General features: G+C 61.8%; 55 protein-coding genes and 1 pseudogene (2 of these 56 cut by a window edge). 33 read left to right on the forward strand and 23 right to left on the reverse strand.

Annotated features, from left to right (window positions below):
* On the forward strand, nt 1-611 hold the 3' portion of the coding sequence (locus RSO41_RS06875) for a PhoH family protein (protein ID WP_315618346.1). Its footprint begins 802 nt before the window's first position; the window shows 611 of its 1,413 coding nt (coding positions 803-1,413); the start codon falls outside the window, past its left edge; its stop codon occupies nt 609-611.
* Between the two features lie 155 nt (nt 612-766).
* Here the strand turns inward: RSO41_RS06875 and RSO41_RS06880 are convergent, their stop codons facing one another.
* The 4 genes from RSO41_RS06880 to RSO41_RS06895 form a co-directional block, all read right to left on the reverse strand.
* A complete protein-coding gene (locus tag RSO41_RS06880; RefSeq protein WP_315618347.1) occupies nt 767-1,108 on the reverse strand; it encodes a hypothetical protein in 342 nt (113 codons plus the stop codon).
* Between the two features lie 11 nt (nt 1,109-1,119).
* Nucleotides 1,120-1,788, reverse strand: coding sequence for an alpha/beta hydrolase (locus tag RSO41_RS06885; RefSeq protein ID WP_315618348.1), 669 nt, complete (start codon nt 1,786-1,788; stop codon nt 1,120-1,122).
* 337 nt (nt 1,789-2,125) lie between these two features.
* The gene (locus RSO41_RS06890; RefSeq protein ID WP_013332996.1) at nt 2,126-2,332 is read right to left on the reverse strand and encodes a cold-shock protein; all 207 of its coding nucleotides are present in this window, start codon (nt 2,330-2,332) and stop codon (nt 2,126-2,128) included.
* 198 nt (nt 2,333-2,530) lie between these two features.
* Nucleotides 2,531-4,186, reverse strand: coding sequence for a GMC family oxidoreductase (locus RSO41_RS06895; RefSeq protein WP_315618349.1), 1,656 nt, complete (start codon nt 4,184-4,186; stop codon nt 2,531-2,533).
* Between the two features lie 122 nt (nt 4,187-4,308).
* Between RSO41_RS06895 and RSO41_RS06900 the strand changes: the two genes are divergently transcribed.
* Nucleotides 4,309-5,949 (forward strand): FMN-binding glutamate synthase family protein, encoded by a 1,641-nt coding sequence (locus tag RSO41_RS06900; protein WP_315618350.1) that lies wholly within the window; start codon nt 4,309-4,311, stop codon nt 5,947-5,949.
* A 74-nt stretch (nt 5,950-6,023) separates the two neighbouring features.
* Here RSO41_RS06900 and RSO41_RS06905 read toward each other — a convergent pair whose 3' ends face one another.
* Nucleotides 6,024-6,494, reverse strand: a complete 471-nt coding sequence (locus RSO41_RS06905; protein ID WP_315618351.1) for a PepSY domain-containing protein — start codon at nt 6,492-6,494, stop codon at nt 6,024-6,026.
* A gap of 123 nt (nt 6,495-6,617) precedes the next feature.
* On the opposite strand from RSO41_RS06905, the gene RSO41_RS06910 reads away from it, so the two are divergent.
* From RSO41_RS06910 to RSO41_RS06925, 4 genes are all read left to right on the forward strand, one after another.
* Complete coding sequence (locus RSO41_RS06910; RefSeq protein WP_315618352.1) at nt 6,618-6,980, forward strand: PepSY domain-containing protein; 363 nt, start codon at nt 6,618-6,620, stop codon at nt 6,978-6,980.
* The gene (locus tag RSO41_RS06915) at nt 6,977-7,648 is read left to right on the forward strand and encodes a response regulator transcription factor (RefSeq protein ID WP_315618353.1); all 672 of its coding nucleotides are present in this window, start codon (nt 6,977-6,979) and stop codon (nt 7,646-7,648) included. The genes RSO41_RS06910 and RSO41_RS06915 overlap by 4 nt, the downstream gene beginning before the upstream one ends.
* Nucleotides 7,645-8,991: a HAMP domain-containing sensor histidine kinase gene (locus tag RSO41_RS06920; protein ID WP_315618354.1), complete on the forward strand. Its 1,347-nt coding sequence runs from the start codon at nt 7,645-7,647 to the stop codon at nt 8,989-8,991. The genes RSO41_RS06915 and RSO41_RS06920 overlap by 4 nt, the downstream gene beginning before the upstream one ends.
* A 169-nt stretch (nt 8,992-9,160) precedes the next feature.
* Nucleotides 9,161-11,092 (forward strand): alkaline phosphatase family protein, encoded by a 1,932-nt coding sequence (locus tag RSO41_RS06925; protein WP_315618355.1) that lies wholly within the window; start codon nt 9,161-9,163, stop codon nt 11,090-11,092.
* A 15-nt stretch (nt 11,093-11,107) separates the two neighbouring features.
* On the opposite strand, the gene RSO41_RS06930 is transcribed toward RSO41_RS06925, so the two are convergent.
* Nucleotides 11,108-11,578, reverse strand: coding sequence for a phosphatidylglycerophosphatase A (locus tag RSO41_RS06930; RefSeq protein WP_315618356.1), 471 nt, complete (start codon nt 11,576-11,578; stop codon nt 11,108-11,110).
* Nucleotides 11,579-11,656: 78 nt separating this feature from the next.
* On the reverse strand, nt 11,657-12,097 hold the full coding sequence (locus tag RSO41_RS06935) for a YtoQ family protein (protein ID WP_315618357.1): 441 nt from the start codon (nt 12,095-12,097) through the stop codon (nt 11,657-11,659).
* Between the two features lie 214 nt (nt 12,098-12,311).
* Here RSO41_RS06935 and RSO41_RS06940 point away from each other — a divergent pair, with 214 nt between their 5' ends.
* Genes RSO41_RS06940 through RSO41_RS06950 form a run of 3 tightly spaced genes read left to right on the forward strand, consistent with a single transcriptional unit; the run spans nt 12,312 to nt 15,991 of the window.
* Nucleotides 12,312-12,896, forward strand: a complete 585-nt coding sequence (locus RSO41_RS06940) for a gamma-glutamylcyclotransferase (protein WP_315618358.1) — start codon at nt 12,312-12,314, stop codon at nt 12,894-12,896.
* A gap of 53 nt (nt 12,897-12,949) precedes the next feature.
* Nucleotides 12,950-14,206: a threonine ammonia-lyase gene (locus tag RSO41_RS06945; RefSeq protein WP_315618359.1), complete on the forward strand. Its 1,257-nt coding sequence runs from the start codon at nt 12,950-12,952 to the stop codon at nt 14,204-14,206.
* Between the two features lie 42 nt (nt 14,207-14,248).
* Complete coding sequence (locus RSO41_RS06950) at nt 14,249-15,991, forward strand: NADP-dependent isocitrate dehydrogenase (protein ID WP_315618360.1); 1,743 nt, start codon at nt 14,249-14,251, stop codon at nt 15,989-15,991.
* 96 nt (nt 15,992-16,087) lie between these two features.
* On the opposite strand, the gene RSO41_RS06955 is transcribed toward RSO41_RS06950, so the two are convergent.
* Both RSO41_RS06955 and RSO41_RS06960 read right to left on the reverse strand, forming a co-directional pair.
* The gene (locus RSO41_RS06955; RefSeq protein ID WP_315618361.1) at nt 16,088-16,597 is read right to left on the reverse strand and encodes a nucleoside deaminase; all 510 of its coding nucleotides are present in this window, start codon (nt 16,595-16,597) and stop codon (nt 16,088-16,090) included.
* Nucleotides 16,598-16,625: 28 nt separating this feature from the next.
* Nucleotides 16,626-17,963, reverse strand: coding sequence for a nucleobase:cation symporter-2 family protein (locus tag RSO41_RS06960; protein WP_315618362.1), 1,338 nt, complete (start codon nt 17,961-17,963; stop codon nt 16,626-16,628).
* Nucleotides 17,964-18,113: 150 nt separating this feature from the next.
* On the opposite strand from RSO41_RS06960, the gene RSO41_RS06965 reads away from it, so the two are divergent.
* The 4 genes from RSO41_RS06965 (at nt 18,114) to RSO41_RS06980 (ending at nt 21,028) form a co-directional block, all read left to right on the forward strand.
* Nucleotides 18,114-19,028: a LysR family transcriptional regulator gene (locus RSO41_RS06965; RefSeq protein WP_315618363.1), complete on the forward strand. Its 915-nt coding sequence runs from the start codon at nt 18,114-18,116 to the stop codon at nt 19,026-19,028.
* Nucleotides 19,029-19,085: 57 nt separating this feature from the next.
* Nucleotides 19,086-19,412, forward strand: coding sequence for a YnfA family protein (locus RSO41_RS06970; protein ID WP_315618364.1), 327 nt, complete (start codon nt 19,086-19,088; stop codon nt 19,410-19,412).
* A 100-nt stretch (nt 19,413-19,512) separates the two neighbouring features.
* The gene (locus tag RSO41_RS06975; protein WP_315618365.1) at nt 19,513-19,944 is read left to right on the forward strand and encodes a MerR family transcriptional regulator; all 432 of its coding nucleotides are present in this window, start codon (nt 19,513-19,515) and stop codon (nt 19,942-19,944) included.
* Nucleotides 19,892-21,028 carry an MFS transporter gene (locus RSO41_RS06980; protein WP_315618366.1) on the forward strand — a complete coding sequence of 379 codons (1,137 nt, stop codon included), beginning with the start codon at nt 19,892-19,894 and terminating at the stop codon, nt 21,026-21,028. Before RSO41_RS06975 ends, RSO41_RS06980 begins: the two co-directional genes overlap by 53 nt.
* Nucleotides 21,029-21,117: 89 nt before the next feature.
* On the opposite strand, the gene RSO41_RS06985 is transcribed toward RSO41_RS06980, so the two are convergent.
* Nucleotides 21,118-22,014, reverse strand: coding sequence for a LysR family transcriptional regulator (locus RSO41_RS06985; RefSeq protein ID WP_315618367.1), 897 nt, complete (start codon nt 22,012-22,014; stop codon nt 21,118-21,120).
* 123 nt (nt 22,015-22,137) lie between these two features.
* Between RSO41_RS06985 and RSO41_RS06990 the strand changes: the two genes are divergently transcribed.
* The 3 genes from RSO41_RS06990 to RSO41_RS07000 are packed head-to-tail and all read left to right on the forward strand — an operon-like array spanning nt 22,138 to nt 25,095.
* Nucleotides 22,138-23,346, forward strand: a complete 1,209-nt coding sequence (locus RSO41_RS06990) for a M20 aminoacylase family protein (RefSeq protein WP_315618368.1) — start codon at nt 22,138-22,140, stop codon at nt 23,344-23,346.
* A gap of 56 nt (nt 23,347-23,402) precedes the next feature.
* Nucleotides 23,403-23,627 (forward strand): DUF3311 domain-containing protein, encoded by a 225-nt coding sequence (locus tag RSO41_RS06995; protein WP_315618369.1) that lies wholly within the window; start codon nt 23,403-23,405, stop codon nt 23,625-23,627.
* Entirely contained in the window at nt 23,620-25,095 is a 1,476-nt protein-coding gene (locus tag RSO41_RS07000) for a sodium:solute symporter family protein (protein WP_315618370.1), read from the forward strand. The genes RSO41_RS06995 and RSO41_RS07000 overlap by 8 nt, the downstream gene beginning before the upstream one ends.
* A 118-nt stretch (nt 25,096-25,213) precedes the next feature.
* On the opposite strand, the gene RSO41_RS07005 is transcribed toward RSO41_RS07000, so the two are convergent.
* The 8 genes from RSO41_RS07005 to RSO41_RS07040 form a co-directional block, all read right to left on the reverse strand.
* Nucleotides 25,214-26,611 (reverse strand): sigma-54 interaction domain-containing protein, encoded by a 1,398-nt coding sequence (locus tag RSO41_RS07005; RefSeq protein WP_315618371.1) that lies wholly within the window; start codon nt 26,609-26,611, stop codon nt 25,214-25,216.
* Nucleotides 26,612-26,682: 71 nt separating this feature from the next.
* A complete protein-coding gene (locus RSO41_RS07010) occupies nt 26,683-28,275 on the reverse strand; it encodes a sodium:solute symporter family protein (protein ID WP_315618372.1) in 1,593 nt (530 codons plus the stop codon).
* A 31-nt stretch (nt 28,276-28,306) separates the two neighbouring features.
* On the reverse strand, nt 28,307-28,501 hold the full coding sequence (locus RSO41_RS07015) for a hypothetical protein (RefSeq protein WP_315618373.1): 195 nt from the start codon (nt 28,499-28,501) through the stop codon (nt 28,307-28,309).
* Nucleotides 28,502-28,588: 87 nt separating this feature from the next.
* The gene (locus RSO41_RS07020; RefSeq protein ID WP_315618374.1) at nt 28,589-29,851 is read right to left on the reverse strand and encodes a peptidase; all 1,263 of its coding nucleotides are present in this window, start codon (nt 29,849-29,851) and stop codon (nt 28,589-28,591) included.
* Nucleotides 29,852-29,901: 50 nt separating this feature from the next.
* Nucleotides 29,902-31,161, reverse strand: a complete 1,260-nt coding sequence (locus tag RSO41_RS07025; protein WP_315618375.1) for a M20 family metallo-hydrolase — start codon at nt 31,159-31,161, stop codon at nt 29,902-29,904.
* Nucleotides 31,162-31,298: 137 nt separating this feature from the next.
* Entirely contained in the window at nt 31,299-32,618 is a 1,320-nt protein-coding gene (locus RSO41_RS07030; RefSeq protein WP_315618376.1) for a PepSY domain-containing protein, read from the reverse strand.
* Nucleotides 32,619-32,751: 133 nt separating this feature from the next.
* A complete protein-coding gene (locus RSO41_RS07035) occupies nt 32,752-33,165 on the reverse strand; it encodes a DUF2946 domain-containing protein (protein ID WP_315618377.1) in 414 nt (137 codons plus the stop codon).
* A gap of 116 nt (nt 33,166-33,281) precedes the next feature.
* A complete protein-coding gene (locus RSO41_RS07040; protein WP_315618378.1) occupies nt 33,282-33,410 on the reverse strand; it encodes a hypothetical protein in 129 nt (42 codons plus the stop codon).
* 267 nt (nt 33,411-33,677) lie between these two features.
* On the opposite strand from RSO41_RS07040, the gene sstT reads away from it, so the two are divergent.
* On the forward strand, nt 33,678-34,907 hold the full coding sequence (gene sstT, locus RSO41_RS07045) for a serine/threonine transporter SstT (RefSeq protein ID WP_315618379.1): 1,230 nt from the start codon (nt 33,678-33,680) through the stop codon (nt 34,905-34,907).
* Between the two features lie 63 nt (nt 34,908-34,970).
* Here the strand turns inward: sstT and mgrA are convergent, their stop codons facing one another.
* A complete protein-coding gene (gene mgrA / locus RSO41_RS07050) occupies nt 34,971-35,999 on the reverse strand; it encodes an L-glyceraldehyde 3-phosphate reductase (protein WP_315618380.1) in 1,029 nt (342 codons plus the stop codon).
* A gap of 202 nt (nt 36,000-36,201) precedes the next feature.
* On the opposite strand from mgrA, the gene RSO41_RS07055 reads away from it, so the two are divergent.
* The 7 genes from RSO41_RS07055 to RSO41_RS07085 all read left to right on the forward strand — a co-directional run bounded on the left by RSO41_RS07055 (nt 36,202) and on the right by RSO41_RS07085 (nt 42,676).
* Nucleotides 36,202-36,732, forward strand: a complete 531-nt coding sequence (locus RSO41_RS07055) for an XRE family transcriptional regulator (protein ID WP_315618399.1) — start codon at nt 36,202-36,204, stop codon at nt 36,730-36,732.
* On the forward strand, nt 36,729-37,460 hold the full coding sequence (locus RSO41_RS07060; RefSeq protein WP_315618381.1) for an AzlC family ABC transporter permease: 732 nt from the start codon (nt 36,729-36,731) through the stop codon (nt 37,458-37,460). Before RSO41_RS07055 ends, RSO41_RS07060 begins: the two co-directional genes overlap by 4 nt.
* Nucleotides 37,453-37,794 carry an AzlD domain-containing protein gene (locus RSO41_RS07065; protein ID WP_315618382.1) on the forward strand — a complete coding sequence of 114 codons (342 nt, stop codon included), beginning with the start codon at nt 37,453-37,455 and terminating at the stop codon, nt 37,792-37,794. Before RSO41_RS07060 ends, RSO41_RS07065 begins: the two co-directional genes overlap by 8 nt.
* A gap of 140 nt (nt 37,795-37,934) precedes the next feature.
* Nucleotides 37,935-39,821, forward strand: a complete 1,887-nt coding sequence (locus RSO41_RS07070) for a methyl-accepting chemotaxis protein (protein WP_315618383.1) — start codon at nt 37,935-37,937, stop codon at nt 39,819-39,821.
* 144 nt (nt 39,822-39,965) lie between these two features.
* On the forward strand, nt 39,966-40,493 hold the full coding sequence (locus RSO41_RS07075) for a TetR/AcrR family transcriptional regulator (RefSeq protein WP_315618384.1): 528 nt from the start codon (nt 39,966-39,968) through the stop codon (nt 40,491-40,493).
* 254 nt (nt 40,494-40,747) lie between these two features.
* The gene (locus RSO41_RS07080) at nt 40,748-41,998 is read left to right on the forward strand and encodes an MFS transporter (RefSeq protein ID WP_315618385.1); all 1,251 of its coding nucleotides are present in this window, start codon (nt 40,748-40,750) and stop codon (nt 41,996-41,998) included.
* A 21-nt stretch (nt 41,999-42,019) separates the two neighbouring features.
* Nucleotides 42,020-42,676, forward strand: a complete 657-nt coding sequence (locus RSO41_RS07085; protein ID WP_315618386.1) for a 4'-phosphopantetheinyl transferase — start codon at nt 42,020-42,022, stop codon at nt 42,674-42,676.
* 151 nt (nt 42,677-42,827) lie between these two features.
* Here RSO41_RS07085 and RSO41_RS07090 read toward each other — a convergent pair whose 3' ends face one another.
* Nucleotides 42,828-45,845: an amino acid adenylation domain-containing protein gene (locus RSO41_RS07090; RefSeq protein ID WP_315618387.1), complete on the reverse strand. Its 3,018-nt coding sequence runs from the start codon at nt 45,843-45,845 to the stop codon at nt 42,828-42,830.
* A gap of 759 nt (nt 45,846-46,604) precedes the next feature.
* Here RSO41_RS07090 and RSO41_RS07095 point away from each other — a divergent pair.
* Entirely contained in the window at nt 46,605-47,759 is a 1,155-nt protein-coding gene (locus RSO41_RS07095) for an amidohydrolase (protein WP_315618388.1), read from the forward strand.
* A 103-nt stretch (nt 47,760-47,862) separates the two neighbouring features.
* Nucleotides 47,863-49,368: an AbgT family transporter gene (locus RSO41_RS07100; protein ID WP_315618389.1), complete on the forward strand. Its 1,506-nt coding sequence runs from the start codon at nt 47,863-47,865 to the stop codon at nt 49,366-49,368.
* Here the strand turns inward: RSO41_RS07100 and RSO41_RS07105 are convergent, their stop codons facing one another.
* Nucleotides 49,369-50,265, reverse strand: a complete 897-nt coding sequence (locus RSO41_RS07105; protein WP_315618390.1) for a LysR family transcriptional regulator — start codon at nt 50,263-50,265, stop codon at nt 49,369-49,371.
* Between the two features lie 164 nt (nt 50,266-50,429).
* Between RSO41_RS07105 and RSO41_RS07110 the strand changes: the two genes are divergently transcribed.
* Both RSO41_RS07110 and RSO41_RS07115 read left to right on the forward strand, forming a co-directional pair.
* Nucleotides 50,430-50,621, forward strand: a complete 192-nt coding sequence (locus RSO41_RS07110) for an AbiEi antitoxin N-terminal domain-containing protein (protein WP_315618391.1) — start codon at nt 50,430-50,432, stop codon at nt 50,619-50,621.
* A 141-nt stretch (nt 50,622-50,762) separates the two neighbouring features.
* Nucleotides 50,763-51,257, forward strand: coding sequence for a hypothetical protein (locus RSO41_RS07115; RefSeq protein ID WP_315618392.1), 495 nt, complete (start codon nt 50,763-50,765; stop codon nt 51,255-51,257).
* A gap of 260 nt (nt 51,258-51,517) precedes the next feature.
* Here the strand turns inward: RSO41_RS07115 and RSO41_RS07120 are convergent, their stop codons facing one another.
* Nucleotides 51,518-52,294: a type IV toxin-antitoxin system AbiEi family antitoxin domain-containing protein gene (locus RSO41_RS07120; RefSeq protein WP_315618393.1), complete on the reverse strand. Its 777-nt coding sequence runs from the start codon at nt 52,292-52,294 to the stop codon at nt 51,518-51,520.
* A 414-nt stretch (nt 52,295-52,708) separates the two neighbouring features.
* Between RSO41_RS07120 and RSO41_RS07125 the strand changes: the two are divergent.
* Together RSO41_RS07125 and RSO41_RS07130 are read left to right on the forward strand one after the other, a co-directional pair.
* Nucleotides 52,709-53,085, forward strand: a pseudogene (locus tag RSO41_RS07125) (Abi family protein).
* Nucleotides 53,086-53,144: 59 nt separating this feature from the next.
* On the forward strand, nt 53,145-54,266 hold the full coding sequence (locus tag RSO41_RS07130; protein ID WP_315618394.1) for a hypothetical protein: 1,122 nt from the start codon (nt 53,145-53,147) through the stop codon (nt 54,264-54,266).
* A gap of 190 nt (nt 54,267-54,456) precedes the next feature.
* Here RSO41_RS07130 and RSO41_RS07135 read toward each other — a convergent pair whose 3' ends face one another.
* Nucleotides 54,457-54,690, reverse strand: coding sequence for a hypothetical protein (locus RSO41_RS07135; protein ID WP_315618395.1), 234 nt, complete (start codon nt 54,688-54,690; stop codon nt 54,457-54,459).
* 254 nt (nt 54,691-54,944) lie between these two features.
* On the opposite strand from RSO41_RS07135, the gene RSO41_RS07140 reads away from it, so the two are divergent.
* The 3 genes from RSO41_RS07140 to RSO41_RS07150 all read left to right on the forward strand — a co-directional run.
* Nucleotides 54,945-55,106: a hypothetical protein gene (locus tag RSO41_RS07140; protein WP_315618396.1), complete on the forward strand. Its 162-nt coding sequence runs from the start codon at nt 54,945-54,947 to the stop codon at nt 55,104-55,106.
* 1,049 nt (nt 55,107-56,155) lie between these two features.
* Complete coding sequence (locus tag RSO41_RS07145) at nt 56,156-56,530, forward strand: hypothetical protein (RefSeq protein ID WP_315618397.1); 375 nt, start codon at nt 56,156-56,158, stop codon at nt 56,528-56,530.
* Nucleotides 56,527-56,582, forward strand: the 5' portion of a protein-coding gene (locus RSO41_RS07150) for a hypothetical protein (protein WP_315618398.1). Its footprint extends 697 nt past the window's final position; only the first 56 of its 753 coding nucleotides appear in the window; its start codon is at nt 56,527-56,529; the stop codon falls past the right edge of the window. Before RSO41_RS07145 ends, RSO41_RS07150 begins: the two co-directional genes overlap by 4 nt.

Genomic DNA, 56,582 nt, shown 5'->3' on the forward strand with positions numbered 1-56,582 from the left:
ACCTGCTGATGGACGACGATATCGACCTGGTCACCATCGCCGGCAGCGCCGGCACCGGCAAGACCTTCATGACCCTCGCCGCCGCCTTCCAGCAGACGCTGGACACCAAGCGCTTCGAGCGGGTGGTCTTCACCCGGGCTCCGATCTCGATGAGCGAGGACATCGGTTACCTGCCCGGTACCGAGGAAGAGAAGATGTCGCCCTGGATGGGCGCCTTTCACGACAACATGGACAACCTGCTGCGCGATGAGCACGACGGCAGCACCACCTGGAACCAGGAAGCCACCCGCCAGCTGCTCGGCTCTCGGGTACAGATCCGCGCCCCGGGGTTCATGCGTGGCCGCACCCTCAACGACACCTTCCTGATCATCGACGAGGCCCAGAACTTCACGCCCAAACAGCTCAAGTCACTGATCACCCGCGCCGGACGCAACACCAAGATCGTCTGCCTCGGCAATGTGGGGCAGATCGATACCCCCTACCTCACCGCCAACACCTGCGGCATGGCCGCCGTAGTGCAACACTTCCGCGACTGGGCCCACGCCGGCCACGTGACCCTGATGAGCGTCGAACGCTCGCGCCTGGCACTCGCCGGCGAGGAACTGCTCTAAGCGCGATACGGCCATCGAGCTGAAACTAAAAGGCCTGAGCCCTGTAACGTACAGGACTCAGGCCTTGAGCGCCGGCTGAATGAACCGTCCAACTATAGGGGGGCAGTTCGATGTCGCCGGTCCTTCATTATCTTCAAGGAAGACCCGAGAAGCCCTCAGGCTCCGCGGTTCACCGCCTTCTCGATCAACGCCTCGCTGTCGCTGCCCGGCCCCTGTTTCAATACCTTGCAGGCCTCGTGATAGAGGCAGACGAAACGCTGACAGGACGCACAATGCACCTTGTCATCAGGATTTTTGGTGCTGGGGGCTCGCATCAGATGGCTACCGCAATTCGGGCAGGCCACGGGTAACCGTAAATCTTCCGATAACGCCATGGGCGTCTCCTCTTCACCGGTTTCACCAATTGCCAGCTCACGCTGACCCTGCGTGCCAACCCTGGCGTGCAGCGACCACTGCCCTTCCCAGACCATACCGGGCCGCGAGGCGATCGCCAACAACGCGGCCTTTCTTACCCACCGAGCCGAGCGGACAGCCAACGGCCGATATCGGCGACCTGCTGGGGGCAGACAGCATGGGCCATGGGGTATTGCCGGTACGCGATCGGGTAGCCCATGTTCTGCAGGCGGTCGTGGGCAGCACGCCCCAGCGACTCGGGTACCACGGGGTCGACGTTGCCGTGATGTACCTCGATGGGCAGATCACGGTTGGCCTCGGCGTACTCGAGGCTATCGGCGGTAGCGAGATAGGTCGACATGGCCAGCAACCCGCCCAGGCGTCGAGGGAAGCTCAAGGCGGCTTCATAGGCCACGGCGCCCCCCTGGGAGAAACCGGCGATGATGATACGCTCGGGCGCGATGCCGTGGTCGATCTGTTCCTGGATCAAGCCCTGGAGGCGTTCGGCCGAGGCCTTGAGCTGCGCCTCATCGACCTTGCGGTCCAGGCTCATCTCGGTGATGTCATACCAGGCGGGCATCACCATGCCACCATTGACGGTCACCGGCAGACGCGGCGCATGGGGCAGAATGAAGCGCACGCCGGCATCGGCAGGCAGTGCCAGGGCCGGCACCAGGGGTTCGAAGTCGTGGCCGTCGGCGCCCAGGCCATGCAGGATGAACACGCAGGCATCGGCGACCTTGCCGTTGGCCGGCTCGATGATCAATTCGTCGGGTGCGCTCATGGCGACATCTTCTCCACAGACAAAAGCCACACCCTAGCGCAACGGCGGCGCCGAAGAAATCGCGGCCTAGTGTCCTGTATCAGAGGTTGACTGTAGAATTCTGGCGGCCCCTTGAGCCGCCATGCCGTGTTGCCACTCCTCGCCATAGCGCTGCTATGCCTCGTCGCGGCGCCTTGCCTGACGACCCAATGCGCTCGCCACCTCTTCAACGAACCTCCGAAACAGGACACTATCGGGCAACATTTCTTCCCGTACAACGCAAGCGGGGCCCGCTTTCGCGGGCCCCGCCAATCGACCACCCGGTCGGTGGTCTATCCTGCATCAGGACAATCGACGATCAGTCGACGACCTTGATGTTGGACGCCTGCAGGCCTTTCTTGCCCTGAGTGACGTCGAAGGAGACCTTCTGGCCGTCCTGCAGAGACTTGAAGCCTTCGGCTTGAATCTCGGAGAAGTGAGCGAACAGGTCGTCACCGTTGTCGTCCGGAGAGATGAAGCCAAAGCCTTTCGTGTCGTTGAACCACTTGACAGTACCGGTAGCCATTTTTCGAATTCCTCGAATAGCATTGATTTGCCGGGAAATACCCGAGTAGCAGTGGGTAAAACAAGAAACGTTTCACCGGGAAATCGATGCCTGAGCGTTTCGATGACCACTTGCGATGTTCGACTTGCCAACCTACTGCGAGCTAGCATGCGCCAGCGAGAGGCGCAGGTCAAACACTATTTGTCATATATGACGAGATCATGACGTTTCGGCCAGCATCCAGCCGGCCGCCTTCTCGGCGATCATCAGGGTCGGTGAATTGGTGTTGCCGCTGGTGATGGTCGGCATCACGCTGGCATCCACCACCCTCAGCCCCGAGACACCACGCACCCTGAGGCGAGAATCGACCACCGCCGAAGGATCGTCGGCGCGCCCCATGGCGGCGGTGCCCACGGGGTGAAAGATGGTCGTGCCGATATCGCCGGCCAGGCGTACCAGTTCCTCGTCGGTCTGGTAGCGCGCGCCCGGCTTGATCTCTTGCGGACGATACTCGGCCAGGGCCGGTTGGGCGAGGATGCGTCGGGTGACCCGCAGCGAGTCGGCCGCGACCCGTCGGTCCTCCTCGGTATCCAGGTAATTGGGCGAGATGAGCGGCGCCAGAGACGGATCCCGACCGGCAATCCGCACCCTGCCCCGGCTGGTCGGATTAAGGTTGCACACGCTGGCAGTGATCGCCGGGAAGTCGTGCAACGGTTGCCCGAACGCCTCCAGGCTCAACGGCTGCACATGATATTCGAGATTGGCATGAGGCTGGTCCGGGTCGCTGCGCGTGAAGGCACCGAGCTGGGAGGGCGCCATGCTCATGGGGCCGGAACGCCGCAACAGATACTCCAGGCCGATGCGTGTCTTGCCGAACCAGGAGCCAGCGCGGGTATTCAGGGTATCGGCACCGTCGACCCGATATATCGAGCGTAGTTGCAGGTGATCCTGGAGGTTGTCGCCCACGCCCGGCAGGTCGGCGACCAGAGGAATATCGTGCTCGGCGAGCAGGTCGGCCGGGCCGATGCCGGACAACTGAAGCAACTGCGGCGAGCCGATGGCGCCGGCACACAACACGACCTCCCGGGCGGCCTGCTCCTCGACGACTTCACCGCCTCGCTTCACCCGCACGCCGGCGCAGCGGGGCCGTCCCGACTCCTCCTCGTCGAAGCCCAGCCCCTGAACCTGACTCGAGTGCCACAGGGTGAAGTTGTTGCGCTTCTCGATACCACGCAGGAAGGCCTTGGCGGTGTTCCACCGCCAACCGCCACGCTGGTTGACCTCGAAATAGTCCACTCCCTCGTTGTCGCCGCGATTGAAGTCATCGACCCGGGGGATACCCGCCTGCTCGGCGGCCAGGGCGAAATCCTCGAGTACCTCCCAGCGAAGCCGCTGACGCTCCACCCGCCATTCGCCGCCATGACCGTGAAAGTCACGATGCGCGGCATCGACACCGGCCTCGTCATCGAGACGGTGGTGATCCTCGTGGCGCATGAAATCGGGCAGACAGTTCGCCCAGCGCCAAGCATCATCGCCGGTCACATCCGCCCAATGGTCGTAATCCCGTGCCTGGCCACGCATATAGATCATGCCATTGATGCTGGAGCAGCCACCGAGCGTCTTGCCACGCGGATAGACGAGCCGCCGCCCGTTGAGCCCGGGTGACGGCTCGGTGCGAAATCGCCAGTCGGTGCGGGGATTGTCGATGCAGTAAAGATAGCCGACGGGGATATGAATCCAGGGGTGTGTATCGCGTCCCCCCGCCTCGATCAACAGCACGCGTCTCTCGCTATCTTCCGTCAGGCGCTTGGCGAGCAAGCAGCCGGCAGTACCGGCGCCGACGATGATGGTGTCGAAACGGTAGCGCTGCGTCATGACCTGCCTCCAGCACATCTGACAAGACGATGCCTGACACGCTAGCGCCCGGCGGCACGAATTGACAGTCGACCTTCCGCGACATGCAATGGCCGGACCCTCATCGCAAGAAGAGCCTGCCCATGTACCGCCTACCGAGCCGCTACGGCGCCTATGCCATCAGCCTTGCCGGCCTCATCGCCTGCCTGCTGGGCGTGGCCCTTGTTCCCGCCTGGCCCTGGATCCTGGGCGTTGTGGTCTTCGGCCTGCTGGTCGCCCTGGGCACCCACGATCTGCTACAGCACCACCATACCGTCAGCCGCAATTACCCCATCCTGGCCCATCTGCGTTACCTGCTGGAATCCATCGGCCCCGAGATCCGCCAGTACTTCATTCAGTCAGACACCGAGGAACGGCCCTTTTCCCGGGAACAACGCCGCCTGGTCTACTGCCGCGCCAAGAACACCATCGACAAGCAACCCTTCGGCTCTCAGCGCGACATGCAGGCCCCCGGCTACGAATGGATGAATCATTCCCTGGCGCCGAAACGCATCGAGAATCATGATTTCCGGGTCGTCATCGGTGCCGGTCGACCTCGCCCCTACTCGGCCAGTGTTTTCAACATCTCGGCGATGAGCTTCGGCGCCCTGTCGGCCAACGCCATCCGCGCCTTGAATGAAGGGGCCAGGGAAGGTGGCTTCTACCACGACACCGGCGAGGGCGGCCTCTCGTCCTATCATCGCCAGGGCGGCGACCTCGTCTGGGAGCTCGGCTCCGGCTACTTCGGGTGCCGCGACGCCGAGGGCTGCTTCGACCCCGAGCAGTTCGCCGAGACCGCCGGGCTCGAGGCGGTGAAGATGATCGAGATCAAACTCTCCCAAGGCGCCAAGCCCGGTCACGGCGGTGTGCTGCCTGGTCCCAAAGTGACCCCCGAGATCGCGGCAGCGCGTGGCGTGCCGGAAGGCCAGGACGTGATATCGCCGGCGGCCCACAGTGCGTTCACCACGCCACGCGAGATGATCGCTTTCATCCAGCAGTTGCGCGACCTGTCCGGCGGCAAGCCGGTCGGCATCAAGCTGGCCATCGGCCACCCCTGGGAGTGGTTTGCCATGGTCAAGGCCATGCGTGAGGAAGGCGACCATCCAGATTTCGTGGTGGTGGATGGCGGCCAGGGCGGCACCGGCGCGGCACCGCTGGAATTCGTCAACCGCCTCGGCATGCCGCTCACCGAGGCGCTGCTGCTGGTCCACAACACCCTGGTCGGAGCCGGCTTGCGCGACGTGATTCGCGTGGGGGCCGCCGGCAAGGTCATCAGCGCCTTCGACATCGCCCGGACCGTGGCGCTCGGCGCCGACTGGTGCAACGCCGCGCGAGGCTACATGTTCGCCCTGGGATGCATTCAGGCCCAGAGCTGCCACACCGACCGCTGCCCGAGCGGCGTGGCAACCCAGAACCCCCAGCGCGGCAGCCGACTGGACGTGCCCCTCAAGGCCGAGCGGGTGCATCGTTTCCACGCCAACACCCTGAAGGCGCTGGCCGAGATGCTGGCGGCCGCCGGTCTCCGCCATCCAGGAGAACTCGGCCCCGAACACGTGATTCGACGCATTTCCCGCCACGAGGTACGCAGCCTCGCCACTCTGTTCGACTTCGTGCCACCGAACGCCTTGCTCACGGGCGGTGCATCGCACCACCCGGTCTTTCGCGATTACTGGGACCAGGCCGACCCCGACAGCTTCGCCCCGCCGCTTGCCGAGTGGCAGCTTCGTCAGAGCAAACTGGTATAGCAGGACGACGGGGCATCGCACGGCATAACGGCAGGCTGAAAGCCTGCCGTCGAGAGCGAGAGGCAAGCAGAGGGTCAGTCGCGCTCCACCGCGACGACGCCGTCCTGTCCCAGGCGCGTGGTGATCTCGAGTTCGCGACCGTTCTGCCCGCGCCCCTCGATCTCGATGTGGCCTGCCTCATCCACCTGCAGGCTCTCGAACTCCGTCATGCCCTCGCCACTCGCGGACGAGAAGGCCTGACGCACATCATCGGCGGTCATCCCCCAGGCACCGGTGACCAGCCGCTTACGCTCTTCGCGCAGCGTCTCGTCACTGTCCAGGGACAACCGGACGTCGGCGTACCACTCGTCGTCCAGCCACCCCTCGATTTCGACGACATCGCGCCCCTTGGCCTCGATCTCCTCGATGTGGGTGAAGCCGAAGGTCTGGGCCCGCTCGAGCACCGCCTCGGCACGCTCGAGGGCGAGGCGGTCGTCGGCCTGGGCGCTGCCGGCGACCAGCGCCAGGGTGGTAGCCGAAGCGATCATCAGTGTCTTGAATGACATGGTCATGTCCTCTCTGTCGGTGTATTCATCGAGACTGCAGGGACGTTGTAGCATCGCCCACCTTGCCGAGACCTGACAGGGCCGTTCATGCTGCGTTCATGTCATGACTGGCAACCTCGAAGCATGATGATCACGCGCGCACCTCCTCCTGTTCCGCGGCACCGCCTCTGCTGCACGGCATGCGTTGCCCTGCTGTTCGCCGCCCTCTCGACGCCGGGGCTGGGCGACAAGCACTGGCGAGACCTGCACAACGACGTGCGTCGCGGCAAGCTGGTCGAGCTGCCGGTGATTCTCGACTGGCTGCAGGCGCACTACGCCGGCGAGGTACTGGAAGTCGAACTCGAGCGTGACGACGGTCCGCCGCTCTACGAGATCGAGATGCTGGGCCCCCAGGGCCAGGTAGTGGAATTCGAATTCGATGCCGGAAATGGAGAACTGGTCGGTATGGAAGGCGTGAACATCAATGCCATGAGGAAGGCACCATGAAGGTCTTGCTGGTGGAAGACGACGGCCCGCTCGCCGAAGCGCTGGGAGCGGCCCTGACAGATGCCGGCATGCTGATCGAGCCTACCGCCAGCGGCGCCGAAGCCGATTTTCTGGTACAGACCGAGCGCTACGACGCCGTCATCCTCGACCTGGGGCTCCCCGATGGCGACGGCACCCGCTGGCTGGCCCAGTGGCGAGAGGCAGGCATCGACCTGCCCGTGCTGGTGCTGACCGCAAGGGAACGCTGGGCGGACAAGGCCGCCGGTTTCTCCGCCGGCGCCGACGACTATGTCACCAAGCCCTTCGAGACGGCCGAAGTGCTGTTTCGACTGCGCGCCCTGATGCGTCGCAGTCACGGCCATGCCCATCCGATACTGCGGGTCGGTGACCTGGCCTTTGACACCCACACCGGCAGCGTGACACTCGCCGGTCGCCCGATCGGACTGACCGCCCAGGAATCCCGACTCCTGGCCTACCTGGTACATGCCGCTCCCCGGGTCGTCAGCCGCGCCGAACTCGCCGAGCATGTCTATGATCGCGATCATGAGCCGGACTCCAACGTCATCGACGTGCAGATCAGCCGACTGCGTCGCAAGCTCGGCAGCCAGCGTATCGAGACGCTGCGTGGTCAGGGCTACCGACTGATCGATCTCGACGAGGCATCATGAGCCGGCAATGGCGCGATACTCTGGCCCGAGCCTCGGTCGCCACCCGTCTGCTGCTGGCCGCGCTGCTGCTCATCGGCCTACTGCTGCCACTGGCCGGCCTGGGGCTGGCCCATCACTTCCGCGACTCGGTCACCACCGTCTTCGATGAGCGCCTGGACGGGCTGCTCAACATGGTGATTGCCGACGTCCACTACGACGAGGCCGAGCAGCAACTGGTTCATGACCGCGCCCTCGGCGACCCCCGCTTCCGCCAGGTCTTCTCGGGCTGGTACTGGCAGGTCAGCGACGGCGACACACGGGTCCTGACCTCGCGTTCGCTGTGGGATCAGCGCCTGCCGCTCGACAACGCCTCTCCTCGAGAACTCATCGGCCCCCGGAAAATGCCGCTGCGCATCGTGTCCCGCGAGATCCGGGTAGCGCCTCTCGATACACCGCTGCGCGTCAGCGTCGCCGCGCCAAGCCGCGTCATCGACCTCGAAGCCTCCCGCTTCAATCGTCTGCTGAGCCTTTCGCTGGCCGCACTCGGCCTGCTGATACTGACCGGCCTGGCGGTACAGATCCGCTGGGGCCTGGCTCCCCTGCGGCGGTTGCGTGACGACCTCGAGAACGTGGAAAACGGTGATGCCGAACGCCTCGGCACACGCCTGCCCGCCGAACTGGCAAGGCTGGCCGGTGCCATGAATGCGGTGCTCGAGCGGGACCGGCGCCGCCTCGAGCGCGCCCGCCATGCCGCCGGCAACCTCGCCCATGCACTGAAGACGCCGGTCAGCGTCCTGGCCACCCTGGCCGAGGGATTTCCCGAAGAAGCACGACAGCGACTCAAGGGCGAACTGACCCGCATCGACGAGGCCACCCGTCACCACCTGGCCCGTGCCTCGGCAGCCGGTGACGGCACCCTGAACCGGCCTGTTCACTGCCTCGAGACGCTACGCCCGGTGCTGGACGGCCTGACGCGTCTTGCCGAGCGGCGCGGTCATTCGCTGGAACACGACCTGCCCGAATCCCTGACCGTTCGCCTGGACCCTCAGGACCTGCAGGAAGTGGTCGGCAACCTGCTGGACAACGCCCTCCGCTGGGCCGAACATCGCGTGCGGCTGAGCGGCGACACCGCCCCCCGGGGCACCTGGCTGCGGGTCGAGGACGATGGTCCCGGCATGAGCGAAGCCGATTGTCAGGCCGCCCTGGCACGCGGCACCAGACTCGACGAACAGCGTTCCGGCAGCGGGCTCGGGCTAGCCATCGTCAACGACCTGGTCACCCTGCACGAAGGCACCCTGACACTCGAGCGCAGCAACCTGGGCGGCCTGGCAGCCAGGGTCTGGTTACCCGATCGTCCCTGGTGAACGCTCGGAGCACAGAAAGCGAGACACAACGAGTCATGACGCCTCACGTCGAGCGGGGCCCTCGCGATACCTTGCCGGAGTGGTATGCTTGCCATGTCGGCCGTCCAGGCCGTTGGCGAACGCGCCGTGCTCACGACCGAGCGGCGCCCATGGCAAGAAGGGAATCGACATGACCACAACGGGAGACGCCTCCCATCCCCTGCCTTCCGTACTGGCCGGCCCCCTGCTGAGACGCCTGTCGAGCGAGCGGCTGCTGTTCTGGCTGGTCGGCAGCCGCCCCCTCGAGCTGCAGTTGATCCTGCAGCCCGAGGGCCAGCCACCGCGTCGCCTCGCCCTCAACGACAAGCGGGTGCGCTGTCTGCCACTGGGGCGTCACGCCTACCTGCATCTGATCGACGTCTCACTGGGCACCCCGCTGCCACAGGACGTGCGTATCGATTACGACCTGCGTCTCCCCGACGAAGGCGGCATCGCCGACTGGGCGCCCCACCTGCTCCACGAAGGCGCCAGGCGCCCCGGCTTCATGCTCGCCTCCACCCAGCGACGGCTGCTCCATGGCTCCTGTCGCCGCCCGCATCACGATGGGCCGGACGGTCTGGCCCGCGCCGATGCCTGGCTCGCCGAACGGCGTGACGATACCCGGCAATGGCCCGCCTGGTTGCTGATGACCGGCGATCAAGTCTACGCCGACGATGTAGCCGGCCCGATGCTGGTGGCGATTCACCAGTTGATACAGCACCTGGGGTTGTTCGACGAACCCCTCGATGGCGCCACCATCACCGATAGCCGGGCCCTCTATACCAGTGACACGGCCTACTACCGTCGCGACTCCCTGCTACCGGATGTCTCCGAAAGCAATGACCTCCGCAAGGGCTTCTTCGGTGGCGCCAGAAAGCCGATCTTCACCTCGGCCAATGCCTCCAACCACCTGATCAGCTTCGGCGAGATCATCGCCATGTACCTGCTGGTCTGGTCGCCGACACCCTGGAAACTGGTGAATATCGTCCGCCCCGATCTCGACGAGGCCAACGCCGGGACGTTCGAGACGGAACGCGCCATCATCGAACGCTTCGTCGACGAATTGCCCGCCGCATCGCGCCTGATGGCCCACCTGCCGACCCTGATGATCTTCGATGATCATGACGTCACCGACGACTGGAACCTGACCGCCGCCTGGGAGGAAACCGCCTACGGCCACCCCTTCTCGCGGCGCATCATCGGCAATGCTCTCCTGGGCTACCTGCTCTGCCAGGGATGGGGTAACGACCCCGACCGCCTGGCCGAGCCCATGGAAGAGGTTTCAACACTGCTCGAGACCGCCGCACGCGAGGATGGCTGGCTACCCGCCGACCCCCATGACGCCTTCCTGCGCGACCTGCAGCGCTTCGAGGGCTGGGAATATCAGGTTCCGGGCACTCCCAGGCTGGTGGTGCTGGATACCCGCACCCGCCGCTGGCGCAGCGAGCGCAAGCTTGGACGGCCTTCCGGACTCATGGACTGGGAGGCGCTCTCCGATCTGCAGCAACAGATTCTCGACGCCCCCTCGGTGGTGATCGTCTCGCCGACACCGATGTTCGGCGTCAAGCTCATCGAGGTCGTCCAGAAGCTCTTCACGCTGGCCGGCAAGCCACTGCTGGTGGACGCCGAGAACTGGATGGCCCATCGCGGCGCCGCCAGCGTGATGCTCAATATCTTCCGCCACTCACGCACGCCCGGCCACTACGTGGTCCTCTCCGGCGATGTGCACTACTCCTTCGCCTACGACATCAAGATCCGCCATCGCCGGCAGGGCTCGAGGATCTGGCAGATCACGTCCAGCGGCGTGAAGAACGCCTTCCCCGATACCCTGCTGGATGCCTTCGACCGGGCCAACCGCTGGCTCTACTCACCACGCTCGCCGCTCAACTGGTTCACCAAGCGACGCCCGATGCGCATTCGTCCCCGCGACCCGGATCGCGCCGAGGCCGGCGAACGCCTGTGGAACGGCAGCGGCATCGGCCTGGTCGTGCTGGACGAGCAAGGACGTCCCGAGGAAATCCGACAGCTCGATGCCCGGGGCTTCGATGTCCTTTTCCCGCCGCCCCGTCGAGACAATGGCTGAACACCCTCCACACCGTCATGGTGAGAACCGGCGTCGCCACAGCATGAGACCACCGAATACCAGCAACCAGGCGTAACAAGCTGCCACCAGGTCATCGAGCACGATGCCAACGCCACCGGAAACGCTCTCCAGCCCGGCCGCCGGTGGTGGCTTGGCGATATCGAGCGCCCGGTAGGCAACGAAGGTCCCGGCCATGACCAACGGCTGTCGTGCCGACACCTGCCCGAGCACTGACACCGGGAAGGCGGCAATTTCATCCAGCACGATACGCCCGTCATCCTTGCCCCCCAGGGTATCCGACGCTAGATGGCAAAGAGGCATCGCGGTAATCAACAGCGCAACCGTCAGGCCGAGTTGCACACGGCGTGACCGTCCCGACAGCCACCAGGCCAGGGGGACCGCCAGCAAGGAGCCGAAGGTGCCTGATGCCCAGGGCACCCATCCCAGACCAAAGCCAGTGGCTGGCCACATCCAGAAAGCATCCATCTCAACGGCTCCTCACAACACCGGCATGCCCATCGTCACCCGCAATGTGCATGACAGCACCGTGGCAAGACAAACCGGTCAGGCACGCAGCACATGCTCGAGGATTTTCACCACCTGGTCCGTCGAGCGGGCCCAGGCCATGGCCTCGGCGTCGACTTCCTTGAGCGGGTGAACGATCTCTTCGCTGTGCAGGGTCACATAAGGTTTGCCCAGTGCCGCGCAGTAGCCGGCATCGAAGGCCGCGTTCCATTGCTTGTACTTGTCACCGAAGCGCACCACGACCAGGTCGCTGGCGGCGATCAGCGTGCGGGTACGAATGGCATTGACCTTGGAAGACCGGTGATCGCGCCAGAACCCCTCGCGCTCCTCGCCGAGATGGTCGCCGGCGGCATCACTGGCATCATGGTCGGTCACCGGCGAGGTCAGCACTACATCCAGCCCGGCCGCCTCGACACCGCGACGAATCTCGTCGCGCCAGTCGGTATGAATCTCACCGGACAAGTAAACCTGAAAGCTCATCGTCTCTCCCCCATTGTCGTGATTGTCATGTCCTGGTCGGCACCATCACCGACACCCACGTCATTCTACGCCTTTCTTTTTTGTATACAATAAAACCAATTTATTGAATACCTTATGCTTCTCTTTCGACAAGTGCTCATGAACATCGCATGATGGGGGCCCATCGTGTCCAACATGTTGGGCACGCTTCTCCGGCATCTACGCGACACTCGACATGGCTCTCGACACCACCCAGCAGAACCGACGCATGACCCACTTCAACGATCACGACGCCATCTGGCTGTTCGGCTACGGCTCGCTGATCTGGAAGGCCGGCTTCGACTATCTGGAACGTCGTCCGGCCCATATTCGGGGCTGGACGCGGCGCTTCTGGCAAGGCTCCCACGACCATCGTGGCACACCGGCGGCACCGGGTCGGGTCGCGACCCTGCTGCCCACCGACGGCGCCATCTGTCATGGCATGGCCTACCGCATCACGCCGGACATCCTCGGTCCTCTCGATGTCCGCGAGAAGAACGGCTATCTGCGCGAGGTCGTCACCCTGCGCTTCGCGGATGGCGGCACGACCCAGGGGCTGGTCTACATCGCCACCGAGGACAACGCGGCCTATCTCGGCGATGCGCCGGTGGAGACGATCGCCCGCCAGATCGCCGAAGCGCACGGCCCCAGCGGCCCCAATCGCGATTACCTGCTGAACCTGGACGAGGCCCTGCGCGCGCTCGACGTGGAAGACGCGCATGTCGCCGAGCTGGCCCGCCATGTGCGCCACCTCGACGGCGAGGCCCCCGATGCCCGCTGAAAGGATGCCGAATGCCCCCGACACCCTGACCGACTTTCTGGAGAACACCCCACATGACCGTCAATCTGGATGACGTCCAACGCGCCGCCGAGCGCACCCGGGAACACCTCGTACGCACTCCTTGCCTGCACTCGGCCACACTCTCGAAGCTGACCGGCTGCGAGCTCTACATCAAGTTCGAGAATCACCAGTTCACCGCCGCCTTCAAGGAACGCGGCGCCCTGAACCGCCTGCTGCTGCTCTCCGAGGACGAGCGTCGCCGGGGCGTCATTGCGATGTCGGCGGGTAACCATGCCCAGGCGGTGGCCTACCACGCCGCTCGACTGGGCATCCACGCCACCATCGTCATGCCGCGCCACACGCCCAACCTCAAGGTCCGCAATACCCGCAACTTCGGTGCCGAGGTCCACCTGGAAGGCAATGGCGTCGACGACGCCGGCGCTTATGCGCAACGCCTGGCTACAGAACGCGACCTGGTCTTCGTCCACCCCTACGATGACGAACACATCATCGCCGGCCAGGGCACCATCGCCCTGGAAATGCTCGACGACGTGCCCGATCTGGACAGCCTGGTGGTCCCGATCGGGGGCGGCGGTTTGATCGGCGGCAATGCCGTAGCCGCCAAGGCACTGCGCCCCGACATCGAGATAGTCGGGGTTCAGACCCAGCGCTTTCCCGCCATGAAGCAAGCCCTGGCCGGCGAGCCGGTGCATTGCGGCCTGGCGACCCTGGCCGAGGGCATCGCCGTCAAACAACCGGGCGAGCTGACCAGGGGGCTGGTACGCGAGCTGGTCAGTGACATCACCCTGGTGGACGAACCGGAGATCGAGCGTGCCATCCTGATGCTGCTGGAAATCGAGAAGACCGTCGCCGAAGGCGCCGGTGCCGCGGGTCTCGCCGCCCTGCTCACCGAGCCGGAGCGCTACCGGGGGCGCAAGGTGGGACTGGTGCTGTGCGGCGGCAATATCGACATGCAGGCCCTGTCGTCGGTGATCCAGCGAGGCCTGGTACGCACCGGCCGCATCGTGCGAGTCCGGGTCGGCATCTCCGATGTCCCCGGCGCCCTGTCCGAGCTCACCAACCTGCTCGCCGAGCAACGCGCCAATGTCATTACCATCGCCCACCAGCGCACCTTCACCGACCTCTCGTTGCGCGCCACCGAGGTCGAGGCCACCCTGGAGACCCTCGGCCGCGAGCACACCCGGGATGTCATCGACGCGTTACGCGCCGAGGGTTACGATCCCGTATTGCCGGCCAATGAAGTGCATCCCGATGAGCGTTGGGCCGACGACCCCGAGGGCCATGGATAGTATAATGGCCTCTTGTCAACCCATCGCAATGCGAGACGCGCAATGAGCAGAAAGATCAACGTGGCCTCCCCGCTTGTCATCCTGCATGGCGACGAGATGGCCCAGGTGGCCTTCGAACGCATCCTCGAGACCTTCGTGACCGCACCGCTGGACATCGATCTTGTCGAAATCGACCTGACCGCGGAAAACCGTCTCGCCACCAACGGCCAGGCGGTAATCGATGCCATCGAGGCCCTCAATCACCATGGTGTGGGCGTCAAGAACGCCGGCATGACGGTCAACCGCGAACAGCTCGATGCGCTGCTGGCCGAGCGTCCTGAACTGGATCGCGCCAGCCTCCATCCGCTGGCCACCAAGTCGCCCAACGGCGCCATTCGCAAGGGCATCGGCGGCAACATCACCCGCGAGGACATCGAGTTCCGCAACCTCAGACTCGAACGCCCCGACTGGGTCGGCCGGGATATCGACGTCGACACCATGGACGACGGCGGTATCAAGGACAGCCACAATGCGCTCGCCGATGGTTCCGGCATGGTCAAGTTGCTGTTCGTCGGCGCCAGCGGCGACCCGGTCGAGCTGCACCGCCGCGAAGTCAGCAAGGGCGATCCCTGGCTGCTGGCCACCAACGACCTGGAAGCCGTCAAGGCCTGGGCGCACCGCTTCTTCCAGCGCGCCATCGACGAGAAGCGTCACATCTATCTGGGCCTCAAGGACACGGTCATTTCCGGCTATGACGGCGTGATGCGCGCCGCCATCGAGGATATCTACCAGGCCGACTACAAGGCCAGGGTGGAAGAGCTGGGGCTCGAATATCACTACGAACTGATCGACGCCCAGGCCGCGCGGCTGGTCGCCAACCCGCCGGAGCGCGCTCTTTGGGGCGTACCGGACAACACATCCGGCCGCAAGCTCTACAAGCTCGTCGAGCAGCTCAAGCGCCACGGCATTCCGGATCGCAAGGCCCAAGTCTCGATCTCGCGCATGAGTGCCGGCGGCGGCGACCAGTACGGCAGCTACAACGCTCCAGCCGAAGAAGACGGGATCCTCAAGGTGGTGGTCGACGGCGAGGAGAAACATGCCCGCCACGTCCGCAAGGGCGACCCCATCCTGCTGATGTCCAACGACCGCGAGGCGATCAAGGACTGGGTGCTGCAGGTGTTCCGCGATGCCTCGCGCAAGGACAAAGAGGTCTACTTCGGCCTCAAGCGCGAGTACATGGATTACGACGAAGTGTTCAGCGACGTCATCACCGAGGCGCGCCGCGAGCTGGCCAAGGCCGACACCCCACCGCCGTCGTTCATGATCATGCGGCCCTCGCGTCAACTGGTCAAAATGATCACCGACCCGCCCAGAAACGCCCTCTACCCGGCCCAGAATCTGGACGGCGACATCTTCTCGGACATCTCCGCCGCGCTTGGCGGCAGCCTGGCCACCGCCAGCTCGATCATCGAGAGCAAGAACGGCACCATGCTGTTCGAGGCCCCCCACGGCACCGCCCACGACCTCTACCTCAAGTACCTCGAGAGTGACGGCAAGGAGGCACACTTCAACTCCTCCGCGCTGATCTACGCCGTGGGTAACGCCCTGGAGACGCTGGCGGAACGCGAGAGCAACGCCGAACTCGGCGATTACGCCACCCGCCTCAAGGCGGCGCTGATCGACACCATCGGCGACGGTATCGTCACCGGCGACCTCAAGGGCAAGACCACCGAGCCGGAGAAAGAAACCGTGGCCGACATGCAGGGCTTCCTCGACGCCGTGGCAGCACGCCTGGCAGCAGATTAATCCCCAATCAGTAACCCATGTGTTCTCTGACGTAATGAAACGGCGCGGCTTTCGAGCCGCACCGTTCCATAGTAACGGGTCCACATTCCAGGCGTATCAGTCCCAGAACCCGTGGTGAGAAGCAGCCGCTTCAGACTCCAGCATAGGCCCATGAACCTTCACCTGACGCTGGCCTCGCACAAAGACCTCACGACACGGCAGCGAAAAGGTCGGGTTTTCTTCATGACCGCCAGTCAACTCGAGCAAGCTATGCTCCGCCAAGGCATAGACTACCCGACCGATGTTGCACCAATAGACAGCGCCGGCGCACATGCAGCATGGCTCGGCACTGGAATAGAGCGTGCATTCGGCCAGATGCTCAGAAGGCAGCAGCTTGGCGGCTTTGGCAGCGGCGACTAACTCGGCATGCTGGGTCGGATCGCCTTCGGGAGGCATAGAGTTATTGCCAGCGGTGGCGACGATTCGACCATCGCGATCGGCAACCAGCGCCGCGAAGGGGTGTCGGCCTGCCTGCCGGGAAGACTCAGACAGTCGAATGGTCTCGCGCAACAGCTCAAGATCGTTTTGATTTACGCCTTGCGGCAGTTCTGCAGTCAAAGTACTCATGGGCTTCTCCTTGGGGACGAATGTGTGTTCAGGACGATTTGGCAGGCTGTCGCGCCGCTTCGGGCTCGGCCTTCCGGGGATTGAGAACCAGGTTAAGTACCACTGCGGTGATGGCGCCGAGGAAAATGCCGCTGTCGAGGACCAGGCGCAGTGGGCCGTCCAACTGGCCAAAGAGCGCTGGAGAGGACATCGGCAAAACCCCCACGCTGATCGACACAGCCACTAGAATGGCGTTGTTGGTCCCTTCAAAGCGCACGCGAGCCAGTTCCTGGATGCCCGCCATAGTGGTCATGCCGAACATCACGATGGCGGTTCCTCCCAGTACCGGGGCGGGTACGCAGGCGATCAGGGCACCGAACTTAGGAAACAGCCCCATCAGGATCATGATGACGCCAGCGGTAGCTACCACGTAGCGGCTCTTGACGCGAGTCAGGGCAATCAAGCCGGTATTCTGAGTAAAAGCGTTATACGGAAAGCTGTTGAAGATGCCGCCCAGCAGGGTTGTCAGGCCATCGGCGCGGAAGGTATTGCCCAGAGTCTGCTGAGTGGTCTCCCGGCCCACCAACTTGCCGATAGCCAGACAGTTGCCAGTGGTCTCGGCCATAATCACGATCATTGCCAGCATCATGATCAGTATTGGCGTCGGCGCGAATGATGGTAGACCGAAGGCGAAGGGCGTACTGATGTCGAACCAGCCAGCCTCGGCCACCGCAGCAAAGTCGGTAAGGCCCATCGCCATGGCAATCACGGTACCGGCAACCAAGCCGAGGAGCACGCTCATATTACCGAGCAGCCCCTTGAAGCGGGCATAGATTCCCACGGTGATCACGACCGTGACCAGTCCCAGCAACAGATTGGCAGGAGCACCGAAGTCCTCGGCATCGGGGTTGCCACCACCAAGCCAGATGGCGGCCGCTGGCATCAGCGAGACGCCAATGATGGTGATCAACGAGCCGATCACGACCGGCGGGAAGAAACGCAGCAACCGGCTGCACAGCGGCGCCAGCAGCATGACGCAAAACCCTGAAGCAATGACCGCGCCGAACACATGAGTAATGCCATACTGCTGGCCAATCATCACCATGGGAGCCAGGGCAATAAATGAGCAGCCTTGAATAAAGGGCAAGCGAGCCCCGAACTTCCAGAAACCCAGCGTCTGAACCAGGGTGGCTGCCCCTGAAGTCAATAGGTTGGCATTGATAAGCAATACGACCTGAGCAGACGACAACCCCAGCGCATTGCCAAGAATCAGCGGTACCGCCACGGCACCGGCATACATCACCAACACGTGTTGCAAGCCGAATGAAGCCAGCTCCCTTACGGGAAGTATCTCGTCCACTGGATGGACGGCATGGGCATCTCGCATTTTCCTGCTCCTCGTCATTGTACTTGTAACGTCTGAGGATCCCGATCATGGAGGCACACCGGGAATCGAGGTCATCCTCTCGTCGTTTTATTGATGAAAAAAGTTAGTTATCATCAAATTTATTGATAACAAAAAGCTCAAGAGCCGACCATGACCTTTTCCCTGGATCAGTTGCGCATGTTCAATGAGGTTGCCCAGCATGGTTCTTTCTCTGCCGCCGCCCGCCGACTCGGCAAGACGCAATCAGCGGTGAGCATGGCCATCGCCAATCTGGAGATCGACCTTGATGTGGTACTGTTCGACAGAACGAGCCGAGCGCCACGCCTGACCCAGGCAGGAGAAAAGCTATTGCTCAACGCGGAGTTGATCCTGTCGCGTTGCCGCGATTTCGAGGCTCATGCCAACAGCCTCAGTGACCATCATCCTCCGAGGCTCACCCTGACGGTGGAGATACCCTACACCGGCATCATTCAGGTGCTTCAGAACTTCGAGGCCGCCTTTCCCCATGTCGACCTGGAGATCCGCAATCCCATCCACGGTGATGCCTCCGAGCAGGTAGCCAGCGGTGACATCGACTTTGGCCTCGCCTTCTCCCAACCCAGCTATCCAGAGACGCTGGCCTTCACCCAACTCGGCAAACTGGTCATGGCCCATGTGTGCCACCATGACCATCCTCTGGCCCACTTCGATCCAGTCAGTTTCACGGAGCTACGCAGCCACCGACACCTGGTGTTCTCTTCCCACGACAACACACTGCCTAGCTCGGAATACCTTAGAGCCACCAAGACTTGGAAGGCGGAGAGTTACTTCGCGCTAATCGAGATGACCAAGCACGGCCTGGGCTGGGCAACGTTGCCCCGTCAATTGGTGAGGAGAGAACTCGAGGAAGGTGTCTTGGTGGAGTTGCCGCTGGCGGCCTACCCTCATACCGACTGGCTGGTCGGCGTCGATTTACTATGGAACAAGCAGAAACCGAGCGGCGAAGTGGAGACCTGGCTGCGGAAGCGGCTTACCGAAACCGCGATCTTCGAATATGATAGCCGCGGCAATAAGACTGCCTTCTAGTGTCCAGTATCGGGCATAGACGGTAGAATTTTCCGGCACATTGTCTCGGCATGCCCCATGACCACACTCGCACTCTACCTCGCCGCCGCCCTGGCCGAGATCGCCGGTTGTTTCAGCGTCTGGGCTTGGTGGCGGCTCGACAAGTCCATCCTCTGGTTGCTGCCCGGCGTGGCCAGCCTGATCCTGTTCGCCTGGCTGCTCAGCCTGAGCGACGCCGACTATGCCGGCCGCGCCTACGCGGCTTACGGCGGCATCTACATCGTCGCCTCACTGGGCTGGCTATGGCTGGTCGAGCAGCGCCTTCCCGATCGTTGGGACCTGTTCGGCGCGGCGCTCTGCCTGGCCGGCGCCGGGGTCATCCTGCTCGCCCCACGAGGCGGCTGAGACGGCCTGGCATCACTCGGCACACTCTGCTATTGCTCCCCTTGACCCTGACACTAGTGTCAATGCGTCAGCCTTGTCCGGGTAAAGGAGGGAGTCATCCATGCAGACCCATGAAGCCGCTGAACATCTGGGCATCAGTGCCCGCCGCCTTCGTCATTACGAGAAGACGGGGCTTCTGGAAATCGCCCGCGACGCCAACGGCTATCGCCGCTTTTCGGCGTCGGACCTGCGCCGGGCCGGCCGCATCCGCGACCTGATCGCCACGGGGTTCTCCACCCGGGAGATCCACGCCATGGCCCCCTGTCTCAGCGACGAAGGAGCGGGGCCCTGCGAGGCGGGTCTGGCCGATCTCACCCACAAGCTGGAACAGATCGATCGTCTGCTGGAGGAGCTTCAACAACGCCGCGCCTCCACCCTGGCGCGCATTCAGAGCTTCCAGGACTCCCTTTTGCATTCCCCCGAAACGGAGTCTTCCGGACATGAGAGCGCAAACGATCCTGCTGTTTCTGATCGCTTTTCTGGTCGGCAGTGACGAGTTCCTGCTCGGCCCCATCCTGACACCGATCGGCTCGGACCTCGGCGTCGCCCCGGAACGTATTTCACTCTTCGTCAGCGCCTATGCCGTGCCCCTGGCACTGCTGGCCCCGCTCTTCGGTGCCCTGTCGGACCGCCATGGCCGACGTGCGGTACTGCTGCCGGCATCGCTCGTCTTCGCCCTCGGTTCGCTCGCCACGGCACTGGCACCGACCTACTCGCTGGCCTTGGCCTCGCGTATCGTGACCGGCGCCGGCGCGGCAGGCATGTTGCCCGTCGCCTTCTCGCTGGCTGCCGATAGCGGTGACGAAGGTGCCGACAGGGACATCGCCGCCGTGCAGGCCGGGCTGACCCTGGGCATCATCGCCAGCCCGGCGTTCGGCGCTTGGGTAACCGAGGCATTCGGCTGGCAGGCAGCCTTCGCCACACTGGGTACCCTGGCCCTGCTGACACTGGCCGGAACGCTTCGACTTGGACAAGGTATGCCCTCAACCACGAGGCACCCGGAAACCAGGGAACAATCCTGGCCGCCCGGCTCACCGAGCGCCATCCTGGGCATGGGGCTCGGCCTGGGGGGAGCCGTCGGCATCTACGTCCTGGTCGGCGAGCGACTCCGCGACCTTCATCAACCCGGTACCGATTCCCTCGGCCTCATCTATGCGGGCTTCGGCCTGGTCACCCTTGCCGGCAACCTGGCCATGCCTCGCCTCATGGCACGGTTCGGCGATGGTCGACGCTTGATGCGCCTGTGCCTGATCGGCGTACTGGCGGCCATCATGGTCCTGTTCGCCATCCCCCTCGGCATGATGGCGGCCTGCCTCATGCTCGGCGCGTGGGCACTGCTGGGGGGCATCGGTGCCCCTGCACTGCAGGCTCATCTGGCAGGCCTCTCCGATGCCCGGCGCGGCACCCTGATGGCACTCGGTGCCAGCGCCATGAACCTGGGCGTCGCGACATGGTCGGCAACGGCCTCCACCCTGTTCCCGCACAGTGCGATTCTCGTCGCTCTGCTGGCACTGGCAATCATCGGCACAGCCATCTGCCTGCTCGGGCCGATACGCTCAGAGCTTCTGACGACCTGAAGGCAACAGGCCGGCGCAGATAGTGCCGGCCCACGCATGGCCTGGGATAATCAGCACTTCACTGACCAGGCCCCATCTATACGCGCCGATCACTCGGGGCCCAGAGTATTCGCCTCGGCAAGCTCGATCAGGCGTCGCACTGCAGGTAGCCCGGAGTCACGTCGCCACACCAACATCAGTGGCAGCACCATGTCCAGATCCTCGATGCGATGACTCACGACCCCCTCGGGGGAGCCTGCCATGGTCATTGCGGGCAGGATGCTGCACCCCATTCCGGCGGCCACCAAGCACAGCATGGTGGCGTTGTCGGCACCCTCTTGTACGACATGTGGCGTGAAGCCGGCTCGCTGGAACGCATGGATCAGCTTGTCGTGATAAGTGGGCGTGGCGCTGCGGTCGAACCAGATGAAGTCCTCGCCGTTCAGCTCGGCAAGCCGGCGCGGCGGATGCCGAGCAAGGGGCGAGGAAGCACTGGTGACCAACACCAGATGGTCCTCATAAAGACAGTGATGGCAGAGACTGTCGTCCTCTTCCGGGGGGAAGTACAGCATCCCTGCGTCGAGCTTTTCCTGGCGCAGAGCCTCGACCTGTGGGCCGGAGAGCAGCGACAGTACCTGCAGTGTGACCTCGGGATAGCGTTCACGGAAACTGTTGAGCAAGCGCGTGATCTGTGGAACCCAGAGGTGCATGACAGTCACCCCAAGGCGCAACCTCCCGAGGCGACCATCCGCGATGCGTCGAGCGTTCTGCTTGGCCTGATCGAAGTCAGCGAGCAGGCGACGGGTCTCCCGATAGAAAGCCTCGCCGGCAGCCGTCAACCGAATGCCATGCCGGGACCGGCTCAGCAGGACCGTGCCCACATCTTCTTCCAACAGTTGCAATTGCCGCGTCAAAGCGGGCTGAGCCAAAGGAATCCGCCGAGCTGCCGACGAGATAGCCCCTTCTTCCACCACCATCGTGAAATACCGCAACTGCTTGAAATCCATGTTCTCCCCCGAAGGGCATCATTTCATCTAATAATAGTATGGTAATGCCATAAAAATACTATTTTCTATATGATTAGCACGGGACCAAGATGAGGCCTGTCGCCCACAACAATCCAGGCCGCCATGACACGCCATATCGACCCAAGTTACTTCGACACGATTCATGCCGAGCTGACGAATCTGCGTCATGACCTTCATCGCCAGCCGGAACTGGGCTTCCAGGAACATGCCACAGCTCGGCGCATCGCTGCCGAACTCGAACGTCTGGAGCTACCCTTCGAGTCGGGCATCGGCCAGACCGGCATCGTGGCCACCATACACGGCCGAAACACGGATAATGGCCGTCGCATCGGCCTGCGTGCCGACATGGACGCCCTGCCGATCCAGGAACTGAGCGATCACGATCATGCCTCACAGGCACCGGGACGCATGCATGCCTGTGGCCACGACGGCCACACCACCATGTTGCTCGGCGTAGCCCGTTACCTCGCCGAACACCGCGACTTCGCCGGTATTCTTTACCTGATTTTCCAGCCCGCCGAAGAAGGACTGGGTGGTGGCAAAGCGATGGTCGAGGACGGACTCTTTACACGCTACCCCATGGACGAGGTCTACGCCCTGCACAACTGGCCGGCGATGCCCGCCGGCCAGGTCGCGGTACGACCAGGACCGATCATGGCAGCTACCGATCGTCTGGACATCACCGTACGCGGCAAGGGCGGCCACGGCGGCGTCAACCCGCATCTGTCGACGGACCCGGTGCGCATTGCCGGCACCCTGATCCAGACACTGCATACCGTGGTATCACGGGATATCGACCCGCTCTCACCTGCTGCCCTGAGCCTCTGCGGCTTGCAGGGCGGTGACCTCGACGGCTTTGCAATCATTCCCGATCAAGTACGAATCAGCGGCACAGCACGCACCCTCGACGATGACAGCCGAGACCGCATGGAACAGGCCGTGCGTCGTGTCTGCGATGGCATCGCCGCTACCCATGGCGGCGAGATCGAGCTCGCCTACCAGCGCATCTTCCCCGCCACGGTCAATGCCGAAGCACCGACCCGCCACGTCGAGGCAACGGTGGTCGAGACCCTGGGCGAAGCGGCTCTGGTGCGCGACGTGTCCCCTAGCCTGGGCGGCGAGGATTTCGCTTTCATGCTCGAGCAGTGCCCCGGGGCCTACTGCTTCCTGGGGACCGCCGAGGGCGAGAACACCCCGCCGTTGCACAATGCACGCTTCGACTTCAACGACGCCATCATCCCCACCGGTTGTCGACTCTTGCTGGCGCTCGGCCTCCGGGCGCTGGCGACCACCCCGGCGCCTGCCTCATGACGTCCTGAGGCGAGCCGCCGACACGCTCCATACCCCAACAACAAAAGAGGTATGTCATGAACGCCCCACGCAAGCTTCCCTCCACCGGGATGCTCATCTACTTCGCGGTCTGTGCCCTGGCCATGATCTGGCCCGGTGCCCTGGTGGCCAATCGCATCGAACCTCTGGTGATGGGCCTACCCTTCTTTGTCTTCTGGTATGTCGCCTGGGTCTTCGCCTTGTTCGTCGGCCTGGTGATCGCCTACCGCTGCGAACCGATGGAGGAGGCCGATGATGACTGACTCGCTGCTGATCACCGGCATCACTCTCGGCTATCTGTTGATCGTGCTGGCCGTCGGCTTGCGCGCCAGGCGCGGCCAGGGCTCGTCGCTGGAAGGCTATGTCGCCGGGGGCCGGCACATGGGCCTTCTGGTGCTGTTCTTCATCCTCGGCGCCGAAATCTTCTCCGCCTTCGCCTTCCTCGGCGCCCCCGGCTGGGCCTACAGCAAAGGTGCCCCGGCGCTCTACATCATCGCCTATCTGGCCCTGGCGGTGATCGTCTGGTGGCTGATCGCCCCCTACATCTCGCGACTGGGTCGTCGGCATGGCTTTCTCACCCAGGCCGAGTTCCTCACGGCTTGCTACCCGACTCGTGGCAACCTGCTGGGACTGTTCATCGGCATCGTCAGCGTGCTGGCCATGATCCCCTACCTGACCATCCAGATCGCCGGCGCCGGCATGCTGTTCGAAGCAGCCACCTCGGGAACCATTCCCTTCTGGCTCGGCAGCCTGCTGGCCTGCGGCGTGGTCGCAGCCTATGTCTACGCCAGCGGTCTGCAGGGCATCGGCTGGACCAACCTGGTGCAAGGCGTGATGATGGTCGTCGTGGCCTGGTTCCTAGGGCTCGCCACTGCCGACCAGTTTTTCGGCGGGGTTGGTGAGATGTTCCGCGAAATCCAGCGTGAGGCCCCGGAATACCTGACCATGCCAGGGGCCAACGGCATGGGCTGGGGCGCCTTTTCCACGGCGATACTGGTCAGCGCCCTGGGCTGTGTGATGTGGCCGCACATTTTCATGAAGTTCTACAGTGCCCGCAGCGAGCGGACACTCAAGCGCGTCTTCGTGCTCTATCCGCTGTACAGCTATCTGCTGATCCCGCTGTTGATCATCGGTTTCGCCGGCGTCGTCCTGCTCAAGGATCGGCCTCTCGACTCTCCCGACCAGGTGCTGCTGACACTAGTGGTGGAAATGGCTAACTTCCCGGCCTGGCTGATCGGCCTGGCCTTATCCGGTGCCCTGGCAGCGGCGATGTCCACGGCGGCCAACCTGGCACACACCTCCGCCACCATCCTGGTCCGCGACATCGGCCAGCACTTGCCATCACTGCGCGGCATGGGCGATGACAAGGCGCTCAGGCTGACCCGCTACGGCGTGGTGGCAATCTCGCTTGCCGCCTATCTGCTGGCCCTGGCCAACCCCGGTTCGCTGGTTGCCTTGCTGCTAGGCGCCTATGGCATCGTGGTACAACTATTGCCGATGCTGCTTGGCGCACTGTTCTGGCGACGCGCTTCGCGTACCGGTGCCTTCGCCGGTCTGGCCATCGGTGCCGCCTTGACCCTGTACTTCCAACTCGGTGGCAACCCTCCCTTCGACTGGCATGCCGGCTTCTGCGGCCTGGTGGCCAATGCCATCGTGTTCGTGGGTGTGAGCCTGGCGGCAAGCCCCATGACACAACACACACCAGCCGAAGCTCTCAGCCCCCGCTCCTGACCCATCAGGAAATGCTGAATAAATAGCCGAACATAGCGAAGGTTAGGCCCGCCCCCGGCGGGCCATCGTAGGCATTCAAGCAGTTTTTGCTTAATGACGACACTGAGCCCAATACTTGCTAAGGCCCAATCCCATAGCGCCTGACACGCCGCATCAGCCACGACTGGGAAACACCGAGTGCCCGAGCGGTACGACGTGTACTGCCCTCTTGTTCCAGCGTCTCGATCACAAGGCGTCGCTCCAGCTCAGCCAGCCGTTCGGGCAAGGTCCCGCCATCGGGCAGCCCCTTGTCCGGCACGAGTGACGACGACTGCTCGTTCGATTCCTCGAGGTCCAGATCGTCGGCAGTAATCAGCGTTGCATCACACACCACCGTCATGCGCTCCAACAGGTTCTCCAACTCACGCACGTTGCCTGGCCAGGAATGCTTCAACAGGGCTCGCAAAGCACTGCGATCCAGTTGCATCGGGCGCTGCTGACGCTCCCCGACACGCACGAGAAGATGGCGCGCCAGCGCCAGGATATCCTCGCGCCGTTCGCGCAACGGTGGTACTCGCACAGGAATGATATTGAGCCGATAGTAGAGATCAGAGCGAAAGCTGCCCTCCTGAACTTTCTCGGCCAGGTCAGCGTTGGTGGCGGCCACGATACGAACATCGGCCTGGGTGGGCTTGCCCCCCAGGGGGTGGTAGACACGTTCCTGCAGCAACTGCAGAAGCTTGGGCTGCAGGGTGGCGGGGAGGTCACCGATCTCGTCAAGGAACAGGGTACCTCCCTCGGCAAGCGCCACGTAGCCCTCGCGTCCCTCGCGGCTTGCCCCGGTGAAAGCCCCCTTCACGTGCCCGAAGAGTTCGGCCTCGAGCAACGTTTCGGGAATGGCCGCGCAGTTGACGTGGATCAATGGATGTTCGTGCCGCGCACTCAACTGATGCAGACGACTGACCAGCCAGCTCTTGCCCACCCCGGTCTCACCAGTCAACAGCACTGTGGTATCGGTCGCGGCAGCTCGTTCGATTAGATCGAGACAACGCCGATAGGCAGGACTGCGGCTGAGCCTGGCGTCCTTGTCGAGTGGCCGAACCTGTTCCTGACGAACTTTCCGCAACTGTCGCAGCGCATAATCCAGCAGGGCCTGAGTCTCGTCCGGCGCTCGCGTGGCGAGCACGTCCTCTCCAAGATTGCGGGTCTGCACCAGCACGGCGTCCGGCTCTTCCCCATAGAGCGAGAAAAGCCGGCCGTTGACCAGGTAATCCTTGCCACGATAGCGATGCACGACACTCACCGGCCGACACTCGTCGATGACAAAGCGAGTCACGGAAGGCGAGAAGACGCCCTCCTCTTCCAGGCGATAGATATCACTCGCGAAAAGATGCTGCTCGCTGCATTCCAGTTGATCGAGACTGGCCCGGTTCACCCACAGCGGCCGCCCCCTGAGGTCGGTGATGAAGATCCCGTCCTCCAGAGCATTGAGAATCGACAGTAACTGATCCTGCATGGGAAATCGCTCGGCGGACATCGTGGCGTTCCGGGACGGAAGATGGGCGTGACGCCCATCTTCCGTCGGCCTTCGCGCCCTGTCCAGCGCTCTCAGAGCCCCAACTTGACGAACAGATAGCCCCACAGGGAAAGCGCAATCAGCACGAACAACAGCATGATGCCCCATACCCTCCGATACTCGCGCACCAATTGTCGTGCACCACCTTCACGGGCCAGGAAGTCACGCATGGTGGAGTCGGAGAGACGCTGGGCGCACAAGGCATCGAAACTTGCGACCTCGTGCTCGGAGGGACGACACCACAGGCCGACAACGATCAGTGCAAGGGTACCGAGGACGATGGCGATCATCAGATTGTCGATATGCGCGGGCAGGCTGATCCAGCCATGACGCTGCAGCTCACCGACGACGATGAAACTGATGGATCCGACCAGCATGCAGGCCAACGCCGCCTGGGCGCTCATTCGACGCCACTTCAGGGCCGCGACGATGGTCGGCAACCAGGCAACGGCAAAGATCGCCCCGGCATAGATGGAGATCCAGTAGATGCCCGCCGGGCGCGAAATCGCCACCACGCAGACGACGATTGCGACCAGCGCCTGGGAGATCCTCCCCAGCATGACACCTCGGCGTTCGCTCACCTGGCGATCGAACAGCTTCTCGTACAGATCCCGCGCCAGAGCGAATCCAGTCAACACGAACAGCGTCGAGGCCGTCGACATGATGGAGGCCATCAGTCCCGCCAGCCCGACGCCCGCCAGAGCCGGGTTGGTATGCTCCATGAAGCCGACCACCATGGCGCGATCCGCCGGTTCGATCCCCGGATCCAGCACCTGCATGGCCCCGGCCGCGAGGAAAACCAGTAATTGCATGGCCGGTGCAAAGAAGACTCCGATGACCGCAACCTTGAGGATCACGAAGTCGTTCTTGGCAGGAAATACGCGCGATACCAGCGCCGGCGTACAAGCAAAGAAAAGAATCCACACCAGGAACTGGGAGATCGACCAGCCCAGAGGGCGGTCGTTCGCCCCTCCCAGCGTCCAGAAACCGGGTAACTTCTCGCTGAGACCGCGCATGGCCTCGAAGCCGGCATCATCGATCAGCATGGGGGCGATCAGAAAGGCAATCGCCAGCATGGTGAAGAACATCATGGTATCGGTGTAGACGACGCCATACATCCCCGAAAGGCTGCAGAACACCAGCAGTGCCAGGGTGAAGGCGACGATGATCACCGGAAAGGGAATATCGATGATCTCGGCGAGCACCAAACCGGCGCCGATCAGCTGGATGATGCCGTAGCCCAGCAAACCAATGACCATCAGTACTAGGGCCACCACGCTGACCCATTTGTTGTCGAAGCGATTGTCGAAGAAATCCATCATCGTGCGACAGCCCATGGCCTTGAGCTTGCGGCCGATGAACACCACCGCGATCAAGGTACCGACCCAGGCGCCGAACGACCCCAGAGCGCCGATCACCAGCGGCCCTTCGCTGTAGGAGATGCCGGCAATGCCCATCAGGGTCACGGCACTCAGGAAAGTGGCCGCCAAGGTCCCGACGATCAAAAGGGTCGAGCCCTGTTGACCCATGACGTAGAAGTCGTCCTTGTTCTTGATGAAACGTGCCAGGGATGCCGCCACTACCACGTAGGCAGTCAGCACCAGGCAGAAGATCCACAGTGTCATAGCGATGTATCCTGATTGTTGGCAGTCGTGGTCATTCGCGATGCGGCACGGGGTCGGCACCCCGATCGTGCTGCAGTGGTTCCCGCGGAACCTCGTTTTCCCGGGTCAACCGCTTGATCGTCGGCCGGTATTCGCGGATCAGAATCCAGGCCACGATGGCGACTGACAGCGCCGTGGTCAGAAAGGCATTGCCGAACAGCAGCAGCAAATGAGGATTGAAATTCACGCTTTCACCTTTTGTCGTTTGTCTTCACGGAAGTCGTGTCGGGGGTATCGTGTTAAATAGGCATGTCGTCCAGGCGTGCCAATGACGTCAGTCATCTTGCTCGCACCAGCTCAGCACGGTCAGAGCGATGATTTCGGCGACATCGAAGACATCGTCCAGTCGTATGTGCTCATTGGGAAAATGCGCAAGGCGAGTGATACCAGGACCGAACACCAATGCCGGTATGCCGTACTGCGTCATCAATCCACCATCCGTGCCCCAGGGCGAGGCTTGAATGCGTGGTGCCCCACCATGGACGTCGCGATAAGCAGTGGACAGCATGTCCAGGAGAGGGTCGTCGGTGGCAATGCCGCCCGGTTGCCAACAGGCACCGAACCACTCGATGTCCACCGGATGCTCGTCGAACCAGGGATCCCGATCCGCGAGGGCGGCCAGGGCCGACTCGACATCCCGCTGCGCGTCAGCCACGGTCTCACCGGGACCGACCCCGACCCGCCCCTCCAGGGTGATCTCGTCGGGCACACTGGAAGGCCAATCCCCGCCGTTGATACGACCGACATTGATCGGCAACGGAATCGGTACCCCGTCGTAAAGCGGATCCTCCAGTTCATCGTTGCGCCGCGCTTCGAGCGTCTGCAGTGCCTCTAGTACCGCCATCGCCTTATCGAGGGCACTGACGCCCTCGTAGCGTGTCCCGCCGTGTGCCTTGATACCGACGACCTTGAGCCGGAACCAGCGGGATCCCTGTTGGCGGGGAAAGATCATCTGCTCGCTGGGTTCAGGAATCAGCGCCGCATCGGCCCGATAGCCGCGTTCCAGGGCGGCCAGGGTACCAGCCCCACCGGCCTCCTCCTCGATCACGCTCTGCAGGATGACGTCGCCCTTGAGCCTCACGCCAAGTGACTTGAGCGTGGCCACCGCGATGAAGGACGCCAGATTACCGCCCTTCATATCGGTCACACCGCGACCATATAGACAGCCGTCTATAATCTCGCCCGAATAAGGGTGTTGCTCCCATTGGGCATGGTCGCCCTCGGGCACGACATCTACGTGCCCATTGAGAATCAATGAACGTCCGCCCCCGCTCCCCTTCCACGTCCCCACCACATTGGGGCTTCCGGAAAAATCGTCGCGGTGGCTATTGAACAGTGGATTATCGCGCAACGCCTCGACATCCACTTCCCAGTAGTCCGTATCGAGGCCCAGCGACTGGTAGAGGTCGCGTATCTTGGCCTGGTGCGCCGCCTCCTGGCCGGACAAGGTGGCATCACGTACCCAGTCCTGAAGCAGGCGCGTGTAATCGTCGCGATGCGCTCGAATGAAGGCGCGAATTTCATCTGGCAGGGACATGCACATCGTCTCCCGAGTCGTTATCGATTCAATGGTGATTCACTTTCGATTCAGTCGAGATTCGCCCGATCGAGGATTGCATCGCAAAGTACCTGAGCACCCAAGGCACAGTGCTCGGGCTCGGCGTATTCCGCCTCGTTGTGACTGATGCCGTCGCGGCAGGGAATGAACAGCATGACGGTGGGCGCGACATGTGAAACGTTCACGGCATCATGCCCGGCCCCGCTCATCATGTGAGGAGCCGTCATGCCTCGCCCTCGGGCAGCCGCGTCCAGCGAAGCGATCAGGTCAGGGTCGAAGGGCGTCACCGGGGACCACCAGCGCCGTTCGATATCGACCGATACACCGGCCTTGGCGGCGGCCGTATCGAACCGTCGGTGCAGCAAGGCTTCCAGCTCATCGAGTCTGTCATCGTCGACATGGCGCAGGTCGACCGTCAGGTTGATCTCGCCGGGAATCACGTTGCGGGAAGGTTCCACCACCTTCATCTCGCCGACTGTCAGGCGAGCATTTCCGGAAGGATCCGCCTCGACCTCGTCGCGCATTGCCACGAGACCATCGGCCGCAGCCAGCAATGGATCGCGTCGGTGAGACATCGGTGTCGGCCCGGCGTGGGCCGACTGCCCCGAGAAACGCACGTCATACCAACGAATTCCCTGCACCCCCGTCACCACGCCCAGAGGCTCACCTCCCTGCTCGAGCACGGGGCCTTGCTCGATGTGTAGTTCGAAGTAGGCATGCAGCCTGGGGGTGCCGAGCGGCAGCTCGCCACGCTGGTCACTCGTCTCGAGTGCCTCCGCCAGACTTGTTCCATCGGCATCTTTGGCCTCGAAAAAGGAGGTCGACTCGAGCCGCCCGGCATAGACGCCGCTTCCCCCCATGGCCGGCGCGAAACGACTGCCCTCTTCGTTGGTCCAGACCACCAGCTCCAGGGGACGTCGCGTCTGGATGTCGTGCTCGTGCAGGCTGCGCAGGACCTCCAGTCCAGCCAATACCCCCAGCACGCCATCGAAACGCCCACCCAAGGGTTGGGTGTCCAGATGGCTGCCGAAGGCAACCGGTGCAAGACTCTCGTCCCGCCCCTCGCGTCGCACGAACAGGTTGCCCGCTTCATCGAGACGACAATGACAGCCCAGATCCTCGGCCCACTGCCGAAACTGACGTCGCCCGGCCGCGTCTTCCTCGGTAAGGGCGAGACGACGGCTCCCTCCGTTCGGCGAGGGGCCAATCGACGCCATTTCCATCAACGAGCGCCAGAGCCGCCCGGCGTTGATATCGATCCGTGTCGATGTGGTTGTCGTTGGTTGCATCATGATCTCCGGTCGTATGCCGACAGACCATCAAGCACATTCCATGCCAATAAAATAAAATTACTTTATTTCATGAAGCTAGAAAAAAGCCGCCAAGAAGCATGGCGCTCTTGACGGCTCTTCGAGTCGAAATCGACTCAAACCGGCACCCGCTGCCTCTTTCGCTGCCTGACCAGGCCGTCCACCACGGCCATGACGATCATCGAGGCGCCGACCAGCGGGAAGATCACCCCGCCGATGGCGAGCAGCGCCAGCACGCCGCGCAGTCGCTTCGGATCCCCGGGTTCCGGCGGTACACCAAGACGCCCGGTGGGGCGACGCTTCCACCACATCACGCCCGAGGACACGCACAGCAGCACGATGCCGGCGCAGGCCAGGGCCAGGATAAGCTGGTTGGCCAGGCCGTACTGCTGGCCCATGTGCACATTGATGCCCCACTCGAGACCACGTCCCAGCGGACCATAGTCGGCATAGCTCATGTCCAGCAGCGGCTCGCCGCTGTACTGGTCGAGATGCACGACCCGCTGGTGGCTCAGGTCATCCGGATAGAGGGAGCCGGTATAGACGCCATTCGGCCCGCTCGGCAGACTGACCGCGTACCCCGGTGCCAGCCCGAGGGTGTCGAAGGCGGCCACGGCCCGGTCGAGCCCGATGGGAGGTACCTCGGCATCGGCCGATGCAGGCAGTTGCGCCTGCTCCAGCGACCATGACGTCTCGGTGTTCTCGGCCAGGCGCTCTTCGGACATCGGCACATTGACGCGCACCCCGTCGGGATAGCCGAAGTTGTGACCATTGGCCAGCTCGTTGACCTTGCTGCCCCACACCGTCGACCAGGGCATGCCGGTGATGGCCAGAAAGAGGATGAAGCCTCCGACGAAGACGCCGATCACGGCGTGCAGGTCCCGCCAGAAGACCCGCTTGCGCGGCCGCCCGCGCACCGACAGCGCGCCACCACGCCCCCTCGGCCACCACAGGTAGAGGCCAGTCAGCACCAGCAGAATCGTCCAGCCCCCGACGATCTCGATGATCAGGCTCGCCGTCTCGCCAAAATAATTCAGGCTGTGCAGATAACGCACGACCCACATGATGCTACCCCGATAAGGCAGGGTGCCGGTGACGTCTCCGCTATAAGGGTCGACAAACACCGCCTGGCGCCCCGACTCGGTAGTGAGATCGACTTCCGCCGCATGGGTCGGGGATGCCGGAGGCACATAACGAAACGCCTCACCGGCATGGGCGTCCAGCGCGGCGCTCACCTGTTGCTGTGGTGACACGGTTGACGATGCCTGCGCCTCGACACGCACGACATCGGCATTCAACCACTGGCCAATTTCATCCTTGAACAGATACAGGCCGCCCGTCACGGCCAGGGAGATCAGGAAGGGAATGGCGATAAGGCCGGCATAAAAGTGCCAGCGCCAGACCGCCCGATAAAGATCGTTGGACTTGTTACTCATGAAGGCCCCATGAAAGCAGGAAAACCGGTGCCCTGCTCAGGCATCGTCGCAACGTGCCCAGCCGCAGGCTCGACGCACGACTCCATCGCCACCGGTAGGCAAGACGACGCGACGTGCGGATGTTCTCGGTCGATCAGAGGGAGCGGGGCGGAGGAGCGCGGGTCAGCGCCTGGGGAAAGACGGCCGGCCCGCCATGGGCCGTGCGCGTGGCGACCACCGGGGCCGTGATGACATGGGACGCGACCGGTGCGACATGCGGCAGCATCGCCATGAGCACGGGCATCTGCTGAAACAACGAGCAGTAACCGCACTGGGTCTGCCAGCAGAACACCGCCGCGTGATGCCCCGCCTCATGCTGGCCCGTCTCGTCCGATGCCGACATCGCCATCTGCGGCGACGCCGCCATCCGGTGTCCTGCATGGTCATGAGCGCCACCGTCGGCCGCACTCACCTGCCCGATCAGCGGGCCGATGACCAGCAGCAGCATCGCCAGCAGCGCGAAACGCGCAGCCCGGCAAGAGCGATGGTGCTGGAAGCGATGCAACATGGGCGATACACATGAAAGCGGGATGGGACGACGCGACATGATAGCGCAGCCAGCGAGAGCGAGGGGCGCAATCTGACGCGGTGCCTTGTCGCACCATGTCCCACGAGCGCCGAGGGTCAGTGGCGTCGTGAGCGATCACGCATCAGTGCCGCCGAGGCGAGTGTGGTAACCGCCAGCAAGGTGAGCATCGCAAAGGCCGCCATCACGGGTACCTGGGCCAGCGCCAGCAGCGCGGCACCTCCCATCGCCACACCCGGCGCCCCTAGCGGACGATCTTTCAAATAATGAAAAGGCAGCGTTTTTTTCTGTCGTCATGACAAACGAAAGTCGCACCACCTGCCATTACAGAGAATGTTAGACTCCCGCGCACTTTGCAGAAGTGCCGATCATCGGCTCCGGTACGGCGCGTATCACGGGTCACCCCGCCAATGTCGCGCCCGTGCCGACCCGGCCCGCCCGCCATCGTGATTTCTGCCCATTCAACCCAGCCCGAAGTGCCCGAGAGACCTTTCATGATCGCAACCGTCAATGCCCTGAGCCGCCCCATACGGCGACTGGGTCTGATTCCCCAGATCGCCATCGGCATCGTCTGCGGCATCCTGCTCGCTACCCTGTCACCGGAAACAGCCCAGTCGGTCTCGCTGCTTGGCCAGCTGTTCATTTCTGCGCTGAAGGCAGTCGCCCCGATCCTGGTATTCATCCTGGTGGCGGCCGCCATCGCCGGCCACCAGCGAGGCCAGCCGACCCATATCCGTTCGGTGCTGGTGCTCTATCTGGTCGGCACCCTGGTGGCCGCCCTGGTCGCCGTGGTGGCAAGCTTTGCCTTCCCCACGACACTGGCTCTGGACGCCCCCGAGGTCAGCGGCAATCCGCCGGGAGGCGTCGTGGAGATTCTCCGGAACCTGCTGATGAACGCGGTCGCCAACCCGGTCAGTGCGCTGATGGAGGCCAACTTCATCGCCATCCTGGCCTGGGCCATCGGCCTTGGCGTCATGCTGCGCCATGCCAGCGACACCACGCGGACCCTGATGGGCGACCTCTCCGATGCCGTGTCGCGGATCGTCAAGGTCGTGATTCGCTTCGCCCCGCTGGGCATCTTCGGGCTGGTCGCCGGTACTCTGGCCGAGGCCGGCATGGGTGCCCTGCTCGACTACGCCCACCTGCTGCTGGTAATCATCGGCTGCATGCTGTTCGTCGCCCTGGTCACCAATCCGTTGATCGTCTTCTGGAAGACCGGCCGCAACCCCTACCCGCTGGTCTTCGCCTGCCTGCGCGGCAGTGCCATCACCGCCTTCTTCACGCGCAGCTCGGCGGCCAACATCCCGATCAACCTGGAGCTGTGCCGACGCCTCAAGCTGCACGCCGACACCTACTCCATCTCGATCCCGCTGGGCGCGACCATCAACATGTGCGGCGCCGCCATCACCATCACGGTGATCACGCTCTCCGCCGCTCATACCCTGGGCATCGGCGTCGACTTTTTGACTGCGCTGCTGCTGTGCATCGTCTCCGCCCTGGCGGCCTGCGGGGTCTCCGGAGTGGCCGGCGGCTCGTTGCTGCTGATTCCCATGGCCGCGAGCCTGTTCGGCATCTCCACCGACGTGGCCATGCAGGTGGTGGCGATCGGCTTCGTGATCAGCGTGGTGCAGGACTCCACCGAGACGGCCCTCAACTCCTCCACCGATGTGCTGTTCACCGCGGCGGCCTGCCGCGCCAAGGACGCCGATCTCGACGGCGACTGAGCACACGCACTGCCATGGCCCGCGCGCTCGGGCCATGGCATCCCTCCCGCGTTTTTCGCTTGATCAGCGCTCCGCCGAGGCGGCCCACAGATTGATACCGCCTTCCACGGCGTGGCGATCGATCTCGCGCAGCTCCTCCTTGGTGAAGTCCCGCCGCTCCAGGGCGCCCAGGCAGTCGACGACCTGCTCCGGACGGCTGGCACCGATCAGCGCCGAGGTCACCCGACCGCCCCTCAGCACCCAGGCAATGGCCATCTGTGCCAGGCTCTGGCCGCGTTGCCGGGCGATTTCGTTCAGGGCCCGCACATGCGCCAGGTTCTCCTCGGACAGGTGCGAATCCTTGAGGGTCGCGCCCCGCGAGGCCCGGCTGTCGTCGGGCACGCCCGCCAGGTACTTGTCGGTCAGCAGCCCTTGGGCCAGCGGGGAAAAGACGATCGAGCCGGTACCGAGTTCATCGAGGGTATCCAGCAGGCCGTCGTCCTCGACCCAGCGATTGAGCATCGAATAGCTGGGCTGGTGGATCAGGCAGGGGGTGCCCAGGGCGTCCAGGATCTCGATGGCCTCGCGGGTACGTTGGGCGTTGTAGGAAGAAATGCCCGCATACAGCGCCTTGCCCTGACGCACCGCCTGGTCGAGGGCCATCATGGTCTCCTCGAGCGGCGTCTCCGGGTCGAAACGGTGCGAGTAGAAGATGTCGACGCAGTCGATGCCCAGCCGTTCGAGGCTCCGATCGAGGCTTGTGAGCAAGTACTTGCGACTCCCCCACTCGCCGTAGGGCCCGGGGTGCATCCGATAGCCCGCCTTGGTCGAGATCACCAGCTCATCACGATAGCCGGCGAAATCCCGCTTGAGGATACGACCAAACAGTTCCTCGGCACTGCCCGGCGGCGGCCCGTAGTTGTTGGCCAGATCGAAATGAGTGATGCCGTGATCGAAGGCGGTGCGGCAGATCGCCCGGGCATTGTCGGGATTGGCGTTCTCGCCGAAATTCTGCCACAGGCCAAGCGATATGGCCGGCAGCTTCAGGCCACTGCGTCCGCAGCGATGGTACGACATGCGCTCATAGCGATGTTCCGAGGGCAGATAACTCATGGTGGCTCCATCACGTTGAGAGAAGACAGACTCGGGGCAGCATCGGCCTCCACCCCGAGCATGACGATTCAGCCGCTCTCCATTATGCGACCTCCTCGCGCAGAAGAAAGCGGCACGCGAGATACCGCATCATTGACAGACCACTGTTCGTTATATAGAACGTTCGATATAACGAACGATACGAGAAGACGTCATGAGCGACATGGACAGGCTCTCACTCAGCACCCTGGGGCATCATCTGCAGACGCTGCGGCGCGCCCGGGGCTGGTCGCTATCGCAACTGGCCACCGCCGCCGGCATCGCCAAATCGAACCTGTCGCGCCTCGAACAGGGCGACGGCAACCCGACGCTGGATACGATCTGGCGCCTGGCGGTACAGCTGCACGTCCCCTTCGGCACCCTGGTGGCACCGATCCAGGTGCCTTTGGGCGAAGACGGCGTGGAAGTCCGCCTGCTCGACCAGGGCCAGGACGCCCCCCGCGTCGATGCCTACTGGATGCGCTGCGCACCGCACATCACGCGTCACGCCGAGGCTCACTCGCCGGGCACGCGGGAATCGCTCACCGTCGTCAGCGGCCAGCTCGAGGCCGGCCCCGAAGCATCGGTGCGAGCGCTCTCGGCGGGCGACACCCTGAGTTTCGACGCCGACCAGCCCCATCTCTACCGCACACATGACACCTGGGCGACCCTGCTCATGACCATCGTGTACACCGACACCGAGGCCGTACCATGACGACACGGACCCATCCGCTGCGCACCACACCCTGGCTGACCGGGATGCGCGAGGCGATCCCCCTGCTGGGCGGCTACGTCCCGGTGGCCATCTCCTTCGGCTTGATCGCCATCCAGGCCGGCTTCACCACCTGGGAGGCCACGCTCATCTCGGTGCTGATCTATGCCGGCGCCTCCCAGTTCCTGTTCATCGGCATGGCCGCCGCCGGCGCACCGCTGTGGCTCGTCGTCGCCATGACCCTGCTGATCAACGTGCGCCACCTGGTCTATGCGCCGAACCTGGCCCCCTGGCTCACCGCGAGCCGGCACTGGCCCTGGCTGATGCACGGCCTGACCGACCAGGTCTTCGCCCTGGCCCACAGCCGCCTGCCGCAGTTGCCGGAGCACCAGCGCCTCGGCTGGTACACCGGTGCCGCCATGCTGGCCTGGGCCAGCTGGATCGCCGGTACGGCGCTCGGCGCCATCGCCGGAGACTGGCTGATGGCACAGTGGCCACTGCTCGGCGAGGTCATGCCATTCGCGCTGCCGGCCTTGTTCCTCGTGCTGGTCATGCCCCGCTTCACCTCGCGGCGCTGGTCGCTGGCCCTGTGCCTCACCATCGCCACGGCCATGGTCTGCACCCTGGCCGGCCTCACCAACCTCGGCATTCCGCTGGCCGCCCTGTGTGGCGCCCTCTGCTTCTACCTGGTGAAGTTCGACTCGCGACACACGGGAGGCGCCCATGAGTAACGCCCTCTGGCTGGCCGTACTGGCCTCCGCCCTCGGCACCTACCTGATACGCGTACTGCCGCTGCTCTGGATGCGACGGCGCCTGCGGCGCTTCGGTGACGACGATATGGACGCCATGCCCCAGTGGCTTGGCATCTTGGGTCCATTGATGATCGCCGCCCTGCTCGGCGTCTCGCTGGTGCCCCGCCATCCCGGTGCCACGGCCTGGCTCGCCACGGCCATCGGCGTCGCCATTACCCTGCTCGTCTGGTACCGCAAACGCTCGCTCGGCTGGCCCGTCGCCGCCGGCGTGGCAGCCTATGGCATGGTGGTGATCCTGGCGGGAATGCGTTGACGCCAGGCCCACACTCGGGCCTGGTCGACACGAATTATCCGCTGCCGCCTACAGATTTTCCCCGCCCCGCCGATACATGTTGACCAAGTAGTCAACAAAAATGCATGCGCCCGAACGGAGCGCGAGCCGGGGGAAAGACAGTGAAGCATCTCACCATTGCCCAAAAGCTGATGATCAGCATCAGCCTCTGCATGGTCCTGATCGTCGGCGGGGCCACGGCCATCCAGTATCGGCTGTTCAGCGAGCTGATCACCGACCGGGTCACCGGCGCCGAACTGCCGACCACGCTCGAGAGCATCAGCAACGACATCACGGCCACCCTGACCGGGCCGATCACCACCGCCCAGGACCTGGCCAACAACGGCTACCTGCAGGACTGGATTCGCCGGGGAGAGACACAAGCCGACAGCGAGCGCGCCGTGACCTACCTCGACCAGCTGCAGCAGCGCACCGGGGCCAATACCGTGTTCTTCGTCTCGGCCCTCAGCGGCCACTACTACACGGGGGCAGGCGTCGAGCGCACGCTGGACCGCGAAGAAGACGCCTGGTTCTACGACGTGGTCGACGACGCTAACGCGCCCGAGTACACCCTGGACGTCGATTCCGAGGGCGGCGAGCTGAAGGTCTTCATCAACCACGTGGTCGAGATCGACGGCGAGCGCGTGGGCGTCGCCGGGGTCGGCTATACCCTGGACGCCATGGCGGAGACGATCAGCACCTACCAGCTCGGCGACACCGGCTCGGTGTTCCTGGCAAGCCAGGACGGCACCATCAGCGTGCACCCCGAGGGCGCCGCCATGGCCGGCCAGCCGATCGCCGAGCTGCCCGGCTGGGAGACCCGGGCCGACGACCTGCTGGCGGGCGACGGCTATCGCTACGCCACCCTCACCGACCAGGACGGCGCCGAGCAGCTGGTCGCCGCCATCGAGGTGCCCGGCACCGAATGGATCGCCTTCGCGCGGATTCCACGCAGCGAACTGTTCGCCGACCTCAACCGCGCGGTGCTGCTGGTCATGCTGCTGGTGGCCGCGATCCTGCTGGCGAGCCTGGTAGTGCTGGCGCTGCTGCTGCGCGCGCTGTTCCGTCCGATTCGGCGCACCGCCGAGGCCATGGGCGAGATCGCCGACGGCGATGGCGACCTGACCCTGCGGCTGCCCGTCCAGGGCAAGGACGAGGCCAGCGAACTCGCCATCCAGTTCAACGCCTTCGCCGACAAGATGCACGACGTGCTCGCCCAGGTCAGGCGCAGCAGCGACGCCGTTCGCCACGCCGCCCAGGAGATCGCCAGCGGCGGCCAGGACATGTCGCGGCGCACCGATCAGGCGGCCTCCAGCCTGCAGCAGACCTCGGCCTCCATGGAACAGATCACCGGCACGGTGGAAAACACCTCGGCGTCCTCCCTCGAGGCCAACAACCTCTCGCAGTCCGCGGCCAGGCTGGCCCAGGGCACCGGCGACACCGTCACCGACGTGGTCACCACCATGGGCGACATCCAGCAGGCCTCCGAGCGCATCGGCAACATCATCAAGGTCATGGACGACATCGCCTTTCAGACCAACCTATTGGCGCTCAACGCCTCGGTGGAAGCGGCCCGCGCCGGCGAGAGCGGCAAGGGCTTCGCCGTGGTGGCCAATGAGGTGCGCCAGCTCGCCACCCGCAGCGCCGAGGCCTCGCGGGACATTCGCGGCCTGATCGAGGCCTCCGGCGAGAAGGTCGAGGGCGGCACCCGGCTGGTGCGCGACGCCGGCAGCGCCATGCACGAACTCGTCGAGGTGGTGAACCGCGTCGCCGGCATGCTCGGGGAGATCAGCCACGCCACCACCGAACAGAGCGGCGGCATCGGCCAGGTCAACATCGCCGTCGCCGAGCTCGATCGCATGACCCAGCAGAACGCCGCCCTGGCGGAAGAGTCCACCTCCGCCGCCGAACAGCTGCGCGAACAGGCCGACCGTCTGGCGGAACTGGTCGGCAGCTTCAAGCTCAACGACGACCGGCAGGAAAGCCACCGGTATCTGGCGTTGACATAGGGATGCAGCAGATTGAGTACTCGCTTGCTGCTGCCACCCAGGGAACGGGTGGCACAGGGTTTCCTGCACAGGGCAAGCTGTCGGCAGAGCGCGATATCATGTTCGAAACTTGCCTATGTAAAATGATCGCTTTACACTGAAGCCATGGATATTCGAACCCGACTTATTTCGACTGCCGAGCAGCTTTTCGATCGCCACGGCTTCACCGCTACCGGCATGGACCGGCTGACGAAGGGCGCGGGCATATCGAGCCGTACCCTTTACAAGCACACCGGCAGCAAGCACGGCTTGATGGCTGCGGTCCTGAACGAGCGGGGCCGCCGCTTTCTCCGTCAGATGGACGTCGACAGCGTGGACGAGCTCTTCGTATCGCTGGAGACATGGTTGGTACAGGAAGGCTCGCGAGGCTGCCTGTTCTTGCGGGCCTGGGGGGAAACCGGTGGAGACATTCCCGAGATCGCGGCAACGATCATGGAACACAAGCGTCGCCTGCGCGAGCGCGTCAACGAGATCGTCGCGGCAGAGATCGGCTACCGCGATGACGAGCTTGCGGAGGAGATTGTGATTCTGTTCGAAGGCGCGACTCACACCGCCATCTATCGCGGGACGGCAGGGGTCGCCAGCGCACGCCGCGCAGCACGGTACCTGATGACAGTCGAACGCAAGGCTTAGTCACACTAGGTACACACGGTGTAGACGAATTGCCACGTTAGCCGACGCTCGCGCCGGTAGATTCGTCACGCCCATGCGGAAAACGATCATTTTACATGCTGATTGACCGAGATAGGCGTCAGGTCATCAGCGGAGAGGAGAATCCTCATGATGAATCGCGGCAAAAGACGCGAACTCGCCACGTGCACGCTGGCCACCCCGAGAGATAGCCACCGACGAGCTGAGATGACGGACATCTGGATGGAGAACGCCTCATGAACCTCACCGAACGTCACTTGATCATCGCCGGCACCATGCTGATCGGGACCAGTTATGGGTTGGCACGTTTCGCCTATGGCCTGTTCCTGCCCAGCATGCGCGACGATGTCGGGTTGAGTGCGACCATGGCCGGTATCATCGGCAGCGGCGCCTATGTCGGCTACTGTATCGCCATCGTGCTCAGCGCGATGCTGGTAGAGCGTTTCGGACCGCGCCAAACCGCGGTTGCCGCCGCCCTGGTCGCGGCAGCCGGCATGGCGGCCGTCTCCGTCAGCAGCCACGCGGTGTGGTTGGCCGGTGCCATTCTGCTCGCGGGGACGAGTACCGGCCTGGCATCGCCACCCTTGGCGCAGGCGGTTTCCCGTTCGGTTGCGGCGCCTCGACAAGGACGTGCCAATACCGTCATCAACGCCGGTACCAGCCTTGGCGTTGCCGTCTCCGGACCGGTGGCCTTCCTCGCCACGGGCCAGTGGCGAATCGCCTACGCCGCCTTTGCCATCACTGCACTGCTCAATGCGTTGCTTCTGCTGGTCAGCATGCCGCGGTCGAACGCTGCCGATGTGTCGGCTTCTACCAGCCACTGCGATGGCCGCCCCGGCGGGCTCTGGCGCCCGCGTGTGCTGACGCTCGTCCTGGCAGCCACCGGGATGGGCACGGCCAGCGCCGCCTTCTGGACCTTCTCGAGCGATGTGATCCTGACGTTGGGCCACTTCGACCAGGCAACAGCCAATCTGGCATGGATACTGATCGGCATCGCGGGCTTGGTCGGTGGCTTGGCGGGAGATCTTATCGCCCGCCTCGGCCTCAATACCGTTCACCGTTACACACTGGTCGCCATGGCGCTCTCGCTCGGCCTGCTGGTACTGGGTCCCTCGAGCCTAACCACGGTGTTTCTCTCGGCCGCCCTCTTTGGCGCTGCCTACATCATGCTGACCGGGGTCTACCTCGTCTGGGGCATTCGGCTCTATGCGGACCGACCCGCCATCGGGCTGGGGCTGCCTTTTCTAATGATCGCCGTCGGTCAGATCATCGGCTCGCCGTTGGCCGGCTATCTGATCAGCAGCCGCGGATATACCTTCTGCTTCATCGCTTTCTCACTCATTGCGCTGGCAACGGCGCTAGCCGGCCATAACACAACGGCAAGTCGCACAAGGGGAACGCCCCGCTGTCTCACGACACGCCATCAAGAGTCATCCAGCCTTTCCTCATCCCATCCATATCAAGCAGGATCAACGTACCGAGGCTAAAGCAGAAGAAGGAAGCTCTACATGGACGTAGAATCACTTGACCGCTTGATTGCAGGAAGCCGGGGGGACTGGCCGGAAGATGTGGTCCATGCCACCCGCGACCCTAAAGAAAAACATCTCTTGCTTTACCCGACCGAAGAAGCCGCCATCGTTGGTGCGAACACAAGACGGCGGCTGGAATTCGCGGCGGGTCGCTCCGCCGCACGCGCTGCATTGGAAAAGCTCGGTTTTCCTCACGGGGCGATCCCGATGGATCAAAACCGTGCACCGATCTGGCCGGCAGGAACCATCGGTAGCCTTTCCCATACGGCCGATGTCTGCATCGGGGTCGCTGCCCTGTCACAGCATGTGCAGGCCATCGGCATCGATGTCGAAAACCTGGCACCCCTTGAAAGCAAGCTTCCCTCCTACATTACCGACCCCGAGGAACTCGCTTGTATTGATAGTCCTCCGGACCTGGCAGCCTTGCAGATCTTTTCAATGAAGGAAGCCGCCTACAAGGCACAGCACCCGCTTAGCCAAACGTTTATCGATTTCGATACGCTAAAAGTCACGCCTGATGGTTTGTGCTTTACTCACACGGTACCTCCCTTTGCCAAAGGCACCATACTGCCCGTCCAGCAATGGACCGGGTCGAGTATGTGCCTATCGTTATGCGTGCTGAAAAGGCCCACCTGAAGCGGGCGCTCAGACAAGTTTCATAACCGGATCCGGGGAGGCGTCCATGGCCAAGGTGGTGCGACATCACCATCCGCCCCTCGCTCATGCAAGCCGCAAGCAGCGGTGACCGAAAAGCGCATGCAACTCGACCATGGACACCCTGTCACGGCTAGACGGTATGCGATGTGCCCTGGGGAATCGGTACATCCAGGTACGACAGGTAACTCGTCAGTTCTTCATGGGAAAATACCGGCTCCTCGATACCACTGCCGCTGAGGAAGTTCTTGGTATTTCGACAATCCCAAAGGTAGGTGTTCTGGTAAAGCTCTACCGTGGACTTGTCGTCATACATGGTATCGGTGAAGAGGCTCAACAGAGGATAAAGGGGAGCCTTGGGGTCATGCTCCCACTGAGCCTTCCATTGTGCATAGGGCAACACCTTGAAGCGGAAACCAAATTGCTCCTCCAGCCGACTGAAGAACTCCTTGAACGTCAGATTGTTGTCGCCCTCGTGAATTAAGTTGAACTTGTGATTCAAGCCTTCCGGGTTGCGAGAGATATGTGCGATCGCGGCTGTCATGTAGTCGACGCTGGTAAGCCCCTCACGCAGAGCTTCCAGATCCGGGATACTCTTATGTTCCACGCAGGTTTGTACCAGACGGCCCCACCACTGATAGTCCGCACACACCCCGCGGGTACTATGGTAGGTGGCATAGCCCAGACGGAAAGTCATCAGCGGCAGGCCGCGCTGAGCCGCCTGATCAGCGATTTTCTCCATGACCCATTTGCTTCGGACATAGCCGATGTCCGTGATCACCGCATCCAGGTTCTGGTCGATATCATCGTCTTCGTGCATCACGCGCTTGTGGGTATGCAGATGCCCCCAGCTGTAAACGGAGATGGTGGACAACAGCACCAATGGCTTGGTGCGCTTGGCGGCCGCAAAGCGTAACAACTCCATCAGCCCCTGGACGTTGTCACGTTTCATGTATGAATAGGGCTGGATGAAATTGACCGCACTGGCAGAGTGATAAATGACGTCTACGGTCTCAGCGAGCTCGTCATAATGCATCGTCGTCAGCCCGAGACGCGGGTCCGACAAATCGGCTCGATACACCTCGATGCGTTCCCGGTCCGCATCGGAAAGCGTCATGCCGTAACGGGCCAAGGTGTCATCCAGGCGTCGCCAAGGATCCGATCCAGACCGGGCCCGTACCGGGCAGTGGAGGCAAGCGTCGGTGGTCGCCAGCAAATCGACCAGCAAGTGGGCGCCGACGAAGCCAGTGACGCCAGTAAGCAGGATGTGGCGCGGCCGCGCCAGGGAGTCCGTCGCCTGCCAAGGCTGGAACTCAAGGTCATCGGGCAGACGGGCATCTTCACGAAGCGGGTGGATACGCTCGCGGTCCAGCAGGGGCCGTGGCTGATCGTCACGACGACGCTCTTCCAGCAGCGAGGCCAATGACGCAACGGTATCATGCTCGAAAAGGTCGCGAATCCAGACCTGAATGGATAACCGTTCGCGCACATCCTGCATCAGGCGGGCGGCCAGCAATGAATGGCCACCGACGTCGAAAAAGCGATCGGTGCGGTCGAAGCGACGATGTCCGAGAACGCTTGCCCAGGCATCCGCAATGTCGCGTTCCATCTGGCTGATATACACCGCTTCCGATGCATGCTCCCGAACATCATGGCCAGTGCTGCCTGTCAGCCGCCGGTACATCTGCAGCAACGCCTGCTTGTCCGTTTTACCATTGGCGTTGAGCGGCAGGGAGTCGAGGCGCAAGATGGCCGACGGTGCCATGTAGTCCGGCAGGGTTTTCAGCATCTCCCGCCGCACTTCGGTCTCCGTCGAGGGCTGATGCTGATCGGGCACGATAAAGGCCAGAAGATTCAATTCTTCACCATCAGTCTCCGCTTCGGAAACCAGTACCACCGCCTCGCTCACCCCAGCCTGGGCATGGAGCGCTTCTTCCACCTCGGCCAGCTCCACTCGATTGCCTCGAATCTTCACCTGATCGTCCAGGCGTCCCAGGAACTGGAGACGACCGTCCGGAAGCCATCGCGCCAAGTCGCCCGTTCGATACAGACGCTGTCGCCATTGAGGGTGAATGATAAATTTTTCCCGTGTCAGCGGCTCGTTGTGCAGATACCCCCGAGCCAGGTTGTCACCGCCAATGAAAATTTCCCCCGTCTCTCCATCAGGCACCTGCGCCAGTCGTTCATCCAGCAAGAAGATCTCGCTACCGGCCATGGGGTGGCCGATGGAGGGCCGCTCGTCCACCTCGATACCGGGAACGCGGTGACGCGTGGCAAAAATCGTGGCCTCGGCCGGTCCATAGCAATCCACCAGCTCGTACGGCAGATGCTCGGTGGCTGGCGGAATCAGCTTTTCCCCGGCGGTGAAGAGATGGGTCAACGCCAGTTCCGGCGGCTGAGCAAGCGCCGTAATGCCCGGAACCAGAGCCGTGGGCACAAAAGCATGGGTGAGACCTTGGCGGGCGAAAAACGCCAGCAGCCGATCGGGGTCCAGCCGCGTTTCCTCGTCAGGCAGGATCAACGTGCCCCCCGCCATCAACATCGACGCAATTTCCAGCTGAGCAACATCGAACCCGGTGCCAGCCATCAGTGTAGAGCGGCTTCCTGGCGCCACTTCCAAGTTGTCGTTGTGCGAGGACACCACCCGCTCAAAGGCATGGTGTTCTACCATGACGCCCTTGGGGTTGCCGGTGGTTCCCGAGGTGAAGATGACGTAGGCCAGGTCCTGGGAAGACGGCAAGGAGGCCGGGGCATCATCACTATCCGGCACATCATCGAGGGAGTGCAACCGGAAGGGAGCATCAGCGGGGGGATCAGCACAGGCCGCCAGCGCAAAGGATGCACCGCTTTGTGTCAAGATACGCCGTTGCCGCTCCGACGGATAACGAACGTCCACCGGGATATAGGCAGCGCCACTTTTCATGACGCCCAGAATGGCTACCACGTAACGGTGGGTACGGTCACACAGCAGGGGGACCAGATCTCCCTTGCCTACCCCCTGCGCACGCAGAAAAGCGGCCACGGCACTGCTGCGCCTATCCAGTTCGCTGTAAGTGAGCCGAGTCGTTGTATCAATCACCGCCTCCCTCTCCGGGAAGCGTTCGACATAATTCAGAAAATGATGAAGTACGGTATCGTAGTGAGCCATCATGCAGTTTTCCTTGAGTTTAATGAAAGATCTATACTCACTATCCCACGAAACCGAGATTTTTATACCTCAATACTCAGCGGGAGTGAGATAGCGATTCGGAAAGAGTTATCACTTTATTTACATGATCTCCGCCCTGGCCGCTATAACGGCCAAAGACACAGACCCAACCTACTAGCAGACGTGTAACGCCATAAGAACTCCCCTCCATCCATTGCAATTCCACACAACAGCCTAGACCAATCATCATAAAACTCTAATTTTTCACCCACTAAAAAAGTTTTTATTTGTAACAAAGAGAAAGCGATAGACAAAATATAAAAAAATCATAGACATAAAAATAATAAAGAATTAGTTAACAAACTACTAATATACAACCACCATTACCCTATCCCAGGTAGACTTATAGCCTCCCCCTGAAATCTTCACCCCGTAACCGACACCTACCTTTATTAAAAACAAGCTACCCTCACACCATATGAGTTTTCACAAGCTCGTCATGATGCCTGGAAGTCTGGCAATACTCGCCCGGATACGCTGTCAGCACTGCTTCAGCTGACCTCGCCGCGAAAGCGAGCATGCGGCCAAAGCTCCTTGCCCAGGACCCCATAGCCATTCCCGGCACCCCGCCGACACCGGCTCTTCAAAGGACTGTTGCCTTCAAGGCAACAAAGATGACTATTGCCCGCCTCTTTCGTCCTCGATCATTCACCTACTGTTAGCGGACTAGCAACGTGTTTGATGAATCAACAAGGAACAATGATGTTCAACGATCGACAGCTGGAAACCATCACCGAGCTACGACGGGATCTGCATCGTCACCCCGAGCTCAAGTTCGAGGAAACTCGAACCGCCGATATCGTTGCTGAACACCTGCAGAAGTTGGGCTACAAGGTGACGAAAAATATCGCTCAAACGGGCGTCATGGGTGAACTCGACACGGGACGTGAAGGTCCCGTCATCGCCTTTCGTGCCGATATGGACGCCTTGCCGATCCATGAAGCCAATACTTTTGCCCACGAATCTCGCAATGCCGGATTGATGCACGCCTGTGGCCATGATGGCCACACTGCTGCGTTGTTATTGGCAGCAGAAACGATCATGGCCCAGCGAGATTCGCTCAGCGGGCATCTGAAGCTGATCTTCCAGCCAGCGGAAGAAGGCGGCAACGGCGCCGCACGAATGATCGAAGAAGGTGTGCTGGACAACCCCCGCGTTTCCGCCATCTTTGGCTACCACAACCGCCCCGGCTTTCCCGCCGGCCAAGTGTTCGTCAAACCCGGCCCTGCCATGGGTGGCAACGATACCTTCCGGCTCAAGATCAGCGGGCGTTCCGGCCACGCCGCCATGCCCCACCTCGCCGTCGATCCCATCTACGTCGGCGCCAGTATCGTCCAGCAGCTGCAAGGGCTAGTTGGACGACACAAGTCTCCTCTCGAAGCAGGGGTAATCACTGTGGCGGCTTTCCATGCCGGTGACGCGGCCAACGTCATACCCGGTGATGCAGAACTCGTGGTCAATATCCGTAGTGATCGTCCCTCCTCGCGTGATGCCTTGGTCGGAAAGCTGGAGGCGCTTGTCAACGGTGTCTGCGCCGCCCATGGAGCCACTTTCCGCCTGGAGCATGAGCACCAGATTCCCCCGTTGGTCAACGACATATTCTGGGCAGAACGGGTACTGGAGCTTTCCCGTACATGCGAAGTGAGCAATGACATTCAGCAGTTGGACTACATGCCGACCATGGGGGCGGAGGATTTCGCCTTCTACCTGCAGGAAGTCCCGGGATGTTTCTTCTTCGTTGGCAACGGCGACAGCGCCTATCTGCACAACGAGCACTACGACTTCAACGACCACATCCTGCCGATCGCAGGAGGCGTTTTCGTTGCCCTGGCCAAAGGCCTCATGAAGCCTGAATAACTGGGATCACAATCCACGGGAAATAACAAACCGAGTGATAGGTAATGCCGATTGACGCTGCCTGACTCCACTCACCACGTGATACACAACAAGGTCAATCATCATGCAAGCCGTACTCAGTTCTATCGAACGCGTGGGCAATAAACTGCCTCACCCTTTCATTCTTTTCTCTATCCTGGCCGCCGTGGTAATAGTCCTTTCCGCACTATTGGCCTTTTTAGGCGTTTCGGCAGTCAACCCGCAGACCGAAGCCGAGGTCCATGTCCGCAGCCTTATCTCTCCGGAGGGGCTGGAGTTCATGCTGACCAGTGTGGTCAGCAACTTTGTCAACTTCCCTCCCCTGGGGCTCATCCTGGTCGTCATGTTCGGCATCGGCCTCGCCGACAAGGTGGGGCTGATGTCAACACTGATGCAAGTCAGTGTGGCTAAAGCGCCCTCTTCACTGCTGACCTTCTGCGTCTTCCTGGCGGGCATCTGCGGCAGTATCGCCTCCGATGCAAACTATCTGATCCTGATTCCACTGGCGGCCATGGTCTACTACTCGGTAGGCCGCCACCCCATTGCCGGAGCCGCAGCGGCCTATGCAGCGGCAGGCGCCGGCTTCAACGCCAGCCTGTTCATCACAGTAGGCGATGCGCTGTTTGCCGGCATCACCACCGATGCGGCGCGTCTGGTCGATCCCGATGCCTATATCTCGCCAGTGGACAACTACTACTTCGTCGCCTGCTCGGTGTTCGTACTGGCCACCGCTGGTACCCTGGTGATCGACAAGGTGGTAGAACCTCGTCTGCAGCGTACTCTGCCCCTGGGCAAGGACTTCACCACCACCGTCGACCACCACGAGCTCACCACTGACGAAAAACGCGGACTCAAACGTGTGGGTCTGACCACCCTGGCCTATCTCGCCCTGATCCTGCTGACGGTGCTGCCGGAAGCCTCGCCACTGCGCAACGAGGATGGTGGCCTGATTCCGTCTCCCTTCCTGCGCTCGCTGGTACCGCTGATGTTCGGCTATTTTGTGGTGATCGGCCTGGTCTACGGAATCACCACTGGCAAGATCAAGAACAGCAAAGATGTCCCCCAGCGCATGTCGGAGGCCGCCAGCGAGCTGGCACCGACGCTGGTGCTCTTCTTTGCCATCTCGCAGTTCATTGCCTACTTCAAATGGTCCGAGCTCGGGCAGTTCATCGCCATCGAAGGCTCGAACATTCTGCAGAGCACCGGCTTCACCGGACTCCCTCTGGTATTCGCCTTCATCCTCATGAGCACGGTGCTCAACGTCTTCATGACCAGCGGCTCGGCACAATGGGCGCTCATGGCCCCGGTGTTCGTCCCCATGCTCATGATGATCGACTTCGACCCGGCCTTCGTGCTCGCCATGTTCCGCATCGGCGACTCGAGCACCAACATCATCTCGCCCATGAGCCCGTACTTCTCCGTCGCACTGGTGTACATGCAGCGTTACAAGCCGGACATGGGGCTGGGAACACTAATCGCCACCATGCTGCCCATGGCTGTTACCTTCCTGCTGGCCTGGAGCGCCTTCCTGATGTTCTGGCTCAGCATGGGCTGGCCGATCGGCCCTGGTATCTACATGATGGCCAGCTGATCACTGCATCGATAGCATTACCTTCCACAAATAGCCGGCAGCCGGGGACAACCGCCTGCCGGCCCTGCGCACCAGGTTTCCCTGGCTTGACTCGGCCATGGGATGGGCGATAGGAATAGCCTCGAGCTCCCCCGCCGCCACCTCCTTCCCGGCCGCCGCCGCCGTCATGAACGCCACCCCGATGCCTGCACAGGCCATGCGCCGCGAGGTCGAATGCAGGTTGCAACGATATGCAGGTGTCACCAACTGTCCCCCGGCACGGAAAACGTCGTTCACAAAGCGCTGAGTACCCGACACGTCCGGCAAGAAAATCAATTTGTGGCGGGCCAACTCGGCAATACTGACACTCTGGGCGTGAGCCAACGGATGTCCCGGTGCGACCAGCGCACACAGCGGACCACGTTCAAAGGAATGCACTACCAGGCGCGGGTCCGATACCGGCCCATAGGTGACAGCGATGTCGACCTCATCGTTGGCTACCATCTCATGGGGCTCTTGTGGATAGTAGATGCCGGTACGGATGTCGATCAGAACATCTGGATACTGTTCGGCGACCTTCTGCATGACGTCATGGATAAAACTATCAACGAAGCCATCTCCAACCGACACCACGACCTTACCCAGTTGCAGGTTATTGAGTCGCGACAATGTGTCGCTCAACTCCGAATTCAGCCGTCGCTGAGCCAGAAAACTGTCCTCCACCAGCTTTCCTGCTTCGGTAGGGACGACGTGACGCCCCTGCTTTTCCAGCAGCGCCATGCCGAGCTCACGCTCCAGGCTACGCACCTGACGGCTGATCACCGAAGGGTTGATATGGAGGTGCTCTGAAGCAGCACGAATCCCGCCGCAATTGCAGACCTCATGAAGGTAAAATGCCCGTTTATCGAGAATATCCATATGTGACCCGAAGGTTGACGAAGCAAGGGCGCCATCGCGTAGTTGGCTGACAGACTCTTCCTGGCTTTGCTTTGTGGTAAGTTTGTACCCTTAAGATGCACAGAAACCTTGATAAACAAAGAACCATATAGTCAATTCTTTGAAAACATGATAATAAGTGCCCGATGAGTACACATGAAGAAGGGAAGCTAAAGCGTATCCTGGAAGCCGTTCCTCCTGGTTTCATGGTCGCTTCAGGTTGGCTGGAACGCCATGAGGTCAGCCGCTTCCTCGCGCGCCAATATGTGGACCGCGGCTGGCTGGAGCGTGTGGCGCGCGGCGTTTTCCTGCGCCCGGCGCCAAGCAAACCGACATGATCGACTGCAAGGCCTGCCTCCTCTCGAGGCAGCACATCATGGACTACGATGTCACACTCACACTGCAAGGCTATTGCCATTATGTCCCCCTGGGCGGGAACGCTCCAGATAGCTCAGACAGACAGGACGTCACTCTATCGTATGCAAGCTTTATGGATCGTTTTTCAGATACTGTTCATCATGCCGTTTCTGGCGTTTCTCGCTTTCGCTGTCATGGCATCCCTGATCGGCGGGGGCGCGGGAATACTCATGGGAGGAGGCGCCGGCCTGACGGTTGTCATCACCTATGTGGCAATCATCGTTCGCAGAGAACGAACAAAACTTCGAAAGCATATCGCCAAACAAGGGATGGATCTCGATTACTGTGCCCAGCACGGCAACTCCGCGATCGGCATTGATCAAGACGCCCGGAGAATCTTTGCCGGCAACGCCGCCACCGGTGTCGTGCTGCCATACAGTGCTGTGGCCAACATCAGCATCGAGTCTAGTGAGTCCAGAAACACGCGACACCACAGGATCATCATATCCACGAATGACTTTGATCGCCCCTGCATCGAGGTAGTGATCCCTGGCGCACGAGGGAGAGAGGCATTCGAGAAGCTGCGAGTAGCCTGTGGTCAAAGAGGAGACGTGTAAGGTAGCAAGTCAGCAGGCCAGCCAGTAGACCTGTTGTCAGTACACGCATGATGGCTCTCCAGTGAAGAATGAGCCTCATGCTAGCAAGCCTGTGCACTGCTGCCCTGTGGCATGGCAGCGACACCGAAGACAAATCGGAGGCAACCCCACTCATTACGAAGGGATTGATAACCGTACCGCCCTTCAGAGCGAAGCACGGCTCGTCATTGAGGAATGGCAGCAGCGAGATCAACCGTCTGACCTGTTCGTGGTAGCGAGCTTCAATCGGCATGCAGGAACGCCTCCGGCACCGTCACGTGATATTCCCTGTCCAGCTTGCCGCCCTGGCAGAGCTGCCGCTTACCTTTGCCGAGGTCCAGTCGACGTGGTTCCAGGCGACCGTACCAGGCATGCCCAGCTTGGCGAGCCAGCACCAGGAAGACCCGCTTGGTTCTCACCGAACGGCATCCCTCCAACAATGCCTGCAGCCGGCGCGGACGCAGCGTATTGAGCCCACCGAAGGTGTCCACCAGCTCACTGCCGAACAGCAGCTCATTCGGCGTCACGGCGATCCACTCCAGGACCGCTCGCTCGGGGGTCGATACCTGCAAGCTGAAGGCCCTGCCATCCGGCGCGTAGTCCATGAAACTACCGGGAAGCTGCACTGGCAGGCCCTTTTCGGAGTGGAGCACCATCCGCCCTGCCCACTCGGCATCACTCAACCACCGGGGCAGCCGAACGGCCTCATTGCCATACAGGTGTGTCGTGCTCTCCCCCATGGGCAGATAGTGGGCAAAGCCATGCAGTGCCAGGGCCGTCTGACCACCCGGCCAAAGCGGTGGTAAGCCCGTGTCGTCGCTCGCCTGTAGGGCGAAAACAGCGCTCTCCCAGGTAAGAGGCTCCCCCGCTTGGCAGTAGGCGCCATACCCCACGCGTTGCAGCCAGCCACTGCTGGCCAGCTTACGCGCCTGATCCGAGCTGACGCCGTGTGACGCCAGCCAGGCGGTCGTCACGACGGCGCCATACGGGATCTTGTGCAACAGCTGGTTTATTTTCACGCACAAAAGCGGCCTTTATTTCCGTTTTCAGTGTAAAGGATAAACCACAACGGTTTATCTTCAAGCACAAAATCGTCATTTAAGGCCGTTTTAGTATATTTCTTAAACCATAAGTTGCTTGACCTCGAAGTATAGCTCGTCATCGTCGCTAACTTCATTGCCATGGAAGCCGCTTTTTCACGGGATCATGAGGCTTGCGTGAGCCCAATCGCCGACATGGACGCGCACGTATGGCGGCTCAGGTCCCATCGGTGCGTTTAAGCGCGGTTTCACGTAACCTAGCGTGATAACTAATCTATGAACGCAGCAGGGAAGCGGCTATGACCAGGCAGGCTTTCAGCGAACGAGATATCTGCACCAAGTACATCACAAGGAGAAGTACGGGCTGATCTTCCGATCTGGATCGCCTGCGAGGTGTGGGACTTCGGCACGCTTTCCACGCTCTACGACGAAATGCGTCAGGATGACCAGGATCGAACGCCGGCTGCTATGGCATTCGTGACGGCCGAGTGCTCGCCTCCTGGCTGTGCAACCTCAACTATCTACGCAATGTCTGCGCCCATCATCACTGCCTATGGAATCGCAATATGGTGGATCAGCCGGCCAAATCAACTGCAGGCGATGTAGCGCATTTCAAGATCGCCTGGCAGCGAGGGCGTGAGCATCATCGAAGGCTGGGAAAACTGGGAGTGGCCCGCACGGCCTGGCAACAGGCATTAAAAAAAAACCCCTCAGCAGCTTCACCGCAAAGCGGTTCTACTGATCGGGACCGTGTTGCCAAACAACTATAGTGATTACCCTTGCGAGGCACAAAGGGTTTTATATCGCCGAATTGCATAAGAGATTCAGTATGGCCATCGAGCAAGGTATCTGGAAGCTGGCAGGTAATACAGGTGAACGGCCGCAGAAGCTGCGGTCTACAGGGCTCGCCGACGAGGGGCAGCTGGAAGAGCAGATCATGCAGGATGTCTCGATCCTCAACCGGGACTGGCTGCTGATCGGCCGCCAAGTTCGCACCGGCTTTGACAAGCTGGTCGACCTGCTGGCGATCGATGCCAACGGCAGGGTCATCCTCATCGAACTCAAGCGCGACAAGACGCCTCGAGACGTGGTGGCTCAGGCCATCGACTATGCCTCCTGGGTCGTCACCCTGGCCGACTACCAGCTGATTGAGATCTACCAGGCCTTCGCCGAACGCTATCAGCGCCCTCATGCGTCTCTCGAGGACGCCTTCGAGGACAAGTTCGGCATCACGCTGGACAGTGTCACCCTCAACGAGAATCACCAGCTGGTGGTCGTGGCCACCCAGCTCGACGCCAGCAGCGAGCGGATCATCAACTACCTCAACGAGCATGCCCAGATCTCGATCAACGCCATGTTCTTCGCCGCCTTCGAGGACCAGGGCAACCAGTACCTGAGCCGCGCCTGGATGATCGATCCGGACGAGCCGGCCCAGTCGGCCGCCCGCAAGGCACACAAGGAGCCCTGGAACGGTGAGTTCTACGCCTCCTTCGGCGATAACCGCCCCTGGGAGCTGGCACGTCGCTACGGCTTCATCGCCGGTGGTGGCGCGGCCTGGTACTCGAAGACCCTCGCCATGCTCTCGGAGGGAGATCGGGTCTGGGTCAACATCCCCAAGACCGGCTATGTGGGTGTGGCCGAGGTAACCGGGGAGCGCTGCCGAGGCGACCATTTCACGGTACAGACTGATCGAGGCAGCACGCGACTTCAGGACCTCACGACGGCCGACGAGTACCCGCATCTTCACCAAGCTATCGATGAAGATGACGAAGACGCGGCGGAATATCTCGTACCGGTTCGTTGGATCGCCTCATTCCCCGCCTCGCAAGCATTCAGCGAGGTCGGCCTGTTCGGCAATCAGAACACGGTCTGCAAACCCACGACACCGAAATGGGAACATACCGTCACGCGCTTGAAGCAGGCGTGGCGCATCAGCGACTCATCACATTGAGAGGCCAGAAAAGACGGGGCAAGCAGCCAAAAAGGAATGCAGGTTGATGCCAAAACGCTAAAGAGATGGCTCAGTTGGAATCGAACCATCGGCACAGTTCGGCATCATCGATGACACATCGCGAGTCGCACGCGCCGTGCTGGGCATTTCTCGAGGGCGTCGGGCATCACCCGACGCCGGCGCGGGAATCTCAATCGTCCAGGTCGATATCACCCTCGTCTGTTGCCGCCCCTGTAGCAGCGCCTGCACCGGCGCCAATGACAGCCCCCTGGGAGACATCGCCGCCTGTTACGGCAGCCGCTGCACCGCCCACAGCCGCTCCCACACCGGCTCCGCTGAGCGCGCGCTCACCTGTCGATGTGCCGCAAGCAGAAAGCCCGAGGGCCAGCAGCCCAGCCAGTAGACCTGTTGTCAGTACACGCATGATGGCTCCCCAGTGAAGAATGAGCTCTCATGCTAGCAAGCCTGTGCACTGCTGCCCTGTGGCATGGCAGCGACACTCGGTGCAATTTTCAGGAATGTTGCTCTCTTCCCGAGACAGCACAGGATCTCTTGCTATGGTGCGAGAGAACACCTCTGGAGAGATTGCAATGATGAAGATGGGAAGACTGACAGCAGTCGTCGGACTGCTTGGCACACTGTCTGGATGCGTGGCATACGGTGGAGACTATGGCGGACATGGCGGCGATCATCATCGTTCAAGCTCGTCAGTCCCCCAAGGCCACATGCCACCGCCCGGAGAATGCCGGATCTGGTATTCGGATCGGCCTGCTGGCCAGCAACCGCCACCCGGCCCATGCCACGAGCTTCGATACCAGGTTCCGCCCGGCGCGCGACTGATCTCTGGATAGCAAGGAGGCCATCCCTGGCCACGCGTTCCTCCTTGGATGCAGCATTTGCCATCCGTGGCGCCCAAGCTGCGGGGGTGCTGTGGGATACAGCACGTCGCAGAGTAACACCGGCAGATCTGCACAGTATGTAAGACATCGGAGACACAATGTGCACGTAACAAGAAAAGAATCGCCTGTCCCAGGACACGGGACAGCTCAGCTCGATGACCAGATGAAAAGTCAGGACATTGGGCTGTTGAAGCTGGTGGGGCTCGGAAGCCGGGAGACCATGGCCCATTCCGGACACAATATGGGCAGGGTGGCAGGTATAGAAAGCGGGGAAGGAGGGAAAACGTAATTGCTTGTTCTATGGTGGGCCCAGGCGGACTCGAACCGCCGACCAAGGGATTATGAGTTTGCTTTTAAAACCATAAACTACTGACACACAAGGAAAACCAACCGTAATCAAGCGAAAGGTACAGTTCTTTGGAATCAGTAGCTTAGCGAAGGTTGAAGATAGCACAGGAAGCTGGTGTGTGTACCGGAGGTGTACCTGAGTGAGGGAGTAGTAATGTATCATGCAGGCTATGTGGATCTAGATAGGAATTCAACATGACGTTGGGACGACTCTGGGCCGGCAGGGCGTACGGCACAAACACAGGCAACGTATTCGTCAAATTGTGGTGATGATGAAGCTCTGACCGGGCGCTTCATCTGAAGAAGTCCGGTGTTGGGCTCGTGGTTTACTCAATTCAAGGTGGGTTTGACAGGCATCAACTGACACTTCCTAGTGCGCCTCAGACGCAGATTTAGGGAGTAGCTTTTGTTAGCAACAGCCAGCTTGGAGCTCAATGGCGAGTGGAGCACTAGCACAGGCTTCGCTGGAATCTTCATCCTATTCCCTCATGACCCAGCCTAAAATATCAAGGACCAAGCCTATCCCCCTATTGTAGACGAAAATTATTGCTTGCAAAAAAACATAGAAAAGCATATCGACACGATAGAGGCAATACTAAAAAATCCATGCTATAATTACAACCATTAAACCATGAGAGATTAATGAAAAAAGGAGGATCCAACATGAGAAGCATAAAAAAAATCGTATACAAACTTACCCATCCGCATACTAAAGGGGAGAAGGCCAACACTTTTTTTTCTGGTTCAAAAGAGAATAACAAAAAAGATAGAGTCCAGCAGAATGAGTTATTTAATGACATCAAAAACACCCGAGTAATCAAGGTGAAAAATAAACCCACCCCAGAGGAAAATAAAAAAAAGCACCAAACCTTTGAGTATGAGATACTCGAATCCGGGTCATATTATGTTAACGAAAAAGAAATGAAAAAAAGTGTCAGACAAGAAGACTTAAAAGAGCTAAGAAGCTTCTTTAACGACCTACAGAATACGCGGAAGAAAAAGCGCAGTGCTTCATGATCGGAATATTGATTGTTCCCCTCTTGATATGCGGGATAACCTATATCTACAA

The organism is Halomonas sp. I1 (assembly GCF_032334135.1).
GTDB lineage: Bacteria > Pseudomonadota > Gammaproteobacteria > Pseudomonadales > Halomonadaceae > Halomonas.

What these genes read in the sequence shown, in the direction of transcription:
- RSO41_RS06885 (WP_315618348.1), bottom strand. Translation starts at nt 1,788, where the DNA reads ATGAGCGCACCCGACGAATTGATCATCGAGCCGGCCAACGGCAAGGTC.
- RSO41_RS06890 (WP_013332996.1), bottom strand. Translation starts at nt 2,332, where the DNA reads ATGGCTACCGGTACTGTCAAGTGGTTCAACGACACGAAAGGCTTTGGC.
- RSO41_RS06895 (WP_315618349.1), bottom strand. Translation starts at nt 4,186, where the DNA reads ATGACGCAGCGCTACCGTTTCGACACCATCATCGTCGGCGCCGGTACT.
- RSO41_RS06900 (WP_315618350.1), top strand. Translation starts at nt 4,309, where the DNA reads ATGTACCGCCTACCGAGCCGCTACGGCGCCTATGCCATCAGCCTTGCC.
- RSO41_RS06905 (WP_315618351.1), bottom strand. Translation starts at nt 6,494, where the DNA reads ATGTCATTCAAGACACTGATGATCGCTTCGGCTACCACCCTGGCGCTG.
- RSO41_RS06910 (WP_315618352.1), top strand. Translation starts at nt 6,618, where the DNA reads ATGATGATCACGCGCGCACCTCCTCCTGTTCCGCGGCACCGCCTCTGC.
- RSO41_RS06915 (WP_315618353.1), top strand. Translation starts at nt 6,977, where the DNA reads ATGAAGGTCTTGCTGGTGGAAGACGACGGCCCGCTCGCCGAAGCGCTG.
- RSO41_RS06920 (WP_315618354.1), top strand. Translation starts at nt 7,645, where the DNA reads ATGAGCCGGCAATGGCGCGATACTCTGGCCCGAGCCTCGGTCGCCACC.
- RSO41_RS06925 (WP_315618355.1), top strand. Translation starts at nt 9,161, where the DNA reads ATGACCACAACGGGAGACGCCTCCCATCCCCTGCCTTCCGTACTGGCC.
- RSO41_RS06930 (WP_315618356.1), bottom strand. Translation starts at nt 11,578, where the DNA reads ATGGATGCTTTCTGGATGTGGCCAGCCACTGGCTTTGGTCTGGGATGG.
- RSO41_RS06935 (WP_315618357.1), bottom strand. Translation starts at nt 12,097, where the DNA reads ATGAGCTTTCAGGTTTACTTGTCCGGTGAGATTCATACCGACTGGCGC.
- RSO41_RS06940 (WP_315618358.1), top strand. Translation starts at nt 12,312, where the DNA reads ATGGCTCTCGACACCACCCAGCAGAACCGACGCATGACCCACTTCAAC.
- RSO41_RS06945 (WP_315618359.1), top strand. Translation starts at nt 12,950, where the DNA reads ATGACCGTCAATCTGGATGACGTCCAACGCGCCGCCGAGCGCACCCGG.
- RSO41_RS06950 (WP_315618360.1), top strand. Translation starts at nt 14,249, where the DNA reads ATGAGCAGAAAGATCAACGTGGCCTCCCCGCTTGTCATCCTGCATGGC.
- RSO41_RS06955 (WP_315618361.1), bottom strand. Translation starts at nt 16,597, where the DNA reads ATGAGTACTTTGACTGCAGAACTGCCGCAAGGCGTAAATCAAAACGAT.
- RSO41_RS06960 (WP_315618362.1), bottom strand. Translation starts at nt 17,963, where the DNA reads ATGCGAGATGCCCATGCCGTCCATCCAGTGGACGAGATACTTCCCGTA.
- RSO41_RS06965 (WP_315618363.1), top strand. Translation starts at nt 18,114, where the DNA reads ATGACCTTTTCCCTGGATCAGTTGCGCATGTTCAATGAGGTTGCCCAG.
- RSO41_RS06970 (WP_315618364.1), top strand. Translation starts at nt 19,086, where the DNA reads ATGACCACACTCGCACTCTACCTCGCCGCCGCCCTGGCCGAGATCGCC.
- RSO41_RS06975 (WP_315618365.1), top strand. Translation starts at nt 19,513, where the DNA reads ATGCAGACCCATGAAGCCGCTGAACATCTGGGCATCAGTGCCCGCCGC.
- RSO41_RS06980 (WP_315618366.1), top strand. Translation starts at nt 19,892, where the DNA reads ATGAGAGCGCAAACGATCCTGCTGTTTCTGATCGCTTTTCTGGTCGGC.
- RSO41_RS06985 (WP_315618367.1), bottom strand. Translation starts at nt 22,014, where the DNA reads ATGGATTTCAAGCAGTTGCGGTATTTCACGATGGTGGTGGAAGAAGGG.
- RSO41_RS06990 (WP_315618368.1), top strand. Translation starts at nt 22,138, where the DNA reads ATGACACGCCATATCGACCCAAGTTACTTCGACACGATTCATGCCGAG.
- RSO41_RS06995 (WP_315618369.1), top strand. Translation starts at nt 23,403, where the DNA reads ATGAACGCCCCACGCAAGCTTCCCTCCACCGGGATGCTCATCTACTTC.
- RSO41_RS07000 (WP_315618370.1), top strand. Translation starts at nt 23,620, where the DNA reads ATGACTGACTCGCTGCTGATCACCGGCATCACTCTCGGCTATCTGTTG.
- RSO41_RS07005 (WP_315618371.1), bottom strand. Translation starts at nt 26,611, where the DNA reads ATGTCCGCCGAGCGATTTCCCATGCAGGATCAGTTACTGTCGATTCTC.
- RSO41_RS07010 (WP_315618372.1), bottom strand. Translation starts at nt 28,275, where the DNA reads ATGACACTGTGGATCTTCTGCCTGGTGCTGACTGCCTACGTGGTAGTG.
- RSO41_RS07020 (WP_315618374.1), bottom strand. Translation starts at nt 29,851, where the DNA reads ATGTCCCTGCCAGATGAAATTCGCGCCTTCATTCGAGCGCATCGCGAC.
- RSO41_RS07025 (WP_315618375.1), bottom strand. Translation starts at nt 31,161, where the DNA reads ATGCAACCAACGACAACCACATCGACACGGATCGATATCAACGCCGGG.
- RSO41_RS07030 (WP_315618376.1), bottom strand. Translation starts at nt 32,618, where the DNA reads ATGAGTAACAAGTCCAACGATCTTTATCGGGCGGTCTGGCGCTGGCAC.
- RSO41_RS07035 (WP_315618377.1), bottom strand. Translation starts at nt 33,165, where the DNA reads ATGTTGCATCGCTTCCAGCACCATCGCTCTTGCCGGGCTGCGCGTTTC.
- RSO41_RS07040 (WP_315618378.1), bottom strand. Translation starts at nt 33,410, where the DNA reads ATGGGAGGTGCCGCGCTGCTGGCGCTGGCCCAGGTACCCGTGATGGCG.
- sstT (WP_315618379.1), top strand. Translation starts at nt 33,678, where the DNA reads ATGATCGCAACCGTCAATGCCCTGAGCCGCCCCATACGGCGACTGGGT.
- mgrA (WP_315618380.1), bottom strand. Translation starts at nt 35,999, where the DNA reads ATGAGTTATCTGCCCTCGGAACATCGCTATGAGCGCATGTCGTACCAT.
- RSO41_RS07055 (WP_315618399.1), top strand. Translation starts at nt 36,202, where the DNA reads ATGGACAGGCTCTCACTCAGCACCCTGGGGCATCATCTGCAGACGCTG.
- RSO41_RS07060 (WP_315618381.1), top strand. Translation starts at nt 36,729, where the DNA reads ATGACGACACGGACCCATCCGCTGCGCACCACACCCTGGCTGACCGGG.
- RSO41_RS07065 (WP_315618382.1), top strand. Translation starts at nt 37,453, where the DNA reads ATGAGTAACGCCCTCTGGCTGGCCGTACTGGCCTCCGCCCTCGGCACC.
- RSO41_RS07075 (WP_315618384.1), top strand. Translation starts at nt 39,966, where the DNA reads ATGGATATTCGAACCCGACTTATTTCGACTGCCGAGCAGCTTTTCGAT.
- RSO41_RS07080 (WP_315618385.1), top strand. Translation starts at nt 40,748, where the DNA reads ATGAACCTCACCGAACGTCACTTGATCATCGCCGGCACCATGCTGATC.
- RSO41_RS07085 (WP_315618386.1), top strand. Translation starts at nt 42,020, where the DNA reads ATGGACGTAGAATCACTTGACCGCTTGATTGCAGGAAGCCGGGGGGAC.
- RSO41_RS07090 (WP_315618387.1), bottom strand. Translation starts at nt 45,845, where the DNA reads ATGATGGCTCACTACGATACCGTACTTCATCATTTTCTGAATTATGTC.
- RSO41_RS07095 (WP_315618388.1), top strand. Translation starts at nt 46,605, where the DNA reads ATGTTCAACGATCGACAGCTGGAAACCATCACCGAGCTACGACGGGAT.
- RSO41_RS07100 (WP_315618389.1), top strand. Translation starts at nt 47,863, where the DNA reads ATGCAAGCCGTACTCAGTTCTATCGAACGCGTGGGCAATAAACTGCCT.
- RSO41_RS07105 (WP_315618390.1), bottom strand. Translation starts at nt 50,265, where the DNA reads ATGGATATTCTCGATAAACGGGCATTTTACCTTCATGAGGTCTGCAAT.
- RSO41_RS07110 (WP_315618391.1), top strand. Translation starts at nt 50,430, where the DNA reads ATGAGTACACATGAAGAAGGGAAGCTAAAGCGTATCCTGGAAGCCGTT.
- RSO41_RS07115 (WP_315618392.1), top strand. Translation starts at nt 50,763, where the DNA reads ATGCAAGCTTTATGGATCGTTTTTCAGATACTGTTCATCATGCCGTTT.
- RSO41_RS07130 (WP_315618394.1), top strand. Translation starts at nt 53,145, where the DNA reads ATGGCCATCGAGCAAGGTATCTGGAAGCTGGCAGGTAATACAGGTGAA.
- RSO41_RS07135 (WP_315618395.1), bottom strand. Translation starts at nt 54,690, where the DNA reads ATGCGTGTACTGACAACAGGTCTACTGGCTGGGCTGCTGGCCCTCGGG.
- RSO41_RS07140 (WP_315618396.1), top strand. Translation starts at nt 54,945, where the DNA reads ATGGCGGCGATCATCATCGTTCAAGCTCGTCAGTCCCCCAAGGCCACA.
- RSO41_RS07145 (WP_315618397.1), top strand. Translation starts at nt 56,156, where the DNA reads ATGAAAAAAGGAGGATCCAACATGAGAAGCATAAAAAAAATCGTATAC.